At 67.0% G+C, this 55,210-nt stretch carries 57 protein-coding genes (2 of these 57 running past the window's edge); 27 read left to right on the forward strand and 30 right to left on the reverse strand.

Annotation, left to right across the window (positions count from 1 at the left end):
* Positions 1-994 carry the 5' portion of an alcohol dehydrogenase catalytic domain-containing protein gene (locus ACWW1C_RS25485; protein ID WP_455980849.1) on the reverse strand. Its footprint begins 20 nt before the window's first position, so the window shows 994 of its 1,014 coding nt (coding positions 1-994); it begins with the start codon at positions 992-994; the stop codon falls past the left edge of the window.
* A gap of 66 nt (positions 995-1,060) precedes the next feature.
* Between ACWW1C_RS25485 and ACWW1C_RS25490 the strand changes: the two genes are divergently transcribed.
* Positions 1,061-1,726, forward strand: coding sequence for a DedA family protein (locus tag ACWW1C_RS25490; protein WP_455980850.1), 666 nt, complete (start codon positions 1,061-1,063; stop codon positions 1,724-1,726).
* A gap of 9 nt (positions 1,727-1,735) precedes the next feature.
* Here ACWW1C_RS25490 and ACWW1C_RS25495 read toward each other — a convergent pair whose 3' ends face one another.
* Together ACWW1C_RS25495 and ACWW1C_RS25500 are read right to left on the reverse strand one after the other, a co-directional pair.
* Positions 1,736-2,635, reverse strand: a complete 900-nt coding sequence (locus ACWW1C_RS25495; RefSeq protein WP_455980851.1) for an LLM class F420-dependent oxidoreductase — start codon at positions 2,633-2,635, stop codon at positions 1,736-1,738.
* Positions 2,636-2,678: 43 nt separating this feature from the next.
* The gene (locus ACWW1C_RS25500; RefSeq protein ID WP_455980852.1) at positions 2,679-3,434 is read right to left on the reverse strand and encodes an IclR family transcriptional regulator; all 756 of its coding nucleotides are present in this window, start codon (positions 3,432-3,434) and stop codon (positions 2,679-2,681) included.
* 148 nt (positions 3,435-3,582) lie between these two features.
* Between ACWW1C_RS25500 and ACWW1C_RS25505 the strand changes: the two genes are divergently transcribed.
* From ACWW1C_RS25505 to ACWW1C_RS25520, 4 genes are all read left to right on the forward strand, one after another.
* The gene (locus ACWW1C_RS25505) at positions 3,583-4,344 is read left to right on the forward strand and encodes a CoA transferase subunit A (RefSeq protein WP_455980853.1); all 762 of its coding nucleotides are present in this window, start codon (positions 3,583-3,585) and stop codon (positions 4,342-4,344) included.
* Positions 4,341-4,985, forward strand: a complete 645-nt coding sequence (locus ACWW1C_RS25510; RefSeq protein WP_455980854.1) for a 3-oxoacid CoA-transferase subunit B — start codon at positions 4,341-4,343, stop codon at positions 4,983-4,985. Before ACWW1C_RS25505 ends, ACWW1C_RS25510 begins: the two co-directional genes overlap by 4 nt.
* Positions 4,986-5,067: 82 nt before the next feature.
* On the forward strand, positions 5,068-6,300 hold the full coding sequence (locus tag ACWW1C_RS25515; protein WP_455980855.1) for a cytochrome P450: 1,233 nt from the start codon (positions 5,068-5,070) through the stop codon (positions 6,298-6,300).
* Positions 6,301-6,397: 97 nt separating this feature from the next.
* A complete protein-coding gene (locus ACWW1C_RS25520) occupies positions 6,398-6,946 on the forward strand; it encodes an NADPH-dependent FMN reductase (RefSeq protein ID WP_455980856.1) in 549 nt (182 codons plus the stop codon).
* Here ACWW1C_RS25520 and ACWW1C_RS25525 read toward each other — a convergent pair.
* Positions 6,864-9,764, reverse strand: coding sequence for an MMPL/RND family transporter (locus ACWW1C_RS25525; RefSeq protein ID WP_455980857.1), 2,901 nt, complete (start codon positions 9,762-9,764; stop codon positions 6,864-6,866). The genes ACWW1C_RS25520 and ACWW1C_RS25525 overlap by 83 nt on opposite strands.
* A gap of 135 nt (positions 9,765-9,899) precedes the next feature.
* On the opposite strand from ACWW1C_RS25525, the gene ACWW1C_RS25530 reads away from it, so the two are divergent.
* Entirely contained in the window at positions 9,900-11,123 is a 1,224-nt protein-coding gene (locus tag ACWW1C_RS25530) for a sensor histidine kinase (RefSeq protein WP_455980858.1), read from the forward strand.
* Positions 11,116-11,793 (forward strand): response regulator, encoded by a 678-nt coding sequence (locus tag ACWW1C_RS25535; protein ID WP_455980859.1) that lies wholly within the window; start codon positions 11,116-11,118, stop codon positions 11,791-11,793. Before ACWW1C_RS25530 ends, ACWW1C_RS25535 begins: the two co-directional genes overlap by 8 nt.
* Positions 11,794-11,795: 2 nt before the next feature.
* Here ACWW1C_RS25535 and ACWW1C_RS25540 read toward each other — a convergent pair whose 3' ends face one another.
* Entirely contained in the window at positions 11,796-12,647 is an 852-nt protein-coding gene (locus tag ACWW1C_RS25540; RefSeq protein WP_455980860.1) for an SDR family oxidoreductase, read from the reverse strand.
* Between the two features lie 150 nt (positions 12,648-12,797).
* Here ACWW1C_RS25540 and ACWW1C_RS25545 point away from each other — a divergent pair, with 150 nt between their 5' ends.
* The 3 genes from ACWW1C_RS25545 to ACWW1C_RS25555 are packed head-to-tail and all read left to right on the forward strand — an operon-like array spanning position 12,798 to position 14,823.
* Positions 12,798-13,133 carry an intersectin-EH binding protein Ibp1 gene (locus tag ACWW1C_RS25545; protein WP_455980861.1) on the forward strand — a complete coding sequence of 112 codons (336 nt, stop codon included), beginning with the start codon at positions 12,798-12,800 and terminating at the stop codon, positions 13,131-13,133.
* A gap of 23 nt (positions 13,134-13,156) precedes the next feature.
* A complete protein-coding gene (locus ACWW1C_RS25550; protein WP_293017891.1) occupies positions 13,157-13,321 on the forward strand; it encodes a hypothetical protein in 165 nt (54 codons plus the stop codon).
* A complete protein-coding gene (locus ACWW1C_RS25555; RefSeq protein ID WP_455980862.1) occupies positions 13,318-14,823 on the forward strand; it encodes an alpha,alpha-trehalose-phosphate synthase (UDP-forming) in 1,506 nt (501 codons plus the stop codon). The genes ACWW1C_RS25550 and ACWW1C_RS25555 overlap by 4 nt, the downstream gene beginning before the upstream one ends.
* Positions 14,824-14,891: 68 nt before the next feature.
* On the opposite strand, the gene ACWW1C_RS25560 is transcribed toward ACWW1C_RS25555, so the two are convergent.
* From ACWW1C_RS25560 to ACWW1C_RS25615, 12 genes are all read right to left on the reverse strand, one after another.
* Entirely contained in the window at positions 14,892-15,380 is a 489-nt protein-coding gene (locus ACWW1C_RS25560) for a mammalian cell entry protein (RefSeq protein ID WP_455980863.1), read from the reverse strand.
* Positions 15,380-16,105 (reverse strand): mammalian cell entry protein, encoded by a 726-nt coding sequence (locus tag ACWW1C_RS25565; protein ID WP_455980864.1) that lies wholly within the window; start codon positions 16,103-16,105, stop codon positions 15,380-15,382. Before ACWW1C_RS25565 ends, ACWW1C_RS25560 begins: the two co-directional genes overlap by 1 nt.
* On the reverse strand, positions 16,105-17,760 hold the full coding sequence (locus tag ACWW1C_RS25570) for an MCE family protein (protein WP_455984437.1): 1,656 nt from the start codon (positions 17,758-17,760) through the stop codon (positions 16,105-16,107). The genes ACWW1C_RS25565 and ACWW1C_RS25570 overlap by 1 nt, the downstream gene beginning before the upstream one ends.
* 2 nt (positions 17,761-17,762) lie before the next feature.
* Positions 17,763-18,932 carry an MCE family protein gene (locus tag ACWW1C_RS25575; protein WP_455980865.1) on the reverse strand — a complete coding sequence of 390 codons (1,170 nt, stop codon included), beginning with the start codon at positions 18,930-18,932 and terminating at the stop codon, positions 17,763-17,765.
* Positions 18,932-20,353 (reverse strand): MCE family protein, encoded by a 1,422-nt coding sequence (locus ACWW1C_RS25580; protein ID WP_455984438.1) that lies wholly within the window; start codon positions 20,351-20,353, stop codon positions 18,932-18,934. The genes ACWW1C_RS25575 and ACWW1C_RS25580 overlap by 1 nt, the downstream gene beginning before the upstream one ends.
* Entirely contained in the window at positions 20,353-21,408 is a 1,056-nt protein-coding gene (locus tag ACWW1C_RS25585) for an MCE family protein (protein ID WP_455980866.1), read from the reverse strand. Before ACWW1C_RS25585 ends, ACWW1C_RS25580 begins: the two co-directional genes overlap by 1 nt.
* The gene (locus ACWW1C_RS25590; protein ID WP_455980867.1) at positions 21,401-22,435 is read right to left on the reverse strand and encodes an MCE family protein; all 1,035 of its coding nucleotides are present in this window, start codon (positions 22,433-22,435) and stop codon (positions 21,401-21,403) included. Before ACWW1C_RS25590 ends, ACWW1C_RS25585 begins: the two co-directional genes overlap by 8 nt.
* Positions 22,436-22,460: 25 nt before the next feature.
* Entirely contained in the window at positions 22,461-23,663 is a 1,203-nt protein-coding gene (locus ACWW1C_RS25595; protein ID WP_455980868.1) for an MCE family protein, read from the reverse strand.
* 12 nt (positions 23,664-23,675) lie between these two features.
* Positions 23,676-24,518, reverse strand: coding sequence for an MlaE family ABC transporter permease (locus tag ACWW1C_RS25600; protein ID WP_455980869.1), 843 nt, complete (start codon positions 24,516-24,518; stop codon positions 23,676-23,678).
* 43 nt (positions 24,519-24,561) lie between these two features.
* A complete protein-coding gene (locus ACWW1C_RS25605) occupies positions 24,562-25,326 on the reverse strand; it encodes an MlaE family ABC transporter permease (RefSeq protein WP_455980870.1) in 765 nt (254 codons plus the stop codon).
* 275 nt (positions 25,327-25,601) lie between these two features.
* Entirely contained in the window at positions 25,602-26,528 is a 927-nt protein-coding gene (locus ACWW1C_RS25610; RefSeq protein WP_455980871.1) for a 3-oxoacyl-ACP reductase, read from the reverse strand.
* Between the two features lie 13 nt (positions 26,529-26,541).
* Positions 26,542-26,733, reverse strand: a complete 192-nt coding sequence (locus ACWW1C_RS25615) for a ferredoxin (protein ID WP_043398182.1) — start codon at positions 26,731-26,733, stop codon at positions 26,542-26,544.
* 201 nt (positions 26,734-26,934) lie between these two features.
* On the opposite strand from ACWW1C_RS25615, the gene ACWW1C_RS25620 reads away from it, so the two are divergent.
* The 3 genes from ACWW1C_RS25620 to fadD17 are packed head-to-tail and all read left to right on the forward strand — an operon-like array spanning position 26,935 to position 30,803.
* Entirely contained in the window at positions 26,935-28,116 is a 1,182-nt protein-coding gene (locus ACWW1C_RS25620) for an acyl-CoA dehydrogenase family protein (protein ID WP_455980872.1), read from the forward strand.
* Between the two features lie 14 nt (positions 28,117-28,130).
* Entirely contained in the window at positions 28,131-29,231 is a 1,101-nt protein-coding gene (locus ACWW1C_RS25625; RefSeq protein ID WP_455980873.1) for an acyl-CoA dehydrogenase family protein, read from the forward strand.
* Positions 29,232-29,240: 9 nt separating this feature from the next.
* Positions 29,241-30,803: a long-chain-fatty-acid--CoA ligase FadD17 gene (fadD17, locus tag ACWW1C_RS25630; protein ID WP_455980874.1), complete on the forward strand. Its 1,563-nt coding sequence runs from the start codon at positions 29,241-29,243 to the stop codon at positions 30,801-30,803.
* 10 nt (positions 30,804-30,813) lie between these two features.
* Here fadD17 and ACWW1C_RS25635 read toward each other — a convergent pair whose 3' ends face one another.
* Complete coding sequence (locus ACWW1C_RS25635; protein ID WP_455980875.1) at positions 30,814-31,917, reverse strand: methyltransferase; 1,104 nt, start codon at positions 31,915-31,917, stop codon at positions 30,814-30,816.
* Between the two features lie 101 nt (positions 31,918-32,018).
* Between ACWW1C_RS25635 and ACWW1C_RS25640 the strand changes: the two genes are divergently transcribed.
* On the forward strand, positions 32,019-32,705 hold the full coding sequence (locus ACWW1C_RS25640) for an LpqN/LpqT family lipoprotein (RefSeq protein WP_455980876.1): 687 nt from the start codon (positions 32,019-32,021) through the stop codon (positions 32,703-32,705).
* A gap of 24 nt (positions 32,706-32,729) precedes the next feature.
* On the opposite strand, the gene ACWW1C_RS25645 is transcribed toward ACWW1C_RS25640, so the two are convergent.
* Positions 32,730-33,851 (reverse strand): NAD(P)H-dependent flavin oxidoreductase, encoded by a 1,122-nt coding sequence (locus tag ACWW1C_RS25645; RefSeq protein WP_455980877.1) that lies wholly within the window; start codon positions 33,849-33,851, stop codon positions 32,730-32,732.
* 28 nt (positions 33,852-33,879) lie between these two features.
* Positions 33,880-35,532, reverse strand: coding sequence for an acyl-CoA synthetase (locus ACWW1C_RS25650; RefSeq protein ID WP_455980878.1), 1,653 nt, complete (start codon positions 35,530-35,532; stop codon positions 33,880-33,882).
* 69 nt (positions 35,533-35,601) lie between these two features.
* On the opposite strand from ACWW1C_RS25650, the gene ACWW1C_RS25655 reads away from it, so the two are divergent.
* From ACWW1C_RS25655 to ACWW1C_RS25675, 5 genes are all read left to right on the forward strand, one after another.
* Complete coding sequence (locus ACWW1C_RS25655) at positions 35,602-36,402, forward strand: crotonase/enoyl-CoA hydratase family protein (protein WP_455980879.1); 801 nt, start codon at positions 35,602-35,604, stop codon at positions 36,400-36,402.
* On the forward strand, positions 36,402-37,370 hold the full coding sequence (locus ACWW1C_RS25660; protein WP_455980880.1) for an NAD-dependent epimerase/dehydratase family protein: 969 nt from the start codon (positions 36,402-36,404) through the stop codon (positions 37,368-37,370). The genes ACWW1C_RS25655 and ACWW1C_RS25660 overlap by 1 nt, the downstream gene beginning before the upstream one ends.
* Before the next feature lie 66 nt (positions 37,371-37,436).
* A complete protein-coding gene (locus ACWW1C_RS25665) occupies positions 37,437-38,657 on the forward strand; it encodes a sensor histidine kinase (protein WP_455980881.1) in 1,221 nt (406 codons plus the stop codon).
* A gap of 18 nt (positions 38,658-38,675) precedes the next feature.
* Complete coding sequence (locus tag ACWW1C_RS25670) at positions 38,676-39,461, forward strand: heavy metal-binding domain-containing protein (protein WP_455980882.1); 786 nt, start codon at positions 38,676-38,678, stop codon at positions 39,459-39,461.
* Positions 39,461-39,841: a DUF5073 family protein gene (locus ACWW1C_RS25675; protein ID WP_455980883.1), complete on the forward strand. Its 381-nt coding sequence runs from the start codon at positions 39,461-39,463 to the stop codon at positions 39,839-39,841. Before ACWW1C_RS25670 ends, ACWW1C_RS25675 begins: the two co-directional genes overlap by 1 nt.
* Positions 39,842-39,850: 9 nt before the next feature.
* Here the strand turns inward: ACWW1C_RS25675 and ACWW1C_RS25680 are convergent, their stop codons facing one another.
* From ACWW1C_RS25680 to ACWW1C_RS25690, 3 genes are all read right to left on the reverse strand, one after another.
* Entirely contained in the window at positions 39,851-41,056 is a 1,206-nt protein-coding gene (locus ACWW1C_RS25680) for a cytochrome P450 (RefSeq protein ID WP_455980884.1), read from the reverse strand.
* Entirely contained in the window at positions 41,053-41,727 is a 675-nt protein-coding gene (locus tag ACWW1C_RS25685) for an acetoacetate decarboxylase family protein (protein WP_455984439.1), read from the reverse strand. The genes ACWW1C_RS25680 and ACWW1C_RS25685 overlap by 4 nt, the downstream gene beginning before the upstream one ends.
* A gap of 183 nt (positions 41,728-41,910) precedes the next feature.
* A complete protein-coding gene (locus ACWW1C_RS25690; RefSeq protein WP_455980885.1) occupies positions 41,911-42,942 on the reverse strand; it encodes an LLM class F420-dependent oxidoreductase in 1,032 nt (343 codons plus the stop codon).
* Positions 42,943-43,000: 58 nt separating this feature from the next.
* Here ACWW1C_RS25690 and ACWW1C_RS25695 point away from each other — a divergent pair, with 58 nt between their 5' ends.
* The 4 genes from ACWW1C_RS25695 to ACWW1C_RS25710 are packed head-to-tail and all read left to right on the forward strand — an operon-like array spanning position 43,001 to position 46,662.
* Entirely contained in the window at positions 43,001-44,002 is a 1,002-nt protein-coding gene (locus ACWW1C_RS25695) for a Zn-ribbon domain-containing OB-fold protein (RefSeq protein ID WP_455980886.1), read from the forward strand.
* 14 nt (positions 44,003-44,016) lie between these two features.
* Positions 44,017-45,078 (forward strand): thiolase domain-containing protein, encoded by a 1,062-nt coding sequence (locus tag ACWW1C_RS25700; RefSeq protein WP_455980887.1) that lies wholly within the window; start codon positions 44,017-44,019, stop codon positions 45,076-45,078.
* Positions 45,079-45,080: 2 nt separating this feature from the next.
* Entirely contained in the window at positions 45,081-46,259 is a 1,179-nt protein-coding gene (locus ACWW1C_RS25705) for a thiolase domain-containing protein (RefSeq protein ID WP_455980888.1), read from the forward strand.
* 1 nt (position 46,260) lies between these two features.
* On the forward strand, positions 46,261-46,662 hold the full coding sequence (locus tag ACWW1C_RS25710) for a nuclear transport factor 2 family protein (protein ID WP_455980889.1): 402 nt from the start codon (positions 46,261-46,263) through the stop codon (positions 46,660-46,662).
* A gap of 51 nt (positions 46,663-46,713) precedes the next feature.
* Here ACWW1C_RS25710 and ACWW1C_RS25715 read toward each other — a convergent pair whose 3' ends face one another.
* Both ACWW1C_RS25715 and ACWW1C_RS25720 read right to left on the reverse strand, forming a co-directional pair.
* Complete coding sequence (locus tag ACWW1C_RS25715) at positions 46,714-47,238, reverse strand: hypothetical protein (protein WP_455980890.1); 525 nt, start codon at positions 47,236-47,238, stop codon at positions 46,714-46,716.
* 57 nt (positions 47,239-47,295) lie between these two features.
* The gene (locus ACWW1C_RS25720) at positions 47,296-47,820 is read right to left on the reverse strand and encodes a gamma carbonic anhydrase family protein (RefSeq protein WP_064984574.1); all 525 of its coding nucleotides are present in this window, start codon (positions 47,818-47,820) and stop codon (positions 47,296-47,298) included.
* A 127-nt stretch (positions 47,821-47,947) separates the two neighbouring features.
* Between ACWW1C_RS25720 and ACWW1C_RS25725 the strand changes: the two genes are divergently transcribed.
* Positions 47,948-49,102 (forward strand): Rieske 2Fe-2S domain-containing protein, encoded by a 1,155-nt coding sequence (locus tag ACWW1C_RS25725; RefSeq protein WP_455980891.1) that lies wholly within the window; start codon positions 47,948-47,950, stop codon positions 49,100-49,102.
* Positions 49,102-49,602 carry a hypothetical protein gene (locus tag ACWW1C_RS25730; RefSeq protein WP_455980892.1) on the forward strand — a complete coding sequence of 167 codons (501 nt, stop codon included), beginning with the start codon at positions 49,102-49,104 and terminating at the stop codon, positions 49,600-49,602. The genes ACWW1C_RS25725 and ACWW1C_RS25730 overlap by 1 nt, the downstream gene beginning before the upstream one ends.
* A 61-nt stretch (positions 49,603-49,663) precedes the next feature.
* Here the strand turns inward: ACWW1C_RS25730 and ACWW1C_RS25735 are convergent, their stop codons facing one another.
* From ACWW1C_RS25735 to ACWW1C_RS25750, 4 genes are all read right to left on the reverse strand, one after another.
* The gene (locus tag ACWW1C_RS25735; protein WP_455980893.1) at positions 49,664-50,812 is read right to left on the reverse strand and encodes a sulfotransferase family protein; all 1,149 of its coding nucleotides are present in this window, start codon (positions 50,810-50,812) and stop codon (positions 49,664-49,666) included.
* Positions 50,809-51,591: an SDR family oxidoreductase gene (locus ACWW1C_RS25740; RefSeq protein ID WP_455980894.1), complete on the reverse strand. Its 783-nt coding sequence runs from the start codon at positions 51,589-51,591 to the stop codon at positions 50,809-50,811. The genes ACWW1C_RS25735 and ACWW1C_RS25740 overlap by 4 nt, the downstream gene beginning before the upstream one ends.
* A gap of 2 nt (positions 51,592-51,593) precedes the next feature.
* Positions 51,594-52,721 carry a hypothetical protein gene (locus ACWW1C_RS25745; protein ID WP_455980895.1) on the reverse strand — a complete coding sequence of 376 codons (1,128 nt, stop codon included), beginning with the start codon at positions 52,719-52,721 and terminating at the stop codon, positions 51,594-51,596.
* 110 nt (positions 52,722-52,831) lie between these two features.
* Positions 52,832-53,353, reverse strand: a complete 522-nt coding sequence (locus tag ACWW1C_RS25750; protein ID WP_455980896.1) for a hypothetical protein — start codon at positions 53,351-53,353, stop codon at positions 52,832-52,834.
* Positions 53,354-53,517: 164 nt separating this feature from the next.
* On the opposite strand from ACWW1C_RS25750, the gene ACWW1C_RS25755 reads away from it, so the two are divergent.
* Positions 53,518-54,426 (forward strand): IclR family transcriptional regulator, encoded by a 909-nt coding sequence (locus ACWW1C_RS25755; protein WP_455980897.1) that lies wholly within the window; start codon positions 53,518-53,520, stop codon positions 54,424-54,426.
* A gap of 59 nt (positions 54,427-54,485) precedes the next feature.
* Here the strand turns inward: ACWW1C_RS25755 and ACWW1C_RS25760 are convergent, their stop codons facing one another.
* Positions 54,486-54,956, reverse strand: coding sequence for a hemophore-related protein (locus ACWW1C_RS25760; protein ID WP_455980898.1), 471 nt, complete (start codon positions 54,954-54,956; stop codon positions 54,486-54,488).
* A gap of 164 nt (positions 54,957-55,120) precedes the next feature.
* Between ACWW1C_RS25760 and ACWW1C_RS25765 the strand changes: the two genes are divergently transcribed.
* Positions 55,121-55,210 carry the 5' portion of a GNAT family N-acetyltransferase gene (locus ACWW1C_RS25765; RefSeq protein ID WP_455980899.1) on the forward strand. 561 nt of this gene lie beyond the right edge of the window, so the window shows 90 of its 651 coding nt (coding positions 1-90); its start codon is at positions 55,121-55,123; its stop codon lies beyond the right edge, outside the window.

Here is a 55,210-nt window from a genome sequence, read left to right on the forward strand (position 1 = left end):
GGTAGCGGGCCTGGCCACTGTTCATCCGCTCGAATGCTTCGGCGGCCTGCCCGAGCGGTAGTTCCTCGATTACGGCCCGCACGCCCGTCAGCGCGGCAAAGTGCAACGTTTCCTCGACATCGCGCGCGGTACCCGACGGATGCCCGGTGACCGAGAAGCCACCGTTGATGAGGTCGAGTGGGCTGATCGGCAGTGGCTCGGGGGTGACGCCGACCGTCACGAGTTGCCCCTCGGGTGCGAGTCCCCCGACGGTGGCGGCCATCGCCGTCGAGCTTGCGGCGGTCGCGAGCACGACGGTCGCCCCGCCGAGTCGCTGCAGTTCGGCGGCGACATCCGCGGCGTTCGAATCGATGTAGTGATGCGCGCCGAGTTCCTTGGCGGCAGCCTCGCGCTCCGGACCCCGAGCGATCGCGACGGTCTCGAAACCCATCGCCCTGGAGAACTGCACGCCGAGATGGCCGAGGCCACCGATCCCGATCACCGCGACCAGATCACCGGCCTTGGCGCGCGTCTTCCGCAACCCGTTGAACGTCGTCACGCCCGCGCAGCCCATCGGCGCAGCCTCGGCGAACGAGAATCCGTCCGGGATGCGGGCCAGCGCAGTCGCGGGCGCCGTCACCGATTCGGCGTATCCGCCGGGATAGTGCCAGCTCGGTACCTGCATGCGGACGCACTGCATGAAATGGCCCTGACGGCATGGCACACACCGGTTGCAATTGCCGCCGAACCAGCCCACCGCCACGCGATCGCCGACGGCGAAGTCCTCGACGCCATCGCCCAGCTCGGCGACGGTGCCCGCGATCTCGTGGCCGAGGGTGATCGGCCACGAGAGCCCCGGAAAGTGCCCGGCATGGAACTCGCGGTCGGTGCCGCAGACCCCGCACGCCGCGACGGCGATGCGGACGTGATCGCGCGGCGGCGAAACGGTGTCGACGTCCGCAACTGCGAGCGGGCCGTCGGCTTGTGCGACGTGAACTGCCCTGTGAGTGGCCATGCGCCGACCCTACGAGGGATGTGCGGTTGACGGAACCACCGGCAAGCACCGGTATCTTTGGGCCCCATGACGACCACCATCGCCGCCATGCCGGGCTTCCTGGACCCGATGACGCTGATCGGCTACTTCGGGACGTGGGCGCTGGTCGGGTTGCTGGTGGTCATCTTCATCGAGTCCGGCGTGCTGTTCCCTGTGCTGCCGGGCGACTCACTGCTGTTCGTCGCGGGCCTGTTCGCCGCCAAGCTGGCCGCCGGCACCGCCGATGACAAGATGCAGCAGGCCAACTTCCAGCTCTGGCAGCTGCTCGTGTTCATCCCGATCGCGGCAGTCCTGGGTGGCCTCGTCGGCTATTTTGTCGGCCGGTTCATCGGCGTCGAGATGTTCAAGCCGAATGCGCGGTTCCTCAAGCAGAAGTACCTGGACGAGGCGCACGCTTTCTTCGAGCGGCGCGGTCCCTTCGCGATCGTCATCGCCCGCTTCGTGCCGATCGTGCGCACGCTGGCACCGCTGACGGCCGGAGCGGCAAAGATGAACTTCGCCGTGTTCACCATCTACACCGTCCTCGGTGCTGTGGTGTGGGGCGTCGGGCTGACACTGCTCGGCTACTGGCTGGGCCAGTTCGCCGTCATCCAGAAGCTCATCGAGCCGATCTTCATCGTCATCGTCGTCGCGTCGGTGACGCCCATGATCTGGCACTGGTACCAGCGGCGTAAGGCTGCCGCCGAGAGCTGACGCGCGCGGCTACAACCCCAGCGCGCCCGCCAGGTCACGCAGGCCCGGCCGCGGGTCGGCAGTGGGATGCTCCGCGAGCACCTGCACCACGACATGGTCGGCGCCGGCGTCCAGATGCGCTTTCACCTTGGCGGCGGCGTCTTCGACGCTGCCCATACCGACGATCGCCCGGGCGAGGCGGTCCGACCCGCCGCGAACCAGATCGCTCTCGTCGAAGCCCTGGCGCAGCCACGAATTCCGGTAGTTGGGCAGGCCGCTGTAGACGGTGAGATGGTCGTGGGCGCGCCGCAGTTGGTCGGCGTCATCGCCGCCGATCGCGACCGCCTGCTCGGAGACGATCCACTTGTCCGGCCCGAGGATCTCGCGGGTCGTCTGCGTCGCGGCGGGCAGCACCAGGTACGGATGCGCGCCGTCGGCGTGACTACCCGACAGCTCGATCATCTTGGGGCCCAACGCCGCGAGTAGGCGGGGCGGCCGGCCCACGCCGGGTTCGATGGCGTCCGGCACCGCGGCCATCCGCTCCAGATAACCGCGCATGGTGGCGAGCGGCTTTTCGTAGGTGCCACCCATGCCGCGCTCCACCAGCGGCCCGTGACTGACGCCGAGGCCGAGGACGAACCGACCCGGGTACAGCGCGGTCAGCGTGCGGGCACCGGCCTCGGCGGCCGACGGCAGGCGCACATGGATGTTGGCGATGCCGGTGCCGACCACCAGGCGCTCGGTCGCGGCCAGGAACGCCGCTGACTCGGTGAGGCATTCCTTGCCGACGGTCTCCGGCAGGAACAGCGAGCCGTACCCCATCGCTTCGATGTCGCGGGCCACCGCTTGCGCGTCCGGCATGGCCCAGCTGTCGCTGGCCCACCAGACGCCGATACGGGACGGAAAGTCGATGCGCGCGCGTTCAGTCACCACTCCACCATCGCCTACCGCCGGCTGCGCTGCGACGCGGGGGTCACCCCTGCAGCCGGCCCGACAGCTCATGCGCCTGCTCGAGGAGCAGCCGCCCCAGTTCGCGCCGGCGCCCGGCACGGAACCGGGTCTCGACGCCAGTGAGGCTCAGCGCCCAGCCGGGCAGGCCACGCCGGTCGAACACCGCTGCGGCCATCCCCCAACTGCCCTCGACGAGCAGCGCGGGATTCGTCGCGTAGCCGGCACGCCGGGTCTGCTCGATGCGCTTGCGAATGGCCGCTTCGGAATGCGTGGGGCCCCAATTGGTTTCGGGCTGTTCCCGGGCGAAGTACTCGTCGACTTCCGTGGCCGGTAGATGACTGAGGATGGCCAACCCGGCGCTGGCCACCCCGAGTGGAAACCGGATACCGACCTGCAGGACGTGCGAACGCAGCGGGAAGCTGCCCTCCTCGCTGAGGACACACACGGTCTGGTCGCCGCGGCGGGCCGAGAAGAACGCGCTCTCGCCGGTCTCGCGGGCCAATCGTGTCACGACGGCGCGCGCCTGGTCGGTCACATCGTGGTGCTGAGCCGCACCGACACCGAGCAGGTACAGCTCGGGGCCCAGTGACCAGCGCCCGGTTTTCTGGTCTCGGCTGACCAGATGTTCCTCGGCCAGTGCCGTCAGCAGCCGGTGCGCCGTGGGCCGGGCCAAGCCCGCCAGCTTGCCGAGCTCTGTGGTGGACGCCCCGTCGGGTTCGGCCGTGGCCACTGCCCGCAGCATCGCGCCCACCCGGGCGACGACATTCGGACCGGTCATCACCACATCGTATGCGTTCATTGAATGAACACCATTGATGACAGCGCTCATCCTGTGAACACTTTTGACCGGCTTCGAGCAGAGACTTGCCCTGTCAGCGACCTGCAGTGTTGAGTTGGTCCCGCGTTTACTGGATGAACGGAGTGCCATGACCTCGAAGGTGTACGCCTCGGCCGCCGAAGCGGTCGCCGACATCGGTGACGGCGCCACGCTCGCCGTCGGCGGATTCGGTCTGTGCGGAATCCCCGACCAACTCATCGATGCCATCGCCGCGTCGAATGCCACCGGTCTCGAGGTGTTCTCGAACAACTGCGGCGTCGACGGCGTCGGCCTCGGGGTGCTGCTCGGCCTCGGCAAGGTCCGTCGGGTCACCGCGTCGTACGTCGGGGAGAACAAGGAGTTCGCCCGCCAGTACCTGTCCGGCGAGCTCGAGGTGGAGCTCACCCCGCAGGGCACGCTGGCCGAGCGGATGCGCGCCGGCGGCGCCGGCATCCCGGCGTTCTACACCCCGGCCGGCGTCGGCACGCCCGTCTCCGACGGCGGTCTGCCGTGGCGGTACGCGGCCGACGGTTCGGTCGCGGTTGCCTCACCGCCCAAGGAGATTCGCGAATTCGACGGCAAGCGCTACGTGCTCGAGGAGTCGATCAACGCCGACTTCGCCCTGGTGCACGCGCTGCGCGCCGACACCGCGGGCAACCTGGTCTTCAACAAGACCGCACGCAACTTCAACCCGCTGGCCGCGATGGCCGGCCGGATCACCATCGTCCAGGTCGAGGAACTGGTGCAGCCCGGCGAGATCGACCCCGACGACGTCCACCTCGCCGGCGTGTTCGTGCAGCGCATCGTGCACACCGGACCGCAGGACAAGCAGATCGAGAAGCGCACGGTGCGGGCAGAGGAGTCCAAATGACCGGCTGGAACCGTGACCAGATGGCCGCCCGCGCCGCCGCCGACATGATCGACGGCGAGTACGTCAACCTCGGCATCGGCCTGCCCACCCTGATCCCGGGCTTCCTGACCGGCGACGTCCACGTCACGCTGCACTCGGAGAACGGCATCCTGGGCACCGGCCCCTACCCCACCGAGGACAACGTCGACCCCGACCTGATCAACGCGGGCAAGGAAACCGTGACGGTGAATCCCGGTGCGGCGTACTTCGATTCGTCGCTGTCATTCGGGATGATCCGCGGCGGCCACATCGACACCGCGGTGCTCGGCGGCATGGAGGTGTCCCGCACCGGCGATCTGGCGAACTGGATGGTGCCCGGCAAGATGGTCAAGGGCATGGGCGGCGCAATGGACCTGGTGCACGGCGCGTCGCGCGTCATCGTGCTGATGGAGCACACCGACAAGGCCGGCAACCCGAAGATCGTCCCGGTCTGCACGCTGCCGCTCACTGGTCAGGGTGTGGTCGACCGGATCATCACGAACCTGGCCGTCATCGACGTGCCCGGGGACGGCACGCTGATCCTGCGCGAGACCGCCCCCGGCGTCAGCGTCGACGACGTCGTCGCGGCCACCGGCGCCGAGCTGACGGTGCAGCTCGACTAGATAGTTAATTACGCCGTTCGGCTGATGTGTCGTACCCGGCTCGGCCCGATAGTGGCATTGATCGGATCCGAGGGAGACATCGATGACCATTGCCACGAACCCCGTCGTCGACGTCTCGGATGCCGGCCTCCCCCGCATCGACTACGAGACCATCGATGACCCTGCGGCGGCCCACCGGTTGATCAAAGAGGTCCGCCGACAGTCGCCCGTGGCCATCGGGCCGCACGCACCCGAGGTGCTCAGCTACGAATTGGTCCGTACGGTCCTGCGCGACTCGCGCTTTCATCAGCCCGGCGTTCGCGGGCTGGTACCGCGAGGAGTGACCGGAGGTCCGCTGTGGGACCGCATCGGCAGTGCGCTGCTCAGCCTCGACGGAGATGAGCACACTCGGCTCCGAAAGTTGGTGTGCAAGGCCTTCACCGGGAAAGCCGTCGGCAGGCTGGATTCGCTGATCGACGCGATCCTGGCCGAGTTGGTCGATCCCGTTGCCGCCGTGGGACGTTGCGATATCGTCGCCGACGTCGCCCAGCCCTATCCCATTCCGGTGATCTGCGCACTGTTCGGCGCGCCACGAACCGACTGGCGAATGATCTCGGATTGGACCGACGACATCTTCAAGATGTTCTGGTGGGACGTGGCTGCCCACGAAGCCGAAATCCTCACGGCTTGGCAGAAATTCGACGACTACATCGATGCGATGATCACGGAGCGCCGAACCACCTTGACCGACGACCTGCTTTCGGGTCTCATCCGGGCGGAGGACGACGGCGACCGGCTCAGCCATTCCGAATTACTCATGCTGTCCATGGGGATCCTTGCGGCCGGCACCGACACCACGCGCAACCAACTCGCCGCCGCGGTAGATACCTTCTGCGATCATCCGGATCAATGGGCGCTCCTCGCAACACATCCCGAGTTGGTACCCCAGGCGGTCGATGAAGTGATGCGGTTCGCGCCGATCGTCCTCAACGTGCCACGGTATGTCACCGAAGACGTGGAACTGTCAGGATACTTCTTTCCGCGGGACTCACTCGTCGTCGCCAATACCGCTGCGGCGAACCGTGATCCGCACGTGTACGACAACCCCGATCAGTTCGACATCACCCGGCATGACGCGCCGCCGATGCTCACGTTCGGTGGTGGTGTGCACTACTGCCTCGGCTCGCACCTCGCACGGCTGGAACTGGTTCGTGCGCTCACCGTCCTGACGCAGCGGATGCCGAACATTCGTCGTACGGGTCCGGCGCCATGGAAGCCCTTGATGGCGGTCAGTGGGCCGCAGACGCTGCCGGTGGAGTTCGACGCCGGGCACTGATCATGTGAGTGGTTGCGATTCTTCCGCGCGGGTACACCGAGTTCGGCAGGCTGTCAGGAGCCGCCATCGGGGTCACGACGCAGAAGAGGAGCACTTCATGAGGATCGGCATCATCGTGGGATCGATTCGAGATGGGCGCGCCGGGGCCGGCGTCGGCACCTGGGTGGCCGAACGGGCGGCCGGGCGCGACGACGCCCAGTTCGAACTCATCGACCTGAAAACCTTCGACGTGCCACTGCTCACCGCCGCGACGGTTCCCGCCGCGGCCAAGAAGCAGTACGAATCGGAGAACGTGCAGCGGTGGAGCGCCGCGATCGACGCGTGCGATGGATTCGTCTTCATCACTCCCGAGTACAACCACGGTGTCCCGGGCGCCTTCAAGAACGCGGTGGACTCGCTCGGTTCCGAATGGTTCGGCAAGACAGTGGGTTTCGTGTCCTACGGCGCCGACGGCGGAGTGCGCGCCGTGGAGCAGTGGCGGCAGATCGTCGCCAACTTTCAGATGCTCGACGTCCGCGCCCAGGTGTCGTTGTCCCTGTTCACCGAGTTCGGCGAAGATGGATTCACGCCGCTGGACCGACGCCCTGGAGAACTCGCGGGACTGTTCGACCAACTGATCGCCTTGACTGCCCGGGTGACCGCCTGACCGCCCGGGCCAGGACCCCACGCACCAGTGGCACCGGTGACCACCAGAACCACCGGCCGAGTAGTCCGGCGATACCCGGCACCACGAACGTCCGCACGATCAGGGTGTCGATCAGCAGGCCGACGCCGATGGTCGTGCCCACCTGCTCGATGCTGAGCACATCACTCGACAGCATCGCGAACATGGTGATGCCGAAGACGATTCCGGCGGTGGTCACCACGCCCCCGGTACCGCCGAACGTCCGGATCATGCCGGTCTTCAGCCCGGCCGGCACTTCCTCCCGTAGCCGCATGGTCAGCAGCAGGTTGTAGTCCGCGCCGACGGCCACCAACGCGATCAACGCGATCGACGGCACTGCCCAGTGCAGGTCCTTGCCCAGCAGGTCCTGCCAGATGAAAGTACTGACACCGACCGCGGAAACATAGGACACCACGACGGTGCCGATCACCACCGCGGCCGCCACCGGGCTGCGCAGCATGATCAGGATGATCAGGAACACGAGCGCCAGCGCGACCCCGGCAAGCAGGAGGAAGTCATCGGAGACATAGCCCCGAAGCTCCGCGGTTCCGGTGCCGAAACCGGTGACATACACGGTGTTTCGGACCAGCGTGCCCTCTTTCGTCGCCTCCCGGACCGCTGCCAGGATTTCTGGCGAGCGCAGCGCCCCATCGGTGCCGAACACCTTGCCGTCGCCGTAGACGAGCAGCCGCGCCGACCGGCCGTCGGGCGCGAAGTACAACCCGGCGGCGCGCTGAAAGCGCGGGTCCTGCCACGCGCGTTGCGGCAGATAGAAGCCACCCGCGCCACTGTCCTGGAAATCCGCGCGCACCCCGCGCAGGTAGTCCGTCAACCCGGAGAACATGCCACGGGTCTCGCCGACGGTCTTGGTCAATTGTGCTGTCACCGCACCGAGTTGGTTCACGGCGGCCCGCATCGCCTGTACCGACGCCTGCGCGCCGCTCAGCGAGCGCGCCATCTCCGCGGTGCCCGCGCCGAACCCCACGGTGCTCTCGGTCAGCGTGCCGGTGGCCGCCACCACGGAATCCATGGGTTCGACCACCCTGAGCACCAGTGAGCAGATGGCGTCGCCCGCGCAATTCGGGTTGGCGTTGGTGAAGCCGCGCAACGGATCCATGTACTGCGACACGGAGGTGACGTTGTCCCGCAGCTGCTGCATGCCGCCGTGCATGGCCTCGATCCCCGAACCGAGTTGCCCGAGGCCACGGACGCTGCCGCCCAGCCCGTTCTGCAGATGCGTTATCGCCGAGGAGAACTGGTCCAACGTGGCGGAGAGCTGATTGACCGCGCCGAGCCGCTTGCTCAGCTGGGCCACCCCATCGTCGAGCTGGTCGGCGATGGTGCCGGCCTGGTCGGTCAGCGCCGCCTGCTCGGGCAGCGAGCCCGCCGGCCGCGACGCCGACTGCACCATGCGAATACCCGGAATCTCCATGATCTTCCGCGTCACCCGTTCGATCGCGATGACGCCCGCCGGGTTGCGCAGGTCGTGGTCGGTCTCGATGGAGACGATCTCCGGTAGCAGCCGGTTGGGCGGGAAGTGCCGGTCCATCGCCTGGTATCCGCGGTTGGCGTGGGTGGTATCCGGTTGCGCGGCAAGCTCATCGAAGCCCAGCCGCACGCCGGCGACCGGGAGTGCGCAGATCACCAGCACCAGCGCCGAAGCCACCAGCACGGGCCCCGGCCACCGGGCGACGACGGTGCCGACCCGCCGCCAGCTCCGCCCCGGCACCGCGGCGGCGGTGCGGGCACGTGGTTGTGCCAGACCATGACGGCCGGCCAGCCCGATGAACGCCGGCAGCAAGGTGAGCGAGGCGAACATCCCCGTGAGAATGCCGATGGCACAAGGTAATCCGGCGCTGCGCAGCATGCCGACCTGAGCGAACAGCAGGCACGACAGCGCCGCCGCGATGGTGAGGCCAGACGCGGCGATCACCGGCGCGACGCTGCGGTTCGCGATCACCAGTGCGTCCTCGTGGTCGACACCGGCGCGCCGCTGTTCGTGATAGCGGCCCAGCAGGAAGATGCCGTAATCCGTTGCCGCCCCGAGCACCATCGCGGCCAGCAGGGACACCGAGAAGATCGACACCTCGATCAGGTCCCGTTCCCCCAGGACCGCCACGAGTCCCCGCGCCACCCCGAGTCCCAGTCCGACGGTCAGCAGCGGGATCGCCGCCGTGATCACCGACCGGTACACGACGAACAGCAGCACGGCGATCAGCACCACGGTGACCCCCGTGATCATCAGCATCTGCTTGTCGATGGCGGAGAGTTCATCGGCGATGGTGGCGCCGGGGCCGGTGACGTACGCGTGCAGGCCCGGTGGCGCGGGCGCGGCCGCGACGATCCGCCGCACCCCGTCCAGCGCGGCGTTCGCCTTGGCGGCGCCGAGCTCGCCGCGAATCCGCAGCATCGTGTAGACGGCCTTGCCGTCGGTGCTCTGCGCGCCGGCTGCCGTCACCGGATCGGACCACAGGTCCATCACCGAATCCATGTCGTCGGTGTCCGCGCGCAAGGCGCTCAGCAGGCGGTCGTAGTAGGCCCGCTCCGGCGCGCCGAACGGGTGATCGCCCTCCAGCACCAGGTAGTTGAGGTTGCCGCCCGCTCCGTCGTGGAACTGCTGATCCATCTGGGCTCCGGCGAGGTTCACCGGAGCATCGGCGGGCAGGAAACCCCGCGCGTGGTTGTGTGCGGTGGTTTCCACCTGCGGCACAAGGAGATTGCCTGCCGCCGCGGCCAGCACCCACAATCCGATGATCAGGACCGCGAAGCGGCTGCAGAATCTTGCGATGACGTCCCACATGGGTGTCGAAACTACGAGCGACCAGGGTCCGGGCGCGTCGTGCTGCGGACGAGACCGGGCCTCCTACCGTGGTAGGAGGCCCGAGCCGCCCCGCGAATGATGTGTAAATCCCGGTACCGGCTCTACGCTGGCGGTATGCCCTGGATCCGCGACTTCGCCCTGCGACGACGCGGCCTGATGAACTACCAGTTCCCGTTCACCGTCCCGGTCGTCATGTACAGCGGGTCGCTGCTGGTTGCCGGCACTGCCGCGATGCAGCGGGATTTCACCCAGCCGTGGCTGCTGGTCGTCGCCATCGGGCTGGTGTTCGCGCCGATCGTCGCGTTCATCGCGTTCGGCCACAAGCCGACGACACTGACCACGGCGGCCTCGGTGCTCGCCGGCGTGGCCGTGCTCCTGCTGTGCTGGCCACCGGTCTTCCTCGACGCCGCACCCTTCCTGCTCATGTTCATGCTCGGCGAGGTGTTCGCGCTGGGCTCGGTGCGCGACGGCCTGCTGGGCGCGACGGGATGTGCGCTGCTGCTCGTCGGCGCCGCCCGCGCGGGGCACCTCACCACCTATGTGCCGTACCTGCTGTTCTTCCTGGCCATCGCCGCGATGATCGGCCGCATCCTGCAGTTGCAGCAGCGCCTCGTCATCGAGGAGCGCGCGCGGCAGGCCGCACTCACCGAACAGGCGACGGCCGACGAGCGGCGCCGGATCGCCCGCGAGGTACACGACGTGATCGCCCACTCGCTGTCGGTGACCATGCTGCATCTGACGGGCGCCCGGCGGGCACTGCAGGAGGACAACGACGTCGACGAGGCGGTGGACGGGCTGCTGGATGCCGAGCGCCTCGGCCGCCAGGCCATGTCGGACATCCGCCAGACCGTCGGCCTGCTCGGCGCGCGCGACGCCGCCCCGCTGCGGCTGGCCCCCGAGCCCGGGTTGTCCGACATCCCGGACCTGGTGACGAGTTTCGCCGACGCGGGTCTGGACGTGGAGTCGAGCATCGAGGTCGACCCGGCTGCGGTCACCGCGGGGATCGGCCTGGCGCTGTACCGGGTGGCGCAGGAATCGCTGGCGAACGTCGCCAAGCACGCCCCGGCGTCGTCGGCGCGGCTGCGGCTGTATCTGGAGAAGGGCTCGGCCGTCCTGTCGGTCGACAACGAACTGCTGCGCCCGGTGGCCGGTGGGGCACCGGGCGCCGGGCTGCCGGGGATGCGGCAGCGCATCGCGTTGCTCGACGGAGAGTTCCACGCCGGCCCCGGCCCCCAGGGGTGGACGGTCCAGGCTCGCGTACCGGTCGCCCCGGCAACCACCGCACACTGCGCCATGCAGCGAATCCGGTTTTCCCGCAACGAGGTTCGTCATGACTGACGGCGCGGTCCCGAAGGATGGCGCAACCGTCGACGTCCTGCTGGTCGACGATCAGGAACTCGTCCGCTCGGGCCTGCGCCGGATCCTGCGGCGCAAGGACGGCTTCACCATCGTCGGCGAATGCGCCGACGGCGACGAGGTACCGCGCGAAGTGCTCCGGTGCCGCCCCGACGTGGTGGTGATGGACCTGCGGATGAAGCGCGTCAGTGGCGTCGACGCGATCCGCGCCCTGCGCACCGCCGGCGGTCCACCGGCCTTGGCGCTCACCACGTTTGACGACGACGATCTGCTGTCCGCCGCACTGCGCGCCGGGGCGTCGGGCTTCGTCCTCAAGGACTCACCGGCCGAGGAACTGATCCGGGCCGTGCACGCCGTCGCGCGCGGCGAGGCGTATCTGGACCCGGCCGTGACGGCCCGCGTGCTGAACGGCTACCGGCGCGCGCCCGGGGCGCCGTCCGACGACGTCGCCGACCGGTTGACCGCCCGCGAACTCGACGTGCTGCAGCTGATCGGATCAGGCGCGACCAACGCCGAGATCGCCGGCCGGCTGGTCATCTCGGAGGTGACGGTGAAGAGCCACATCGGCCGGATCTTCACCAAGCTCGACCTACGGGACCGCGCGGCTGCGATCGTCTACGCCTACGACCACGGCGTGGTTGCCCCGAAGTAGCGCTAGTCGGCGAAGACCCCGCGCATGGCGTCGGCGCCGAACATCGGCTCCATCATGGCCGAGAAGTCCGGGCCGCGACGCAGCTTCTGACCGCCGTCGACGTTGATCAGCTGCCCGGTGATCCACTGCGATGCGTCGCTGAGCAGGAACAGCGCCAGGTTGGCGACGTCCTCGACCTCGCCGGCCCGGGGCAGCGGCGTGCACTGCCGGTAATCCTCACGCAGCGGTTCGAATTCGAAGATGCTGGCCGCGACCAGATCGGTGCGGATCAGGCCGGGACGGATGCTGTTGGCGCGCACCCAGGACGCGCCGAGCTCGTCGGCCGCCAGCTGCACGAGGTGATCCAGCGCGGACTTGGTGACGCCGTACGGCCCGAACCAGCGGTGGGTGTTGCTCGCCGCGATCGACGAGATGCCGACAAACGATCCGCCACCGCCGCGCACCATTTCCCGCGCGGTGTGCTTGACGACGTACATGCTGCCGTTGACGTTCAGGTCGACCGTCTGCCGCCACATCTCCGAATCCAGGTGCGTGACGGGCCCGACGGTCAGTGAGCCGCCGGCGCAGTGGACGGCGCCGGAGAGCTTCCCGTTCCACGCGGCCGCGGTCGTGACGGCGCGGGCGACGTCGTCCTCGTTGGTGACGTCGGCGGTCTGGAAGCGGATGGCACCCGGTCCCCCGGCGGCCGCGATTTCCTCGACGGCGGACTGCAACGTGGCCTCGGTGCGGCCGACGATGAGCGCGTTGCCGCCGGCGGCCACGACGCCCTGCGCGATGGCCTTGCCGATTCCGCTGCCACCGCCGGTGATCAACACCGTCCGATCCGTCAGCCAACCCTGGACTGGAAACTGCACCGACGTACTCCTTAAGACAGATCGACGGGGACATGTCTTGTATACACTTTTCAAAAGTTGTACACAATGCTGGTCGGGCGGCCAATTTTCCCATTCACCACGCGACACCTGGGCGTACGCTGAAATTTTCCCCGACGAAAGCGTGACGCCATGAGCATCCAGATCCAGCGACGCCTCCTCGTCGCCGGCGGCTTCGCCTTCGCGACGGTTGCCGCACCCGCCGTATTCGTCCTGGGCGGCCCGGCGTCCACCGCGCTGCTCGGAGAGACCGACTGCCCGCCGGGGATGACGGCAAATCCGGTCAGCGGCTCCTGTTTCGAGGGCGGCAACGACCAGGCGCCCCCGCCGGTGCCGGGACCGGCGAACCAGCTCGGCGAGATCAACGGCATTCCCTGCACCGGCCATAACACCGGCGAATGCATCGGCCTCTCGGAGGAGCAGGTGCCCGAGGCGCACCCGCACTCGTCGGTGAGTTCCAGCCCGTAACAACAGTCGCCTAAGGTTGTGTAATGCCTGCAAAAACTGATCCCGCCGAAATCGGCGACGTGGAGCCCCTGGCCGACAGCACCGCCCGTCAGGCCCGCCGGGTCGTCGCCGCATACGCCAACGATGCCGACGAATGCCGCATGTTCCTGTCGATGCTGGGTATCGGGCCCACGAAGCTCGACGCGTGACGGCCCGCGGAGGCAACGACGCTTCTGCGGCGTCCACCGCGAGCCCCAAGACCGCCAAGGGCGGAAAGTCCGCCGCCAAGCCCGTCGGCAACTCCGACTTCGTCGTGGTCGCCAATCGGCTGCCTGTCGACATGGAACGGCTTCCCGACGGCTCGGTCACCTGGAAGCGCAGCCCCGGCGGTCTCGTCACCGCGCTGGAACCGCTGCTGCGTAAACAGCGGGGTGCCTGGATCGGCTGGCCCGGCGTCGCCGACAGCGGCGAAGAGCCCATCGTCCAGGACGAGCTGACCATGTGCCCGGTCAAGATGTCGGCCGACGAGATCGCCGACTACTACGAGGGCTTCTCCAACGCCACCCTGTGGCCGCTGTACCACGACGTCATCGTCAAACCCATCTATCACCGCCACTGGTGGGACGCCTACGTCGCGGTCAACCAGCGCTTCGCCGAGGCCACGGCGCGCGTCGCGGCGAAGGGCGCGACCGTCTGGGTGCAGGATTACCAGCTGCAGCTGGTCCCCAAGATGCTGCGGGAGCTCCGTCCCGATCTGACCATCGGCTTCTTCCTGCACATCCCGTTCCCGCCAGTCGAGTTGTTCATGCAGATGCCGTGGCGCACGGAGATCATCGAAGGCCTGCTCGGCGCCGATCTGGTGGGCTTCCACCTGCCCGGCGGTGCGCAGAACTTCCTCGTGCTGGCGCGTCGCCTGCTCGACGCCAACACCACTCGCCACACCATCGGCGTCCGGTCCCGCTTCGGCGAGGTGACCCTCGGTAACCGCACGGTCAAGGTCGGCGCCTTCCCCATCTCGATCGACTCGGCGGCGTTGGACGCCCAGGCTCGTAGTCGCAGCATCCGGCAGCGGGCCCGTCAGCTCCGTGATGAGTTGGGCAACCCGCGCAAGATCATGCTGGGCGTGGACCGGCTGGACTACACCAAGGGCATCGACGTCCGGCTGCGCGCCTTCTCCGAGCTGCTCGCCGAGGGCCGCGCCAACCGGCACGACACCGTGCTGATCCAGCTCGCCACCCCCAGCCGCGAGCGGGTGGAGAGCTACAAGGTCATGCGCGAGGACATCGAGCGCCAGGTCGGACACATCAACGGCGAGTACAGCGAAGTCGGCCGCGCGGTGGTGCAGTACCTGCACCGGCCGGTGGACCGCGAGGAACTCATCGCCTTCTTCGTCGCCGCGGACGTCATGCTCGTGACACCGCTGCGCGATGGCATGAACCTCGTCGCCAAGGAGTACGTGGCCTGCCGCAGCGACCTCGGCGGCGCGCTCGTACTCAGCGAATTCACCGGCGCCGCAGAGGAATTGCGGCAGGCGTACCTGACCAACCCGCACCATCTGGACGGGGTCAAGGACGCGATCGCCGACGCCCTCACCCAGTCCCCCGAGGAGGGACGACGACGCATGCGCGCGCTGCGTCGCCAGGTGCTGGCCCACGACGTCGACCGCTGGGCCCGGGCGTTCCTCGACGCCCTGGCGCACACCCGCGACTGACGGCCCGACCGAAACACGATCGAGGCCCCCGGAGCAACCGCTCCGGGGGCCTCGATCATGTTGGGGTACTAGAAGATCGGCGTGATCTCGTCGATCAGCCACTTGCCGTCGATCTTGCGGTAGTCGACCTTCAGCCGGCTGCCCTCGTAGTTGGGCTGCTTGCGTTCATCCGTGATGACCCGGTTGACGAAAGCGAGGACCGTTCCGGAGTCGCGGTGCGACGAGATCATGCCCGCCCCAACCACATTCACCTGGCTGATCAGCTTGCGCTTCACGGCATCGTTGAAGATGTTGTTCTTCGCGGTCAGCTCCTCGTACCGCTTGCGGAACGCCGGCGTCATCAGCGTCAGCGCCTGCATGGTGGAGCGCTGCACGCTGCTGTACTCGTAGCCGAGGATCTGCGGGATCTGCGACTTGGCCAGATCGGGCAGTTCCGCCGCGGTCTCCTGCTCGCCGGCCAACTGCACGTGGTTCCAGTACGTCGAGCCGCCGAGCGCTCCGAGCGCGACCACCGCGACCGCCAAGAGCGCGCCGAGCGCTGCCAGCAACCGGTTCATCAGTTGCCCCCATCCGGGTATTTGATGTCGTAGGCGCTCATGTGGCCGCTGTCGTCCTCACGGATGAAGACCCGCTGCCGGTACGGCGTCGACGGCTGGTTCACCCCGTTCATGTCGGCCAGCGTCACGCGAACCGTCACCAGCACCTTCGCGATGTTCGAGGTGTTGTCGACGCTCTCCAGCGCCGCCGCGGTGATGACCGCCTCCGAGTTGGCCTGCGTCTGCTTGAACAGATACTTCAGGTTCTCGGCGTTGTTGCTCTGGTTCATCATGTCGCGCAGCGGACCGGGGCCGATGCCGTTGACGAAGCGGTTCACGCTCTCGTCGACCGTGTTCTGCGTGTAACTGAACATGTTGACCACGGTCTGCTTCGCGGTGTCCACGAATCGCTGATCGCGGTCCTGCGTCGCCTCGAGCTGTCCGTTGCCATGCCAGAGGAACCACGTGCCGCCGGCCAGCGCCGCCACCAGCACGGCGACGACCGCCAGGCCAATGGCCGCCACCAGGGACCGGTGCGGTTGCCGCCGCGGTACCTGGGCCGGCCGCACCGGCTTGGCGGTTCCCGATTCTGTCGATGTGTTGCTCGCCGTCGATGGCATCGCCACGTCGAGCACGGTTGAAGCCTCTGCTGAACCGGCGCTGCCGGCGGGCCGTGAGGCCCGCCGACGCACGCGGGTTACCGGCGGCTCCGACGTCTTGTCCGTCGCAGCCGGTTCGTCACTCATCAAACCTGCCTTGGATCCTTCATCAGGTCGACCCAGGACTCGCCTGCGTCGCCATTACTCGAGCCGGCGGTGAACACTCCCGTACCGCCGGCAGGGTCAGCGAAGACCCCATTGTTCGCATCGTACGTCGTACTCTGCGGCCCCTTCGGTCCGCTTGCCTGCGGCTGACCCTCGGGACCCGGCGCCGGCGGGTTGTTGATCGCGTACGGCGGCGTCACCTGGTCCGGCGGCGCGAAGAACGGCCAGGGCAGCGGCTGCGGACCCGGATCGCTCGGCGGGTACGGCAGCGGGAACGGCGCGTTGGGCGCAGGTCCCGGCCCGGCGGGCACCCCCGGCGGCAACTGCACCGACGGCGGTCCCGGGTCATAGTCGGCGCCCGGCGGGATCATCGGGAACCGGTTCGGCGGCGTGATGTTCCGCGGGTCGTTGACCGGGGTGTCGTACGGCACCGGCGGACCGCGCCACGGGTTGCTGCCGATCGGCACGTAACCACGGGGGTCACGGCAGAGCTGGACCGTGGGGGCGCGCTTGCCCGGGTACTCCATGCAGGGGTAGTTGCGGGCACCGCGGACGGTGCTCGGATCGCTCTGCGCGGTCTTGCAGTACAGGTCCTTCGGCAGGTCGCGCACGGTGGTGTCAGCAGGTGTGCGGATCTCCGGGGCCGGGATGAAGCCCGTCATGCACGGCGGCTGGCCGAGGCTGATCTTGAAGTCCAGCTTCGCACCTTCGTCGATCGGCAATCCACCGGCGTCGGTCAGCAGCGCCGCGATCAGCGCCGGGAAGATCACCAGCGCCTGCTCGATCGACTTGTGGTAGATGACGCCGATCCGGCCGAAGTTGGCCAGGTTGGCCGCCAGCATCGGGAACGTCGGCCGGATGCCGTCGAACGTCTCGTTGACGGTCTGGACGGCGCCCGGGACGGTCTTGAGCACCGAACGGATCTGCGGGTCGGCCTGGGCTGCCTCGCCGGTCAGCGTCGCGAGGCTGCCGGCCATGGTCTTGAGGTCGGCACCGGCACGAATCTGTGCCTTCAACAGCGGGCCGGCCTGGTCGAGCAGCTTGTTGATCTCGTCGGTGTTGGCGTTGGCCTCATCGACCAGCAGCCGCGACGACTGGATCATGCGCGCCAGTTCCGGACCGGATCCGTTGAACGCCTTGAACGACTCGCGCAACAGGTCCTGCAGCCGGGTGTTGCTGATGCTGCTGACCAGGCTCTGGGCCTGGTTCAGCAGGTCCACGATGTCCTGGCCGACGGCGGTCCGGTCGACACCGATGGTGGCGCCGTCCTTCAGCATGTTCTTCGAGGCGTTCGCGGGCGGCACCAGGTCGATGTACTGCTCGCCGATCGCGGACACGCTCTTGACGGTGGCGGTGACGTTGTCCGGCACCTTGGTGTCGCTGTTCAGCCGCATCTGGGCGGTCACGCCGTTGTCGGTCAGACCGACGTTCATCACGCGGCCGACCGTCACGCCGCGGTAGGTGACGTTGGCGTTCTGGTAGATGCCGCCGCCGACCACGAACTTGGCGTCCACGTTGTAGACACCCAGGCCCACCGCGGCCGGGAGATGCAGATAGGACGTCGTGATCAGGGCGAGGCAGATGACGGTGACGACACCGAAGATCGCCAGCTGGAAACGCGCAAGACGGGTCAACAACATTACGGCTTCACCCCTCCATGTTGCGTCGCTGTGCCGGCTGGAATCTTGAACGGATCGGCGGCCTGCCCGGACAGGTTCGCCAGCGCGCCCAACAGGAAGTCCGGCGGGTTGACCACTTCGTCCAGGTGCCTCATGTTCGGGTCGAAAGCACCCGAGGTGGTGAAGACGGTCTCACCGAGACGGCGCAGCGTCAGATCGAATGTCACGTACACGTTCAGGTAGTCACCACGCACCGCGTTCTTGAAGTACTTGTTGGAGAACGGGAACGTCGGCACCAGGTCCAGGTCGTGGATCAAGTCGTCGGCGTTGTCGTTGAACGCCTTGATCACCGGGAAGATGTCCTTGAAGTCCGCCGCGAAGTCGTCCTTCGTCGCGGACATGACCTTCGCGCCGACAACGGCGAGCTTCCGCAGTGCGGTGAACGCATCCACGATGTTCTTGCGGTTGTCGTTGAGGACCTTGACCGCACCGGGCAGCGTGTCCAGCGTGCGGCCCAGACTGTCTTTGCTCTTGGCCAGGATGGAGGAGAAGCGGTTCAGCCCGTCCATGGCCCCGATGATGTCGGTGGTCTGCTTGTCCAGCGACTGAGTCAGCTCGGCCAGCCGCGGGATGAGGTCGACGAACTGCCCGGCCCGGCCGGCAACCGCGGCGTACGCCTCGTCGGTGATGTCCTGCAGCGCACCGAGATTGCCCTTGTTCACCACCAGACCCAGCGACGACAGCACCTCTTCGGTGGTCGGGTACCGGCCGGTGTGCGCCAGCGGAATCTCCGAACCCGCCTTGAGCCGGCCCTGCGGGGCCTCCCCGACCGGTTCCGACAGCTGGACGTGCTGCGAACCCAGCAGCGAGGTCTGTGCGACCTTCGCCCTCGCGTTCGCCGGCAGCTTCACATCACCGTTGATCGACAGTTTCGCCGCCGCATAGAACGTGCCGTCGGCGCGCTGGACGGCATCCAGGCCCGACACGCTGCCGACGGTGACGTCGTGGACCATCACCGGTGAGTTCTGCGGCAACGTCGCAACGTCGGGCAGCTGCACCGTGATCGTGTAGGAACCGGCGCCGTGGCCCTGGGTACCGGGCATGTCCAGCGAGTTCAGGCCTCCGAACTGACACCCGGCGAGCACGACGGCGCTCGATCCGAGTGCCAGGACTTTCACAACCGACTTCATCAGTTGCCACCTCCGGCTTCAGCGGGCAGCGGTGCACCCACGGGCGCTGCGGGCGCCGGGGCAGGTCCGGGCAGCGGGCCCGAACCGTTCAGCGGCGTCGAGCCCGGTCCGACCGGCGGCGTGGCCGGCGAAATCTGACCCGGGACGGCCGGCGGCGGCAAGATCAGGTCGCTGAGCGTCCCGTCCGGCTGGACCTTCGGCGGGGTGACGCCAGGCGCGGCATTCCACTGCAGGTACGGCACCGGTGTCTGCGCCTTGGCCTCGGTCTGCGGGGTGTCGTAGATGAGCTGACCCTTGTACGCGGTGATGCTGTTGATCGGGTGGAACAGCACCGGCGGGTAGTTCATCGCGATTCGGCGCAGCACCGGGCCCATGCGCTGACGGCAGATCTCCGCCCGCTTGTAGTTGTCCGGGGTGGCGCCGACGTCGAAGTTACCGCCGCACAGGAACTGCACCGGGTTCGAGAAGTTCGGCAGTGACAGCAGACCGTCCAGGGATCCCTGCGCCGGGTTGTAGATGTTGTAGAAGTTGGCGAGACCGTTCGGCGTCACGTGCAGAACCTGCTCGATGTTGTCGCTGTTGTCGGTCAGCACCTGGGTGAATTCGGCCAGCTTGCCGACCTGGTCGATCAGCGCCGTGTTGTTGTCCTTCAGCAGGCCCTTGACGTCACCCAGCGCCTGGTTGAGGGCGCCGAGGGTCTGGTCCAGACCGGCCGAGCTCTCCGCCAGCACCTGCGAGACCGACGCGACGTGGTCGGTGAACTGCACGATCTGCTCGTTGCTGTTCGACAGCGCGTTCACCAGAACCTGCAGGTTCTTGATGGTGCCGAACAGGTCGCCACGCGAATCACCAAGGCGCCCAGCGGTTTGCGACAGCTCGCGCAAGGCACTGCGGAACGAGTCGCCCTTGCCGTCCAACGTGTCGGCGGCCTGGTTGATGAACGCACCGAGCGGACCCTGCGGCGCGCCGTCCTGCGGACCGAGCTGCGCGCTGAGCTGGGTCAGCTGCTTCTTGACGTCGTCCCACTCGACCGGAACACCGGTCCGGCTCAGCGGTACCTCGGCACCGCCCGCCAGCGCCGCCCCACCGTCGTAGGCCGGGGTGAACTGCACGAACCGGGCCGCGACCAGGTTCGGCGAGATGATGATCGCCCGGGCATCGGCCGGGATCTTCACGCCGTCCTTCACGGTCATGGAGACCTTGACCGAATTGGGTTGCGGCTCAACCGAATCGATGGTGCCGACCGGAACCCCGAGCACCCGCACGTCGTCCCCGGCGTACAGGCCCACGGCGTTGGTGAAGTAGGCGACCACCTTGTGGCCACCACGCGACGGCCACAGCAGGTAGGCACCGGCAGCCACCAACGCCACTACCAGGGCTGCCACTGCCAGGATCGCGCCCCGCGACTTCATGTTCTTCATCATGGCGACTTCGGCCTCACGACGATCCGTTCAGAGATGTAGCCCTTCAGCATGTCGCCGAGGCTGGCAGGCAGCTTGCCCGGCTGGAAGTAGGTGTCGAGCAGGACTTCCGTCATCGTCGCCGGCGGCAGGCCGTACAGGTTGATGTTGAAGCCCGGGCCGTTACCGACCACCTCGCCGAGCGCGGTGGCGTAGCCCGGCAGCCGCTTGAGCGCCTCGCTGATGTGCTCCTTGCGCTTCAGCAATTCGTCCATCACCAGGTTCAGCTGCTTGAGGGCCGGACCGAACTCCCGCTTGTTGTCCGCAACGAACCCTGAAAGCTGTTGCGAGACACCACGAATACCGGAGATCAGCGTGCTGATCGACTGCCTGCGCTCGTCCAGCGCGGCGAACAGCTGATTGCCGTCGACCACCAGCTTGTTCACCTGGTCGGCGCGTTGCGCCAGGGTGTCCGACACCTTCTTGGCGTGGCCCAGCAGCTGCTCGAGTGCCTGGTCGCGCTTGTTCAGGCTCCGGGACAGGGACGCCACACCGTCGAGCGCGCCGCGCAACTGCGGCGTCGCGTCGTGCAGCGTGTCGGTCAGCACCTTGAGGGCCTGCTCCATCTGCGGCTTGTCCAGCTCGCTGGTGTTCTGGCCGAGATCCTGCAGTGCGGTGTTGATCGTGTAGGGAGTCGTGGTGCGGCCCAACGGGATGACGGTGGCTTCCTTCGTGCCCTTCGGAGTCACCCAGAGAGACTTCTGCCCCAGCACCGTGTCGGTCTTGATCGACACCAGCGACTGGTCGCCCACCACGATCTGACGGTCGACGGTGAAGTTCACCTTCGCCGAGGTCCCGGCGAGCTCCACGTCCCCGACCTTGCCGACCTTGATGCCCGCGACGCGGACGTCACTGCCCGGCGTGATGCCACCGGCGTCGCCGAAGTACGCGGAGTAGTTCTTGCCCTGCGGGTAGAACGGCAGTCCGGTGTACCCGAACGAGATCAGCACGAGGCACACCACGATGAAGACACCGAGGATGCCGGTGCGGAGTGGATCTTTTTCCGGCTTAGCCACTTTCGGAGCACCTGCCCTTCGACGGATCCGCGGGACCACCGAACGGCACGATCAGATCGCTACCCGCGGGGCCGCTCATCTTGATCTTCACCGAGCAGTAGTAGATGTTGAAGAACGCGCCGTAGGCGCCCAGGGCGTTGAGCCTCAGGTAGTTCTCCGCGAGGTTCTCGATGACGGGGTTCACTTCAGCTCGGCGCTCATACGTGCGCTGCGCGAACGGGCGGGCGTTCTCGATGACGCCCTGCACGGGGCGCCGCGACTTCTGCAGCATCTCGGTCAGGTCGTTCTCGGCCGAGGCCAGCGGGCCGATGGCACCGGCGATCGGGTCGCGTCCCTCGGCCAGGCCGGTGACGAGCTGCTGCAGCTGGTCGATGCTGGTGTTGAACTGTGAGCCCTTGGAGTCGACCGTGGCGAGCACCGTGTTGAGGTTGGTGATCGTGTCGCCGATCAACTGGTCGCGGTCGGCCAGGTTCTGGCTGAACGAACTGGTGTTGGACAGCAGGTCGTTCAACGCGCCGCCCTGCCCCTGCAGGGCCTCGATCATGGCTGCGGTGATCTCGTTGACCTTCTTGCCGTCCAGGCCCTTGACGACCGGGCGCAGACCGCCGAGCAGCGCGTCGAGGTCGAGCGCCGGCTGGGTGTTGGCGAGGGCGACGGTGCCGCCGGCGGGCAGCTTGCGCAGCTCGCCCGGGCCAGAGGTGATCTCCATGTACCGGTCACCGACCAGGTTCTGGTAGCGGATGACCGCACGGCTCGAGCTGTACAGCTGGTAGCGCTCGTTGAGGGTGAACTTGACGTCGACGGTGTTGTCGCTCTTGAGCTTGACGCTCTTGACCGAGCCCACCTGCACGCCCGCGATGCGGACGTCCTCACCGGCCTTGAGCCGGGACGCGTCGGTGAAGTTGGCGTGATAGGTGTTCGTCGAGGCGAATCGGAACTGGCCGAACACCACCACCAGACCGGCGGCGACCAGCAACATCACGACGGTGAACACCGTGACGTTGATCATTTCGCGCTTGTGTCTCATGGGCGGCCCCACTCACTCGCGGACATCAGTAGCGGTCCCTCTCTGCGTAGGCACCGGAGAACAGGAACTGCAGCGTCGAGGGAGCGTCGAACTGCAACTCGGTGTTCGGCTGGAACGGGACGTAGGCGTTGTCCGTCACCAGGAACGGCGAGTGGTACCACGAGCCGCCGTACTGCTTGGACGGGACGTCCGGCAGGCCACGGCAGTTCGGGCCACCGGAGGCGTTCACCATCGGCAGGCTCTCCGGGTAGGTGTAGTTGGGCGCGCCGGGGAAGAAGTTCGAGGACACGAAAAGACCCGGCTTGACGCCACCGAACACCGGACCGAACTGGTCCACCGCCTTCGACAGACCCTGGATGAGGCAGGGCAGCTCCGGTGAGTAGTCGCCGAGGACCTTCAGCGGGGCGCGCAGCCGCTGGATGGCGGCGATGTAGTCGTCGGCGGCCGGCGAGATGGTCGCGTAGGCGTTGTTGGCGAACCCGGTGGCGGCGAGCAGTGCGGCGTTCAGGTCATCCTTCTCGTCGGTCAGCGTCTTGCTGACGGTCGGCGCGTTGTCGAGGACCTTGGCCAGGTCGGGCGCGGCGTCGCCGTAGATGCCGGCGACCGTCGCGGTGTCCTTGAAGTCCTGCTGCAGCGTCGGCAGCTTGGGGTTGAAGTACTCGAGGTACTTGCTGAGGCCGGCCGCGGCGGCACCGGCGTCGTCGCCGTGGCCACGCAGGCCTTCGCCGAGCGCGGTCACCGTGGCGTTCAGGTTGACCGGATCGATCTTGTCGAGCAGGTCCGTCAGCGTCTGGAAGACGGTGTTCATCTCCAGCTGGACGTCCTTGGCCTGCACCTGCGCGCCGGGACGCAGCGATTCCTTCGACGGATGCTCCGGCGGGAGGAACTCGACCGACTTGGCGCCGAACACCGTCGTGCTGCCGAGGCGGACCCGGGCGTTCGACGGGATGTAGCGCATCTGGTCACTCAGCACGGCCAGCTTCAGTTTCGCCTGGTCGCCGGCGTACTCGATCTCCTCGACCTTGCCGACCTGGATGCCGCGGTACTTGACCTTGGCATCGGGGTCCATGACCAGGCCGGCGCGGGGCGCCATGACCGAGACGGTGTCGGTGGGGGTGAATGCCGCGGTGTACGACAGATAGGTGAACACCACGGCGGCCAGCATGATGCTGATCAGCACCGCTGCCGCGAGCCGCACATGGCTGCGTTTAGGTCCGCCGGAAGACATCGTCGTGCACCCCTATCCGGAGAGGTTGAAGTTGCCGGACGCGCCGTACACGGCCAGGGAGATGAGCAGGACGATGGTGACGACCACGATCAGCGAGGTCCGCACGGCCTGGCCGACGGCGATGCCCACGCCGACGGGCCCGCCGCTGGCGTTGTAGCCGTAGTAGGTGTGCACCAGCATGACCGCGATCGACATGACGATGGCCTGCAGGAATGACCACAACAGGTCGGTGGGCACCATGAAGGTGCTGAAGTAGTGGTCGTACAGACCGGCCGACTGGCCGTTGATGTACACCGTGGTGGCCCGCGCCGCGAAGAACGATGCGAGGACGGCCAGGGCATACAGCGGGATGACGGCGATGAGGCCCGCGATGATCCGTGTGGACACCAGGTACGACACCGAGTGCACCGCCATCGATTCGACGGCATCGATCTCCTCGGCCACCCGCATGGCGCCCAGCTGCGCGGTACAGCCGGCGCCGATGGTGGCGGCCAGAGCGATACCCGCGATGATCGGCGCAACGATCCGGACGTTGAGGAAGGCCGACAGGAAGCCCGTCAGCGCCTCGATACCGATGTTGCCCAGCGAGGAGTAGCCCTGGACGGCGATGACGCCACCGGAGGCCAGCGTCATGAACGCCGCGACACCGACGGTGCCGCCGATCATCACCAGCGCGCCGGTGCCCATCGTCATCTCGGCGATGAGCCGAATGGTCTCGCGGCGGTAGCGGGTGAGTGCGTTGGGGATGTACCGGAAGGACTCCCCGTAGAACAGCGCCTGCTCACCGATGCCGTCGAAGACGGCGGGCACTGCCCGGAAAATTCGTTTGAATCTGAGGGTTGCGTCGTAACTCATGCGCGATCCGCCTCCGCAACTCGCTGGGTGCTCATTCCCCGCATCACCGCACCAGCACCCGGACGCCGATGGCGGTCATGATCACGTTGATGACGAACAAGCAGATGAAGGCGTAGACCACGGTCTCGTTGACCGCGATGCCGACGCCCTTGGGGCCGCCCTTGACGGTCAGGCCGCGGTAGCAGCCGACCATCCCGGCGAGCAGGCCGAACAGCACGGCCTTGATCTCCGCGAGCATGAGTTCACCGAGGCCGGTCAGCACCGTCAGGCCGTTGATGAACGAACCCGGGTTGACGCCCTGCAGGAAGACGGAGAAGACGTAGCCACCCGAGATGCCGATGGCGCACACCAGGTTGTTCAGCAGCACCGCGACGAAGGTCGACGCGAGGACGCGCGGCACGACCAGCCGCTGAATCGGATCGATGCCGAGCACGCGCATGGCGTCGATCTCTTCGCGGATGGTGCGGGCGCCCAGGTCGGCGCAGATGGCGGTGGCACCGGCGCCGGCGACCACCAGCACGGTGACGACGGGGCCCAGCTGGGTGACCGTGCCGAACGCGGTGCCTGCGCCGGAGAGGTCGGCAGCACCGATCTCACGCAGCAGGATGTTCAGCGTGAAGGCCACGAGCACGGTGAACGGAATGGCGACGAGCAGGGTCGGGACCAGGGAAACGCGGGCAATCATCCAGGTTTGTTCGAAGAACTCCCGGAACTGAAACGGCCGCCGCCACATCTTCGTGAATGTGTCGAGGAACATTTCGAAGAACCCGCCAACGGCCCGGGCCGGAGCCGCAAGCTGTTCGATCAACCTTCGACTCCATTCTCGGTCCGAGCTGAGCAGATACGGCGAAGAGTGGGATTTCCCTCGTTCGCAGCGGTCTGATCACCACGTAGTAATGCGCGGCTCTTGTGAGCCGGCTCATAGTAGCTAGAACATGTTCGCAGTGGCAAAAGAACAGCAAAATCACTGGAAAACGACATATAATCGCAGCTCAGCGTATATTTCGACGTTGCCGTCACTGTAACAAGTTCTAGTGCTGAAGCGGCGCGTTGAGCGCCACTTCAGCACGAGATCCGGGACGCTCAGTCCCTCGACTCCATCAAGGCAGTCGCAGAGAAATTCCGTTCCGGATCGCGGTCAGCAAAATATCCGCGCAACGTGGAACTCAGTTGTGTCATGTCCCACTCAGCGGACGACGCTGTGAAGTGGCTCTCCACGGTGGGCGCTGCAACCAGGGTCACAGTCGGACCATAAACGATGAAGAGCTGGCCATTCACGTTTTCCGACGCGGGTGAGGAAAGGAAACGCACCAATTTCACAACGTGCTCAGGCGACAGCGGATCGACCTCTCCTTCACCAGGAGCCGCACCGAACACATCTGCCGTCATCGCGGTTCGAGCCCGCGGGGCGATGGCGTTGGCGCGCACGCCGTAGCGCTCCAGACCGCGGGCCGCGGTCAGGGTCAGCGCCGTGATGCCGGCCTTCGCGGCACCGTAGTTCGCCTGTCCCACCGGACCGGCCAGGCCGGCCTCTGACGAGGTGTTGACGATCCGGCCGTACACCCGTCCGTCACCGCCGTCGCCTCCCGCCTTCGCCTTGGCCCGCCAGTAGGTCGCGGCATTGCGGGTCAGCAGGAAGTGGCCGCGCAGGTGGACCGCGATGACCGCGTCCCAGTCCTCGTCGGTCATGTTGAACAACATCTTGTCGCGGGTGATACCCGCGTTGTTGACGACGATGTTCAGGCCACCGAGCTTGTCGGCGGTCTCCACGAGTTCGTCGGCGGTGCTGCGAGCACTGATGTCCCCGGCCACCGCAATGCCTTTGGAGCCGGCGGCCTCGATCTCGGCGAGCACGTCGGACTTGTCCAGCGCGCCCGCCATGTCGTTCACCACGATGGTGGCGCCGGCCTGCGCCAGGCCGATGGCCTCGGCACGGCCCAGTCCCGCGGCGGCACCGGTGACCACAGCCACCTTGCCGGACAGATCAGTCGAGTCGATTTGGCTGGTCAATTTACGAATACCTCTAGTCTTTGCGGAGAAGGGCGGCGCGGGGGCATTCCGCGATGGACTGCTCGGCCAGTTCTTCCTGGTCGGCAGGCACCGGATCGGCCTTGACTACTGCATAGTCGTTGTCGTCGAGATCGAAAAGGTCCGGCGCAATGCCCACGCAAACCGCGTTTCCTTCACAGCGATCGTGATCAACTTCAACCCGCATGACACCCTCCTGAGAGCCCGGATTTCGACGGTGAGGCCAACATAACGACCCCACCATGGCGATGCCAGTGTGGCACGCTCTGGACCCCAAGACTAGAACGTGTTACAAGTTTGAGTAGGCACGGGTCGACGTGAGCGGCCCCGGCAATGCGACAAACGGACCAGAGACCTACCCCAATTCAACTGACAAAGGATGAGTTCGATGCGGATCGGCTACACGCCCGAGCAGGAGGAGTTGCGACGCGAACTGCGTTCGTACTTCACCAAGCTCATGACCCCCGAGCGCGCCGAGGCACTGGCGTCCAACGATGGCGAGATGGGGCGCGGCAACGTGTACCGCGAGACCGTCGAGCAGATGGGCAAGGACGGCTGGCTGACGCTGAGCTGGCCGAAGGAGTACGGCGGCCAGGCCCGTCCCCCGATGGACGGCCTGATCTTCAACGACGAAGCCGCCATCGCCAACGTGCCGGTGCCGTTCCTGACCATCAACTCGGTGGCGCCGACGATCATGCACTTCGGTACCGAGGAGCAGAAGAAGTTCTTCCTGCCCAAGATCGCCGCCGGACAGCTGCACTTCTCCATCGGCTACTCCGAGCCCGGCGCCGGCACCGACCTTGCGTCGTTGCGCACCACCGCGGTCCGCGACGGCGATGACTACGTCATCAACGGCCAGAAGATGTGGACGTCGCTGATCGCCTACGCCGACTACGTGTGGCTGGCGGCCCGCACCAACCCCGAGGCCAAGAAGCACCGCGGCATCTCGATGCTGATCGTGCCGACCACCGCCGAAGGCTTCTCCTGGACCCCGGTGCACACCATGTCCGGCGTGGACACCAGTGCCACCTACTACCAGGACGTCCGCGTCCCGACCTCCAGCCTGGTCGGCGAGGAGCACGGCGGCTGGAAACTGGTCACCAACCAGCTCAACCACGAGCGCGTCGCGCTGGTCTCGGCGCAGCCGATCTTCACTGCGCTGGACGGGGTTCGGGAATGGGCCCAGAACACCAAGGACCACCACGGCAAGCGGTTGATCGACTCCGAGTGGGTGCAGCTGAACCTGGCCCGGGTGCTCGCCAAGGCCGAAGTGCTCAAGCTGATCAACTGGGAGCTGGCCTCGGCCACCGATTCGGCGCCCTCCCCCGCCGACGCGTCGGCGGCCAAGGTGTACGGCACCGAACTGGCCACCGAGGCCTACCGCCTGCTCATGGAGGTACTCGGCACCTCGGCGACCCTGCGCCGGGACACCCCGGGCGCGCTGCTGCGCGGCCGGATCGAACGCTGGCACCGGTCCTGCCTGATCCTGACCTTCGGCGGCGGCACCAACGAGATTCAGCGCGACATCATCGGCATGGTCGCACTCGGCCTGCCCCGAGTGAATCGCTAAGGGAGATTTGAGAAATGGACTTCAAGACAACCGAAGCATCTGACGACCTCGGCGGCCTGGTCCGGTCCATCACCGAATCGGTGGTGACCCCGGAGCGCCAGAAGGAGCTGGACAAGCTCGATGAGCGGTTCGACCGCGAGCTGTGGACCAAACTGATCGATTCCGACATCCTGTCCACCACCGCACCCGAGTCAGTGGGTGGCGGCGGTTTCGGCGCGTTGGAGCAGTCTGCCGTGCTGGTGGCGCTGGGCCGTCAGCTCGCGGCGGTGCCGTACCTCGAGTCGACCGTCCTGGCCACCGGCGCCCTCGCCGAATTCGGCTCGGCCGAACTGCAATCCGAATGGGCCGCCCCGGCGGTCGCCGGTAGCAAGATCGTCGTACCCGCACTGGAAGGCGAGATGGGTCAGGGCCCGGTGCAAGCGACCGGCGCGGATGGGTCCGGGTACACGCTCACCGGCACCCGCACCCAGGTCGCCTACGGCCCGGTCGCCGACGCCTTCCTGGTGCCGGCCGAAACCGACTCCGGCGTCAAGGTTTTCCTCGTCGCGGCGGCCGATGCCGGCGTCACCGTCACCTCTCTGGACACCACCGGACATGGCAGCGTCGCACACCTGGATCTGCAGGGCGTGGCCGTCGCCGCCGACCGCATCGTCGGTGGCGCGGATGTGCTCGCCTGGCTGCGGCTGCACAATGCGTTGGGCCGCAGCGCATTCCAGCTCGGCGTCGTGGAGCGCGCGCTGGAGCTCACCGCCTTGTACGCGCGTGAGCGCGAGCAGTTCGACCGCCCGATCGGCAGCTTCCAGGCCGTGTCGTCGCGCCTTGCCGACGGCTACATCGACGTCAAGGCACTGCGCCTGACGCTGACCCAGGCCTCGTGGCGCGTGGCCGAGGGGCTGCCCGCCGAGATCGACGTGAACACCGCGGCGTTCTGGGCCGCCGAGGCCGGACACCGGGTCGCGCACACCGCGGTGCACGTGCACGGCGGTGTCGGCATCGACATGGACCACCCCGTGCACCGGTACTTCCTGGCCGCCAAGCAGACCGAGTTCGCGGTCGGCTCGGCCACCGGGCAGCTGCTGCAGATCGGGCGCGAACTGGCCGAGACGCCGGTTTAGTCTCGATTGATGTCCAACCGGCCCACCGTCAGCGACCTGTTGCGCCCGCTGGTCGACGTCACCGACCGCGGTTTGTACGACTGTGTTGCGGCGCCGGACGATCCATCACACGAAGATGCGGGCGGCCCGGCTGAGCTGATCAGCTGGGCCGACCACATCGCCGCGGGCGCACAGCTGGCCGCGGCCCTGAAATCGCGACTGGATCCGGCCAAACCGCCGCATGTCGGTGTGCTGCTGAGCAATACGACATTCTTCTCGTCGCTGCTGGTGGCCGCCGCGCTGGCGGGGCTGGTTCCCGTCGGCCTGAACCCGACCCGCCGCGGCGCGGCGCTGGTCGGCGACGCCGAGCGCTCCGACTGCCAGTTGGTGCTCGCCGACAACCCCGACCTGGTCCCAGCCGGTCTGGATGCCGCGGGCATCGACGTCATCGATGTCGAATCCGCCTCGTGGGCAACCGAACTCGCAGGATTCGCCGGCGCCCCGGTGCGGTTCGCCGACGTCGATCCCGACGATCTGTTCATGCTGATCTTCACCTCGGGCACCAGTGGTGATCCCAAGGCAGTCCGCGTCACGCACGACAAGGTGGCGTTCCCGGGTCAGATGCTGGCCGACCGCTTCGGCCTCGGTCGCGACGACACGTTCTACCTGTCCATGCCGCTGTTCCATTCCAACGCGGTGATGGCCGGCTGGGCGGTGGCGCTGGCCGCGCAGGGGTCGATCGCGTTGCGCCGCAAGTTCTCCGCCTCCGGGTTTCTCCCGGACGTGCGCCGCTACGGCGCCACCTACGCCAACTATGTCGGCAAGCCGCTGTCGTACATCCTGGCCACCCCGGCTCAGGCGGACGACGCCGACAATCCGCTGAAATTCATGTACGGCAACGAGGGCGCCCCGCGCGACCTGCCTCGGTTCGCAGAACGTTTCGGCGTCATCGTCGTCGATGGTTTCGGCTCCACCGAGGGCGGCGTCGCGGTCGCCCGCACCGCGGACACCCCGCCCGGCGCGCTGGGTCCGCTGACCGACGAGGTGGCCGTCGTCGACGTGGAGACCGGACTGCCGTGCCCGCCGGGCGTCGTCGGCGAACTCGTGAACCCGACCGGCCGCGGCTGGTTCCGCGGCTACTACAACAACGAGGCCGCCGAGGCCGAACGCATGGCCGGCGGCATCTACCACACCGGCGACCTGGCCTACCGGGACGAGGCGGGGTTCATCTATTTCGCTGGGCGCCTGGGTGATTGGATGCGGGTCGACGGCGAGAACCTCGGTACCGCACCCATCGAACAGGTGCTACTGCGGCACCCCGACGTGGTCGAGGCGGCCGTCTACGCGATACCCGATCCCGCCGTCGGCGACCAGGTGATGTCGGCACTCGTCCTGCTCGACGACGCGACGTTCTCCGCCGACGACTTCAGCGCATTCCTGGCCGCCCAAGAAGATCTGGGCCCCAAGCAGTGGCCCCGGTTCATCCGCGTCGCGACGAACCTGCCCCGCACCGAGACCTTCAAGGTCATCAAGCGGCAGCTGTCGGCCGAGGGCACCGACTGTGCGGACCCGGTTTTCGCCATCGCCCGTTAGCCATCGCCCGTTAATCGTGGACGGGAACGGCCTCGACGAGCGACATCGGCCCGGCCGTCGAGACCACGCGGGTCTGCCGAAAGCCCGCGCGTGCCAACAGATCTGCGTATTGCGAACCGGTGCGCTCCTGGCCGCCGGCCGCCACCAGCATCTCCAGGTCGAGGAGCATGCCCGGATGGTTCGGCGTGCCTTCCGGCAGCACCATTTCGATCAGGGCCAGGGTGCCGTCCGGCGCGATCGCTTTGCGGATGTTCCGCAGGATCACCAGCGCGCTGTCCTCGTCCCAGTCGTGGATGATCGTCTTCAGCAGGTAGGCATCTCCGCCTTCGGGGACCGTGTCGAAGAACGAGCCGCCGCTGACCGTGATCCGGCCCGATACCCCGGACGATTCCAGCACCGGACCCGCCCCCGCCACCACCGACGGGAGGTCGAACAGCACGCCGCGGGCTTCGGTGGCCTGCTGCAGCACCGCCGACAGGAGCGCCCCGTGGCCGCCGCCGATATCGACGATCGTGCGGAAACGGCGGAAATCGTATGCGGGCATGAGGGTTTCGATCGCCATGGCCGACACTGCGGTCATCGCGTTGTTGAACACCTCCGCCAGGTCGCGATCGGTCTCCAGGTACTCGAAGATCGGCATGCCGCGGAGCATCTCTGCGGACGTCTTGCCGGTCTGCACCGAGTACAGCAACTGGCCCCAGTGCTCCCAGTGCTTCGGATGGCCGATGAACAACAGCATCGGTGCCATTGAGCCCGGCGCATCCGTTCGCAAGGCCTGACCCAGGCGGCTGAGCGCGAATCGACCGTCGCGCCCCTGCTTGAGCAGCGAATTGCTCGCCAGCGCCCGCATGAGCCGCGCGGTGGCCTCGGGGTGCGAGCCCACCCGATCTGCGATGTCGTCGGCCGTGGCCGGGCCGTCACCCAGCGCGTCGAAGATGCCCAGTTTGGCGCCGACGTACACGGCCTGGGTGAGCCAGGCGCCCTGACCCAGCTCGAAGAGCGCGACGTTCGCCGGCACGACGGACCGGCGCACTTGGCCCAATCCGTCGCGAACCCGGCCGATGCCGTCGATGAGCCAGCCAGGGGGTGGTTTCTGCGCGTTTGCCACTGGCACACAGTAATGCCACAGCTAATCTCCACGCTAGAGCCGGTTTCGGAGTCTGCGCCGTCCGGCTCACAGGATCACCGCGAGCTTTGTCTATTAGTCTCGGCCGTATGAGAACGTCCGCGATCACCGGCCTCGTCGCGGCAGCGACCGCACTGTCTGTGGTGCTGGCCGGTTGCGACGCCGGCAGCGATGCGAGCGCGTCGTCCGACAACGCGACGAGCGCCGCGCCGACCGCGGCGGAGGCCGGCAACACCAAGGCAACCGACGGCCCCAACCCCACGATCGCCAGCTACATCAAAGACCACAGGATCACCGAACAGCAGGTGCACCGCTCCGACCCCGGCGAGCCGAAAGTCGACCTACCGAAACCGGACGGCTGGAAGGCCACCGGTGACGACAATCCGCCGTGGGCGTACGACTCGATCATCTACAACGGCCCCGTCGACGCGGCGAACTACGCGCCCAGCGTGGTCGCTCTGCTGTCGAAGCTGACCGGCGACGTCGACATCAAGGCGCTGATGGCCACCGCACCCGGGGAGATTCAGAACCTGCCGGGCTTCACGCCGTCGGGTCCGGGGACGGAAACCAAGGTGCGCGACTACCCCGCGTATCGGATCGCCGGCACCTGGGTGTCCGACGGCAAGACGAAGTTCGTCGCGCAGCAGACGGTGCTCTTCCCGGCGGGTGGCGCGACCTATGTCCTGCAACTGAATTCAGACGGCGCGGCCGAGCTGACGCCCGTCATCCAGGCCGCCACCGACGTGGTGGCGCAGCAGGTGAAGATCACGCCGTAGCGCTCACCCACTCGCGCGGCGAAATCAGTTGTCGCGGATGGCGTCCAGGCGCTTGGTGGCGGCCTCGAACTCGGCGACCAGTTCGGCGATGATGACCTCGACCGGGCGGATCTCGTTCATCCGGCCGACGATCTGACCGACCGGCATCGCGACGGCGGTCGGGTCACCGGACTCGTTCATCCGCTGATGGGCCTCACTGACCAGGATGTTCTGCAACGGCATCGGCAGCGGATCGGGCGCACCTTCGGCATCCCAGGCCTCGGTCCAGCGGCTCTTGAGCAGCCGGGCCGGCTTGCCGGTGTAGATCTTGCGACGGACGGTGTCGGCCGAGGTCGCGTTCAGCATCGCTTGCTGCACAACGGAAACGCCCGACTCCAGGCGCACACCGAGGTCGTATTCGGCCGAGGTCAGGAATGCCGAACCCATCCACACACCCTGCGCGCCCAGCGCCAGCGCGGCGGCCAGCTGCCGTCCCGTGCCGATACCACCGGCGGCGAGTACCGGAGCCGAACCACCAAGGGCGTCAACGATTTCCGGCCACAGCACCACGGAACCGATCTCACCGGTGTGCCCACCGGCCTCGTGTCCCTGAGCGACGACGATGTCGACGCCGTTCTCGACGTGCCGCGCGGCGTGCTTGGCCGAGCCGGCCAGCGCGGCCACCGGAACACCCGCGGCATGCGCCTGGTCGATGACGTCCTTGGGCGGCGAGCCGAGCGCGTTGGCGATCAGCTTGATCGGGTGCTTGAGCGCCACCTCGACGTGGCTGCGGGCCACCGAGTGCAGCCAGCCCAGCACGCCTTCGTTCTTCTCTTCGTCCGCCGGCAGCGGCGGCACACCGAGATCAGCGAGGGTCTTCGCGACGAAGTCCTTGTGCCCCTGCGGGATCAGTTTGTTGATGTCGACGCTGGTGCCCTCGGTGGGCACCTTCGCCGGCATCACGATGTCGACGCCGTACGGCTTGCCGTCGGTGTTGGCGTCCATCCACTGCAGGACGTTCTCCAGGTCGTCGGCGTCGTTGAAGCGGACGCAGCCCAGCACGCCCATCCCGCCGGCGCGGCTGACCGCGGCGGCCACCTTCTCCGATGGCGTGAAGACGAAGATCGGGTATTCGATCCCGAAGCGTTCGCAGAGTTCGGTTTTCATTCTCGTGTTCCTTACTGGGCCGGTGCGGCTAGGCCTGTGCGCCGGCGTGTTTCGCGTGCACCTCGTCGGCAGGGCGGGCCTCGGTCTGATCCTTGGCCCAGCGGTAGTCGGGCTTGCCGGCCGGGGACCGCTTCACCTCGTCGACAAGCCACAGACTGCGCGGCACCTTGTAGCCGGCAATCTCGCTGCGGACGAAGGCATCCAGGTCGGCCAACGCCGGCTTGGTGCCCTCACGCGGCTGCACGACCGCCGCGACGTGCTGGCCGAAGCGCGGGTCCGGAACGCCGACGACCAGGGCGTCGAACACATCCGGATGGCCCTTGAGCGCGGCCTCGACCTCTTCGGGGTAGATCTTCTCGCCGCCCGAGTTGATCGACACCGAGCCACGGCCCAGCATCGTCACGCTGCCGTCGGCCTCGACCTCGGCGTAGTCGCCGGGGATGGCGTACCGGACACCGTTGAAGGTGCGGAACGTCTCGGCGGTCTTCTTCTCGTCCTTGAAGTAACCGACCGGGATGTGTCCGCACTTGGCGATGATGCCGCGCACGCCCGAACCCGGAACCACCTCGTTGCCGTCCTCGTCGAGGACCTTGGTGTTCTTGTCGATGGTGACCCGCGGGCCGCCGGTGTGCGACTGGCCCTTGGCCACGATGCTGGTGCCACCGAAACCGGTCTCGGACGAACCGATCGAATCGGTGATGACGCGGTTGGGCAGCAGCTCGAGGAACTTCTCCTTGAGGCTGGTCGAGAACAGCGCCGCGGTGCTGGCGAGCAGGAACAGCGACGACAGGTCGTACTCGTTGCCGGCGTCCTGGTGCGCCAGCAGGGCGTCCAGCAGCGGCCGGGCCATCGCGTCGCCCGTGAAGAACAGCAGGTTGACCTTGTGCTCGTGGATCATTCGCCATGCGGCATCGGCGTCGAACTCCGGCATCAGCACCACGGTGTGGCCGGTGAACAGCGCCATCCAGGTGGCCGACTGCGTCGCGCCGTGGATCATCGGAGGGATGGGCAGGCGGATCATCGGCGGGTTGGCGGCGGCCTGCTTGGACAGGTCGTACTCGTCGGCCACCGGCTCGCCGGTGGCGAAGTCGGTGCCGCCGAACAGCACTCGGTAGATGTCCTCGTGGCGCCACATGACGCCCTTGGGGAAACCGGTGGTGCCGCCGGTGTAGAGCAGGTAGATGTCGTCTTCGCTGCGCGGACCGAAGTCGCGCTCGGGCGAGCTGTCGGCGATGGCGGAGTAGAACTCGACGCCGTTGTAGCGCTGGAAGTCATTATCCGACCCGTCTTCCACCACCAGGATCGTTTTCAACAGCGGCAGCTCGGGCAGCACGTTGGCGACCCGGTCCGAGTACTGGCGCTCATGGATCAGCGCGACCATGTCCGAGTTGTCGAACAGGTACTTCAGTTCGCCCTCGACGTAGCGGAAGTTGACGTTGACCAGGATCGCGCCGGCTTTGACGATGCCGAGCATGCCGATCACGATCTCGATGCGGTTGCGGCAGTACAGCCCAACCTTGTCGTCTTTCTTCACACCTTGTGACTGGAGGTAGTGAGCCAGGCGGTTGGCCTTCTCCTCCAGCTGGGCGTAGGTCAGCTTTTCGTCGCCACAGATGAGGGCGACGCGGTCCGGCACAGCATCAATGGCGTGCTCGGCGAGATCTGCGATGTTCAGAGCCACGGTACCTAAACTAGAACGTGTTACATTTTGTGACAAGTCTAACGATCTCGAGCCCGGAAGTTGGTACCCGTGAGCGAACCCGAAAAAGGCCCCGACGCCCTCATTGAGCAGCGCGGACACACACTTATCGTCACTTTGAACCGGCCCGAGGCGCGCAACGCCCTTTCCGGCGAGATGCTCTCGATAATGGTCGAGGCCTGGGACCGTGTCGACAGCGATCCGGAGATCCGCACCTGCATCCTCACCGGTGCCGGCGGCTACTTCTGCGCCGGTATGGACCTCAAGGGCGCGACCAAGAAGCCGCCGGGCGACTCGTTCAAGGACGGCAGCTACGACCCGTCGCGCATCGACGGCCTGCTCAAGGGCCGCCGCCTGACCAAGCCGCTGATCGCCGCGGTCGAGGGCCCGGCCATCGCCGGCGGCACCGAGATTCTGCAGGGCACCGACATTCGCGTGGCCGGTGAGAGCGCCAAGTTCGGCATCTCCGAGGCCAAGTGGAGCCTGTACCCGATGGGTGGTTCCGCGGTGCGCCTGGTGCGCCAGATTCCGTACACCATCGCGTGCGAGATGCTGCTGACCGGACGCCACATCACCGCCGCGCAGGCCCTGGAGTACGGGCTGATCGGACACGTCGTGCCGGACGGCACCGCGCTGGACAAGGCCCTGGAGATCGCCGAGGTGATCAACAACAACGGTCCGCTGGCGGTCCAGGCCATCCTGAAGACCATCCGCGAGACCGAGGGCATGCACGAGCTGGACGCCTTCAAACCCGACACCGCCAACGGCATCCCGGTGTTCCTGTCCGAAGACGCCAAGGAAGGCCCGCTGGCCTTCAAGGAGAAGCGCGCGCCGCAGTTCAAGATGCGCTGATGCACATCGCAGTGACGGGCGGCACCGGCTACGTCGGTGCCCACACCGTCCGCGCGCTGCTGGCAGCCGGACACACGGTCCGGCTGCTGGTGGTTCCCGGCGGCAGCGACGACGCCGCGCTCGACGCACTGGGCCGGGTCGGTCCTCTCGAGGTCCTGTCCGGCGATATCCGCGATCCGGCAACGGTTTCCGAGCTGCTGGCCGGATGCGACGCCGCACTGCATCTGGCCGGCGTCGTCGGCACCGACAGCCGCCGCACCCAGCTGATGTGGGAGATCAACGCCTACGCCACCGAGGCCCTGCTGACGCGGGCCGCCGAGTTGGGGCTCGACCCGATCGTGTCGGTGTCGTCCTACAGCTCGCTGTTCCCGCCGGCCGACGGCGTCATCGGGCCCGACACTCCCCCGGCACCCGGCCGCAGCGACTACGCCCGCACCAAGGCCTACGCCGACAATGCGGCGCGGCGGCTGCAGTCCGCGGGCGCGCCCGTCGTCGTCACGTATCCGTCGTCGGTGGTCGGTCCGGCCTTCCACACGGCGGTCGGTGTGACACAACGTGGTTGGGACCCGATCGTCCGGTACCGCGTCGCCCCGCGGCTGCGCGGCGGCATGCAGATGATCGACGTCGGTGACGTGGCCCGGGTGCACACGGCGCTGATGCAGCCCGGCCGTGGACCCCAGCGCTACGTCTGCGGCGGCGTGCTGCTGACGTTCGACCAGATGGTCGACGCACTCCAGTCGGCACTCGGCCGGCCGATCCGCCGGATTCCGCTGTCGCCCGGCCTGTTTCGCGGCGTCGGCCGGGTTTCGGACGTTGCCGGCCGCTGGCTGCCGCTGGCCGAGGGCCTGAGTTACGAAGCTGCCCTGCTGCTGACGGCCGCCGTCCCGACCGATGACAGCCAGACCTTGTCCGACCTCAGCCTCACCTGGCGCGACCCCCGAGAGTCGATCGTCGAATCTTTTGCGTGATTCGTGCACGATTTTCCGCGGCCATCGCGGAAAATCGTGCACAAATCACGAACGCGGGGGGACCGAATGCCAACCACCGACACCTCGCTGTTGCGCGGCCTGCTGTTGCAGCTCGCGCTGCGGGTGCTGTTGGCGGTGTTCGTCGGGTTCGGCCTGCTGCTCGAGCCCCCGAACGCCAACCTGCGGCTGCACTGGGGCATCTTCGCCTGCTACGTCGTGATGGTCGCCGCATGGGCATGGTGGGGGCGCCGCTCGGCCGATCAATCCGGCCGACGAGCCCAGCGGGCGGCGGCACTACTGATGCTGTGCGCGGATCTGACTGTGGTGGCGGTCATTTCAGTTGACAGCGGCCTCAGTTCACCGGAAACCTGGACCTCCGACGTCCTGCAGCACGGGCTGTTTCTCATCCCGCTGATCGCGGCGGCCCAACTCGATCCCGTCGTCAGCGCCATGATCGCAATCCCCACCGTCGCCACATTCTTCGTCGTCAACTGGATCGACCGGGAAGCCAACGGGCACGAGCCGTGGGGCTCGATCCTGTTGCGGACCGCCATCGTGTTCGGCCTGGCGGCCGGCTCGGTGGCACTGTCGTGGATTCAGCAGGCCAAGACCAGGACCATCACCGACCTGGCCCAGGAGCGGACCCGGCTGCTCGAAGAGGTGATCAGCCTCGAGAAACGCGAGCGCCAATCCCTGTCCGAGCGCCTGCACGACGGTGCGCTGCAGTACGTCCTGGTGGCCCGGCACGATATGGAAGATGTCCGCGACGGTTCGGTCGAGGGCATGGATCGCGTCGACTTCGCGCTCGCGGAGTCCTCCCGGCTGCTGCGCGACGTGGTGCGTGAACTGCATCCCGAGGTGCTGGCCCGCTCCGGCCTCAAAGCGGCGATCACCTCGCTCGCGGACAGTATCGCCGCCCGCACCAGCATCACGGTCCACCTGGATGCCGACGACTGGCCCGACAACCTGCGTACCGACGCCGACCATCTGCTCTACAGCGCGGCCCGCGAGTTCTCGACGAACGCGATCAAACATGCGCACGCCGAAAATCTCCGATTCAGGCTGGCGCACAACGGAAGCCGGGCCGAACTGCGCATCGCCGACGACGGCGTCGGCATCCCACCGGACCGGCTGGCGCAAAGCCTCGAGGACGGTCACATCGGATTCGCGTCGATCTGCACCAAAGTGCTCGCCACGGGCGGAGAATTCGCGGTGACGGGATCACCCGGGACCGTCATCTCGATCGCGGTGCCGGCGAAGACTGCCGGCCGGCAATCGGTTGCCTGATCACGCGAGGACACTCCCATGCAGCCCAATTCACTTGCTCCGGTGGCCAGCGAGCGGCTGTCCCACGCCGACAAGGTGTTCACCTCCGACCTGTCCATCAACGAATTCACGCTGCTGCACGGCGCGGGATTCGCGCCGATGGAACTGGTGATGGGAGCGTCGGTCTACCACGTCGGCTATCAGTTCACCGGCCTCAAGACGCAGTCGGAACTGCCGGTGCTCACCGAGGCCACCTACCGCGCACGGTGGAATGCCATGGCGCGCATGCAGGCTGAGGCCGACGCACTCGGCGCCGACGGCGTGGTCGGAGTCCGGCTCGACTGGCGGCACGTCGGCGAGGGCGAGCACCTCGAGTTCATCGCCGTGGGCACGGCGGTGCGCTACACCTCGAAGCCCGGCGTGTACCGCAGACCCAACGGTCAGGCGTTCAGCAGCCACCTGTCGGGCCAGGACCTGACGACGTTGTTGCGCTCGGGGTTCGTGCCGGTGGCGTTCGTGATGGGCAACTGCGTCTATCACGTCGCCGTCCAGGGATTCATGCAGAACATGAAACAGATGGGCCGTAATGCGGAGATGCCGCAATGGACGCAGGGCAACTACGAGGCCCGCGAGTTGGCGATGTCCCGCATGCAAGCGGAGGCCGAACGCGACGGTGCCGGCGGCGTTGTCGGCGTGCAGTTCGACATTTCGAACTACGCGTGGGGCCATCACACGGTGGAGTTCTACGTCGCAGGCACCGCGGTCCGGCGTGTGGGTGACGGCGAAACGATCACCCCGACGTTCGTCCTGCCGATGAGTGGGTGATGACGGGTTTCGATCCCACCCGGGTGAGCGACGCGGTGGCCGCGGCACTGGCCGGGCCGGCCGGGATCGCGTCGGTGGTCAACGTGTTCCGCGCGGTGCCCGGTGTGGTGCATACGCCGGGCCGCCGCGGCATGTTCCGGTCCGCGCCGGAACGAGTCCAGATCGGTGACTGGCGCTACGAAATCGCACCCGACGGCCGGCTGGGAGCAGCCCACGTCGTCGGAGACATCGTCATCGCCGAGGAGATACTCGACGCCGACGCCGTGGGCCCGCACCTCGCACGCGCCCTGTCACAGCTCGTCGGCCGCTACGGGTCCACCATCTGCCCGCACATCGACGCCGCTGTCGATGTTCTCGCGATCAGCCTCGGCGGGAGCTAGCAGCCAGGCTCAGAGCACCCGGGCCGTCGGGGTGAACACCACCGGCATGGATTCAGGTCCGCTGACGAAGTTGGCGGCACGCAGCGGGATTTCCGCGCCCTCGGCCAGCCGCAGATCCGGCAGGCGCTGCAGCAGCCGCTCGGTCATGATGCGCAGCTCGAGCCGGGCCAGCTGGTTGCCCATGCAGAAGTGGGTGCCGAAGCCGAAAGCCAAGTGGCTGTTGGGCGCCCGGTCGATGTGGAATTCGTTCGGGTTCTCGAACTGATCGCCGTCGAAGTTCGCCGACTCGAACATCAACATGACCTTCTCGTCCTTCTTCAGCTCGGTGCCGTAGAAGACGGTGTCCGCGGTCAGCGTGCGGCACATGTTCTTGATGGGCGAGGTCCAGCGCAGCATTTCCTCGATCGCGCTGGGCATCAACGCCGGATCGGCCACGAGGCGGTCCCATTGATCGCGGTTGCGCATCAGCTGCTCGGTGCCACCGGACAGCGTGTGCCGGGTGGTCTCGTCGCCGCCGATCAGGATCAGCAGGGTCTCCATGACGATCTCGTCGTCGGACATCCGCTGGCCTTCGACCTCGGAGTTGATGAACACGGAGAACAGGTCGTCGGTGGGGTTGGCCCGCCGGTCCTTGATGACATCCATGGTGAAAGCGGTATATGCCGCAAAGGTTTCCATCAGCTTCTGGATCGACGTCTCGTCCAGGTGCGACGACAGGCCCGAGACCAACTCGTCCGACCAGTTGAGCAGCATCTCCCGTTCTTCCGGCACGACGCCGAGCATGTCGCCGATGACCGCCATGGGCAGCGGAGCCGCCAGATCGTTGACGAAGTCGGCCTCGCCCTTCTCACAGACGTTGTCGATCAGCGCATCGACCAGACGCCCGATGGACGGCACCTTGTCCATGACACGCTTGCGGGTGAAACCGGCGTTGACGAGCTTGCGCCGCACCAGGTGCGCGGGATCGTCCATGTCGATCATGTACGGCATGCCGGGCTGATCGGGACGGATGCCGCCGGCGTTGGAGAACAGCTCGGCGTTGCGCTCGGCGTCGAGCACCGACTGGTACGTCGTCACCGCGGCCTGTCCGGTGCGGTCCCGGAACACCGGCTCATTGGCCCGCATCCAGCGGTACGCCTCGTGCGCCGCCGCCCGGTCTGCGTAGAACCGGCCGTCGGCCAGATCGACGTCGGGGCGGGTGATAACACTGGTCACTTGATCTCCTGAGCATCGGCGAAAGTCATGTCTACGTTGTCAGCGGAGCCCGAGAGCATGGCGCGTTTCGGTAATCCGAGGGCCGCCAGTTCGTGGGCGTAGGGGTGGTCACCGAGGCGCACCGTCACTCCCCCGGGCCGGTAGCGCACACCGGACGGTTTCATCACGCCGACGGTCTCCCGGGTGACGCCGTCGAGGTGCGAATACGTCGGGGGCGCCTGAGGTTTCGATGGCGCAGGCACCGGGAACCCGGGCCGGAAATCCATGCCGACGGCGAAGCGGCCGTCGATGGTGACGTCGAAGCCGAAGTTCTTCCCATCACGAATGGTGAAGTCCGCCAGCACCTTCGGATAGCCCCAGATGGACCGGCCGGCCTCCAGCGTGAAGGTCTGGTCGACGGGCAGGTGGTGGATGAAGGCGCCGGCGGACTGCAGGGCGCGCAGGCCCGAGGCGTTCGAACCGGGCGGGTTCACCATGATGTTGGTGCCGTATTCGTAGTACTCACCGAGATCGCTGTCGACGTAGTGCATGAGCATCAGCACGGCGACCGCGCGGCGCCGGCGATACCGGCACACCTGCAGGCCGCTGTAGTCGATCATGCGTTGCGCGGCGTCGGCGTCAACCGAGAACATCGCCATGTGCTGCGTCGCCTTGCGGACGCGCACGGGCATGGTCAGCACGGTGCCCGCAATGGTGTGCTGCGAGGGCACGGCCCCGGTGGCGTCTGTCACAGCACGAATCTAGAACACGTTGTAGACACTCCGCAATAAGTGTCTACTGCCATCTTTGCGACCAGGCGCAAAACTGCACTTCGGAGCACCGAAATGACAGTTCTGCGCCCGGCCGCGAGAAAACTAGACCAATTCAGCCAACTGCTTGATCTGCTCGACCGACTTGGCCCCGACCACCATCATGGTGACGCCAGAGGCCTCCCAGGCCTTGATCTGTTCCTTGACGTAGTCGAGGTTCCCGACGATCGCCGAGTCGTCGACCAGCTCGTCCGGGATGACCTTGGCGGCCTCGTCCTTGCGGTCGCTGCGGAACAGCTTGGTGACGTCGTCGACGACCTCGGAGTAGCCCATGCGGCGGTACACCTCGGCGTGGAAGTTGGTGTCCTCCGAACCCATGCCACCCATGTAGAGCGCCAGGTGCGGCTTCATCATCTCCATCACCATCGGGCGGTCGTCGGTGACGACGATCTGTGCGGTGGCACAGATCTCGAACGTCTCACGGGTCCGACGGGCGCCGGCGCGGGCGAAGCCCTCGTCGAGCCATTCGTTGTACATGCCGGAGATCCGCGGCGAGTAGAAGATCGGCAGCCACCCGTCGGCGATCTCGGCGGCGAGCGCGACGTTCTTGGGGCCCTCGGCACCCAGCATCACCGGGATGTCCGCGCGCAGCGGATGCGTGATGGGCTTGAGCGGCTTGCCCAGACCCGTGGTGCCCTCACCCGAGAGCGGCAGAGGGTAGTGCGGGCCGTCGCTGGTTACCGGGGCCTCGCGGGCCCAGACCTTGCGCAGGATGTCGATGTACTCGCGGGTGCGCGCCAGCGGCTTCGGGAACTTCTGCCCGTACCAGCCCTCGACGACCTGCGGACCCGACACACCCAGACCCAGGATGTGGCGGCCACCCGACAGGTGGTCGAGCGTCAGCGCTGCCATGGCGCACGCCGTGGGCGTGCGGGCCGACATCTGAATGACCGACGTACCCAGGCGCATCCGCGTGGTTTCCCGGCCCCACCAGGCCAGCGGGGTGTAGGCATCCGAGCCCCAGGCTTCTGCGGTGAAGACGGTGTCGAATCCCGCTTCTTCCGCCGCGGCGACGAGTGTCGCGTGATCGGTGGGCGGCTTGGCGCCCCAGTATCCGAGCTGCAAACCGAGTTTCATGGGGCCGCCTTTCCGAACGTGCTTGCCACGATTGTTAGAACCTGTTCTACTCGATGCCGTGAGCGTTAGCCAAAGCAGCCCAGCCCAGATGGCAGGCCATGAGCCGCCCCTTTCGGCTCCGCTGAAACTGTCATTCGACTACACCCGTTCAGTCGGTCCGGTCCTGAGTCAGTTCTTCACCGCGCTGCGCGGCCGACGCATCGTCGGCACCCGCGGTTCAGACGGCCGGGTACACGTACCTCCCGCCGAGTATGACCCTGTCACGTACGAGGCCCTGACCGAGGTGGTTCCGGTCTCCAGCGTCGGCACCGTGGTGTCGTGGACCTGGCAGCCCGAGCCCCTGGAGGGCCAGCCCCTGCAGAAGCCGTTCGCCTGGGCGCTGATCAAGCTCGACGGCGCCGACACTCCGCTGCTGCACGCCGTCGACGCCCGTGAGGGTTCACTGAAGGCCGGTGACCGTGTCCGTGCGCACTGGGTCGACGAACCCGTCGGCGCCATCACCGACATCGCCTACTTCGTGCCCGGCGAAGACGCCGAAGAACCGTTGCCGGCTGACGACCGTGACCCGGTGACCATGCTGGTCGTGCCGTCGTCCATCGAAATCCAGCACACCGCTTCACTTCCCGAGAGCACCTTCCTGCGCGGTCTGCAGGAGGGCAAGCTGCTCGGCGGCCGCACCAAGGTGGGTCGCGACGGCAAGCCCGGCCCGGTGCTGTTCCCGCCGAAGGAGGCCGACCCGGCCACCGGCCTGGAACTCGACGAATTCGTCGAGCTGGTCGATCGGGGCACCGTCACCACCTTCGCGATCATCAACATCCCGTTCGCCGGCCAGCGCATCAAGCCGCCGTATGTGGCCGCCTACGTGCTGCTCGACGGCGCCGACATCCCGTTCCTGCACCTGGTCACCGAGATCGACGCGGCCGACGTCCGGATGGGTATGCGGGTGGAAGCGGTCTGGAAACCCCGCGAGGAGTGGGGTCTGGGCATCGACAACATCTCGCACTTCAAACCGTCCGGCGAACCCGACGCCGACTACGACTCGTACAAGCACCACCTGTAAAAGGAACTGCAACAATGACTTCCAGTGACGTAGCGGTCGTCGGCTTCGCGCATGCCCCGCATGTGCGCCGCACCGACGGCACCACCAACGGCGTCGAGATGCTGATGCCGTGTTTCCAAAAGCTGTACGCCGAGTTGGGCCTGAAGCAGACCGACATCGGCTTCTGGTGCTCCGGTTCGTCGGATTACCTTGCCGGCCGGGCATTTTCGTTCATCTCGGCGATCGACTCGATCGGCGCCATCCCGCCGATCAACGAATCGCACGTCGAGATGGACGCGGCCTGGGCGCTGTACGAGGCCTACCTCAAGATTCTGACGGGCGAGGTCGACACCGCGCTGGTCTACGGCTTCGGCAAGGGCAGTGCCGGCACCCTGCGCCGGGTGCTCGCCCTGCAGACCGATCCGTACACCGTCGCGCCGCTGTGGCCGGACGCCGTGTCGATGGCGGGCCTGCAGGCCCGCTTCGGTCTGGACGCCGGCAAGTGGACGGCCGAGCAGATGGCCCAGGTGGCGCTCGACGCGTTCGCCGCCGGCGGCCGCACCGACCGCGAAGAGGTCACCGGCAGCATCGACGACCTGTTGTCCCGGCCGTTCTTCGCCGACCCGCTGCGCCGCCACGACATCGCCCCGATCACCGACGGTGCCGCCGCCATCGTGCTGGCCTCGGCCGACAAGGCACGGGAACTGCGGGAAAACCCGGCGTGGATCACCGGTTTCGAGCACCGCATCGAGACCCCGATCCTGGGTGCCCGCGACCTGACGACCTCGCCCTCGACCGCCGCGTCGGCGCAGGTCGCCACCGGTGGCGACGCCGGTTCGATCGACATCGCCGAGCTGCACGCGCCGTTCAGCCACCAGCAGCTGATCCTCAAAGAGGCCATCGGCCTTGGTGAGTCGACGAAGATCAACCCGTCCGGTGGTGCCCTGGCCGCCAACCCGATGTTCTCGGCCGGCCTGGAGCGCATCGGCTTCGCCGCCGAGCACATCTTCAACGGGTCGGCGAACCGCGTGCTGGCCCACGCCACCAGCGGACCCGCGTTGCAACAGAACTTGATTGCCGTCTTGGAGGGCAAGTAACCATGGCCAAGAATCTCGCCGCCGTCCTGGGCACCGGACAGACCAAGTACGTCGCCAAGCGCCTGGACGTCTCGATGAACGGCCTTGTGCGCGAGGCGATCGACCGCGCGCTGGTCGATGCCGGGTGCACCATGGCCGACATCGATGCCGTCGTGGTCGGCAAGGCACCGGACTTCTTCGAGGGCGTCATGATGCCCGAGCTGTTCATGGCCGACGCCACCGGCGCCACCAACAAGCCGCTGATCCGCGTGCACACCGCGGGTTCGGTGGGTGGCTCGACCGCCATCGTCGCCGCCAGCCTGGTCAAGTCCGGTAAGTACCGCCGGGTGCTGACCATGGCCTGGGAGAAGCAGTCGGAGTCGAACGCCATGTGGGCGCTGTCCATTCCGGTGCCGTTCACCAAGCCCGTCGGTGCGGGCGCCGGTGGATACTTCGCTCCGCACGTGCGGGCCTACATCCGCCGCTCGGGCGCGCCGGAGAACATCGGCGCCATCGTGGCGGTCAAGGACCGGCTCAACGGGGCCAAGAACCCGCTGGCCCACCTGCACCAGCCCGACATCACCGTCGAGAAGGTGATGGCCTCCCAGATGCTGTGGGACCCAATCCGTTTCGACGAGACCTGTCCGTCGTCGGATGGCGCGGCCGCGATGGTGATCGGCAATGAGGAAATCTCCGACGCGCGCGTCGCCGAGGGGCATCCGGTGGCCTGGATTCACGCCACGGCACTGCGTACCGAACCGCTGGCCTACTCCGGCCGCGACCAGGTGAACCCGCAGGCCGGCCGTGACGCGGCCGCTGCCCTGTGGCGAGACGCGGGCATCACCAGCCCGATCGACGAAATCGATTGTGCCGAGGTCTATGTGCCGTTCTCGTGGTTCGAGCCGATGTGGCTGGAGAACCTGGGCTTCGCCGCCGAAGGTGAGGGCTGGAAGCTGACCGAGGCCGGCGAGACCGCCATCGGCGGCAGGATTCCGTTCAACGCCTCCGGCGGTGTGCTGAGCTCCAATCCCATTGGCGCGTCGGGCATGATCCGGTTCGCCGAGTCGGCCATCCAGGTCATGGGCAAGGCCGGCGACCACCAGGTCGAGGGCGCCCGCAAGGCACTCGGCCACGCGTACGGCGGTGGCGCACAGTACTACTCGATGTGGGTGGTCAGCAGCGACAAGCCCGGAAAGGACTGACATGGCAGTTTCCGATCCGAATCATCCCGCGCACCTGGCCGGGAAGCGCTCACGTGACGCGGTTGCCGCCCGCGACAAGGAAGCCTGGCTGGCGAATTTCGCCGACGACGCCATCGTGCAGGACCCGATCGGGCCGTCGTTCCTGGACCCCGAAGGCAAGGGACACCGCGGCAAGGAAGCCATCTCGGCGTTCTGGGACAAGGCGATCGCCCCCACCGACAGTCTCGTGTTCAACTTCGAGACCACCTACCAGTGCGGCGACGAGGAAGCCAACGTCGGCAACATCGTGACCACCATCGGCGGCCATGACTTCACCACGCAGGGCGTCTTCACCTACCGCGCGAACGAAGCCGGGCAACTGCTGGCACTGCGCGCCTTCTGGGAAGCGCCGCGCACTTCGTGATTTGTGCACGAAAATCCGCGGTGACCGCGGATTTTCGTGCACAAATCCCGGTCAAAAAGTCCAGGAGCCGCTGGGTTGCAGGACGAAGCCGTGCCCGCCGTCGGTGCTGTCGATGCACGCGGTGACACTGCCCGGGGCGACGCCACACGTGGTTGTTCCGAGAGACACCTTCTGCGTGGGCGCGAGCAGTGGGGCGCCCGCCATATCGGTCGGGCAGTCACCGCGGTAACTGCTGATGGTCCCCTCGTTGGCGCCGTGGAGCTGCGCCATCCCGAAATCGCATGGCGCCTTCGCGGTGGGATCGACAGTGACCGCCAGCCCGGCCGTGCCCGGTACCGGCCCATAACAGCGCACGGTCGTCCCGGCCGACCCCAGAGCGCCGATATTGCAGTACAGACCGTCGGAGGTGGAGAACTTCACCACCTGCTGCGTGGTGTTCCGGTAGGCCGTCAGATGCGTGTTGGTGACGATGTCGAAGTTCGCGAAGTCAGGAAAGTTGGGCGGCGGTGCGGCCTGCGCGAGTGGGGCGGCGAGCACCACGGCGGCACCGGACAGGACGAAGAGCGGCAGCTTCATGCGCCCAGTCTTGGCCGAACGTCGACCCCGATGTCAGATTTCCGCGAAATCCGGCCGCTACAGCTCTTCCAGCCCGGTCAGGTAGCGCTCGGCCAGCTCGCGGTAGGCCTGCGGGTTGGTGTTGATCCACGTCTCGGCGCCGGTTCCGGCGATCGGGCCCCGAATCTTGGCCGGCGACCCCACGACGAGCACCTCGTCCGGAATCTTGGTCCCGGCCACCACCAGTGAATGGGCGGCGACCAGGCTGCGCCTGCCGATCACCGCGCCATCGAGGATGGTGCTGTTGTTGGCGATCAGCGCTTCGGCTCCGACGTGAGCGCCGTGCACGACGCACAGGTGGGCGATGGTCGCGCCGGGGCCGATATCGACTGGGATGCCGGGAGGGGCGTGCAGCACGGACCCGTCCTGCACGTTTGCACCGTTTCGGATGACGACGGGCGCGTAATCGGCGCGCAGAACCGCGTTGAACCACACCGACGCCCCGGCTTCGACGCGGACATCGCCGATCAGCACGGCGGTGGGGGCGATGAACGCCGTGGGGTCGACGACCGGGCTTCGGCCCTCGAAGGAGTAAAGCGGCATGGCCAAAACCTACCCCGTCGCCTGGCTCACCCTCTCAATACACCGCAGGTGGGGACGCTTGCATTGCGCTGCACCGAGGAAAAACTGTAACGTGTTCTAGTTACTAGGCACAGATTGGGAGGCCAAGGTGAGCACCGAAACCGCGGGGGTTCGCGAGATCGATACCGGCGCGCTGCCGGACCGCTTTGCCCGTGGGTGGCACTGCGTAGGTCCTGTGAAGAACTTCCTGGACGGCAAGCCGCATTCTTTCGAGGCGTTCGGCACCAAGTTGGTGGTGTTCGCGGACTCGAAGGGTGACCTGAAAATCCTGGACGGCTACTGCCGCCACATGGGCGGTGACCTGTCACAGGGCACCATCAAGGGTGACACGGTCGCGTGCCCCTTCCACGACTGGCGCTGGGGCGGCGACGGCAAGTGCCAGCTGGTGCCCTACGCCAAGCGCACGCCGCGCCTGGCCCGCACCCGCGCCTGGCAGACGGACGTCCGCGGCGGCCTGCTGTTCGTGTGGCATGACCACGAGGGCAACGGCCCGACCGACGAGGTCCGGATCCCCGAGATCCCCGAGGCCGCCAGCGACGAGTGGACCGAGTGGCAGTGGAACTCGATGCTCATCGAGGGCAGTAACTGCCGCGAGATCATCGACAACGTCACAGACATGGCGCACTTCTTCTACATCCACTACGGCCTGCCGACGTACTTCAAGAACGTCTTCGAGGGCCACATCGCCAGCCAGTACCTGCACAACGTGGGCCGGCCGGACATCGGTGGCATGGGTACCCAGTACGGCGAGGCACACCTCGACTCGGAGGCTCAGTACTTCGGCCCGTCGTTCATGATCAACTGGCTGCACAACAACTACGGCGGCTACAAGGCCGAGTCGATCCTGATCAACTGCCACTACCCGGTCAGCCAGGATGCGTTCGTGCTGCAGTGGGGCGTCATCGTCGAAAAGCCCAAGGGCATGGACGAGAAGACCACCCAGAAGCTGGCCGACGCCATGACCGACGGTGTCAGCAAGGGCTTCTTGCAGGACGTCGAGATCTGGAAGCACAAGACCCGCATCGACAACCCGTTGCTGGTCGAGGAAGACGGCGCGGTCTACCAGATGCGCCGTTGGTACCAGCAGTTCTACGTCGACGTCGCCGACATCACGCCGGACATGACCGACCGCTTCGAGCTGGAGATCGACACCACGGTCGCCAACGAGAAGTGGCAGGGCGAGGTGGCCGAGAACCTGCGCTTGCAGGCCGAGGCCAAGGAATCCGCAGAGCAGTCCAGCTGATGACCCAGCATGACGAACGGTCCCAGGCTCGGAGCCCATTTGTCGGCACCGCCGACGAAGCCGAGAGCCTGGCCCGTTCGATGCTGCAGCTGATGGGTCACGGCGAGGATGACGACCACTCGCACCCGGCCTCCGATTCGCCGGCGAACGGATCCTGGTCCAAGGCACCGGATTTCGCCGGCGACCCGGTGCGGCTGGCCGCGGTGCGCGAGGCCACCGCGGCCGACCGTCAGCGGTACCTGACCTCGGGCCTGGTCCCGGTGGACTGCCGGTTCTGTCACTCGACGGTTTCGGTCAAGAAGCTGGGTCCGGAACACACTGCGGTGCAGTGGAATTCGGAAGCCACGGCGCGGTGCGCGTATTTCAACGAGATCCGCGCCGAAGGCGGCGACCCCAGTCGCAGCCGCTCGTGCCCCAAGATGTCCGACAGCATCAAGCATGCGGTCGCCGAGGGATGCCTGGAGGAGTTCTCCACCGCACCCTCCCCCGGCGACGGCTAGGCATATCACAGCGAAAGCCCCCTGAATCGGTTGATTTAGGGGGCTTTCGCTACTGCTGCAGTTACAGGTTGGCGAAGCGCTCCTTGACCTGCTCCTCGGTCAGCCCGTAGTCGGACAGCGAGTAGGTGTGCTTCGGCGCCCGCGGGCCCTTCTGGGTCTGGGCGTGGCTCTCGGTCATGGCCTGCCGTGCGGCATCGGTGAACTCGATGCCGAACGTGCGGTAGATGCCCTCGACGGCACCGACCGGATCCTTGATGAACTCGAAGTAGTCGACATCGCAGAACTGCTTGGGATCATGCTTGGCCCGCTCGGCATTGAACAGCTCCAGGCCCCGCGACCACGTTTCCATCGAGTCGTCGCCGATCACCTTGCCGGTGAACGTGTTCGACCAGCCGGCCGTCGTGTGCTGCGCAAGCGAGCACATCGACGCCATGATGGTCTCCGCCGGCCGGTGGCACTGCACGACGAGCGCGTCCGGGTACACCTTCAACAGCGCCTCCAGCGCGAACAGGTGGCTCGGATTCTTGAGCACCCAACGCTTTTCGGGCTCATTGAGGCCGATCAGCTGCAGGTTCTGCCGGTGCCGCTGATAGGACTTGGTCCAGTCCTGCCGAGCCAGCCACTGGGCGTACGACGGGACGTGCGCCAGCGTCTCGTAGGACACCGAGTGCAGCGACTGGCGCAGCAGCTGCCAGCATTCCTCGACCTCGTCGGCCGTCATGAAATGCAGACCGGTGTAGTCCGGGTTCTCTTCATGCGCCTGCTTGAACCGGGCATCGAGCGCGGAGAAAACCGGGTTGTCGGGCCAGGTTTCGCGCGGCGGCCGCGGCTGCGGGAACTCGGCCAGCCACATTTCGAGGCCCTGATGCGCCGGGTCGGCCGTCAGCAGGCGGTGGATGACCGTCGTGCCGGTGCGCGGCAGGCCGGTGACGAAGATGGGCCGTTCGATCGGCACATCGGCGTGCTGCGGATACTGCTTGAACGCCGCGTTGGACACCAGGCGGGCCACCAGCGCGTTGCGGGTGAAGAACCGCTGCATCTTGCTGCCGAGCTCGGTCAGGTCGGCCTCGCGCTGGTACGAATCCAGCAGCACGCCAAGCGCTTCCAAGTAGTTGTCGTCGTCGCCGCCGAAGTCCTCCAGGCCACAAGCCTTGACGGCCGAGGCGTGCAGGTCCTCGACGGTTCCAACATTGGTGCGCGGGGCGCTCATGCCTTGTACTCCCCGCAGTTGACGTCCAGCGACTGTCCGGTGATGCCACTGGACAGGTCGCTGCCCAAAAACAGGATGGCAGAAGCCACCTCGTCTTCGGTCGGCAGCCGCTTCAGATCGGAGCCGGCGGCCGATGCCGCGTAGATCTGCTCGACGGTGGTGCCGTACTTCTGCGCTTGATGACCGAAGTAGCCCTCCAGGGTTTCGCCCCAGATGTAGCCCGGCATCACCGAGTTCACCCGGATACCCTTCTCGCCCAGCTCGGTCGAGAGGGTCTGGGACATGGCCAGCAGAGCCGACTTGGCCATCTTGTAGGCGCCGTACTTGGCCTGCGAATGCCGAACCACCATCGAATTCACATTCACGACAGCACCTTTGGCGGCCTCGAGCGCCGGGGTGAAGCCCTGGGTCATGCGCAGCGCGCCGAACACGGTCAGCTCGATCGCATCCCGCATGTGCTCAAAGGTCGTGTTCGCGAAGGGCTTCATCGACGGCACCCGGAAGGCATTGTTGATCAACACGTCTGCCTTGCCGAACTCCTCCGTGGTGCGGGCCACCACGCCCGCGACCTGCTCCTCGTCGGTGATGTCGGCGCCCACCGCCAGTGCACGACGGCCCAGCGCCGTCACCTCTTTGGCGACGACCTCGAGTCGCTCCACCGTGCGGGCGACCAGCACCAGGTCGGCGCCGTTCTCCGCGCATCGGCGAGCCAGCGTCGTCCCGAGCCCGGGCCCGACCCCACTGATCACCACAACCTTGTCCGTCAGCAGTCCACCCACGGTCAGCCCACCATCCTCTCGCCAATAAGCTTCTGCCGCAGCGCAATCCGCGCGCGCCAATCTTCGTCGGAAATCTTGTTGCTCTCGTGGTACGGCAGCTTTGCCGCCACCTCGTCGAGACTGACGACCTCGCACGTCGGGCCGTCCTCGGCCGTCAGCTCGCGCGACACCCGCTGCCAGCGGAACTGCAGGTAGCCCTTCGCGTGGCCGAGCGTCTCGCACCAGTTGGTCACGCCGGGGTTGTTCTCGGACACCACGATCCGAATCTTGCCGTCCGGATCCGCTTGCGCCTGAGTACCGTTCAGCGACGTCTGGTGGTTGATGTAGTCCAGCGAGATGTACCAGAGGCTGCCCAGCTGGAAGCCCAGGTACGGCGCGTCCGACACCGGCAGCGTGATGACCATGGCCTGGTCGGCTGTCATGTCGTAGTGCCCGACGGACGAGTACTGGGTGGCCAGTCCGCCCGGGGTGAGCCGCGGCGCGGTCAGCGTGTTGACCGGCAGGTTGTCGTAGAACCACTTCGGGAACTGCAGCCAGGTCTTGACCCGCTGCACCAGCTGCTTGCCCGCGACGGCGTACCGCTTCTCGATGAGCTCACGGGTCAGCGGCTCCGGTGCGGTGCCCGCGGTGTCGGTCCGGGAGATCGCGAACGAACCGCGCTGCGCCGACCAGTCGTTGTAGACCTCGCGGATCACCAGCTGCGCCGGGGTGGCCGGCGTGAACCGCCATTCGAAGGTGCCGTCGGCGGCGATGTCGAGCTTGCGGTCGTCGAACGCCGTCTCACTGTCCGGCACGTTGGCGTCGGTGTACTCGCCGCCGAGCAGCTGGAAGCTGACGTCGGTGGTGGTGCCGCGCCGCCCGGTGACGACGTACTCGTGGCCGGCCTGGACGCGGGTGCCGAAGTACATGGTGTCGGGGTTGTCGAGGCCCATCTTCTCGAACGGGCCCGTGCCGCTGTGCAGGAACGGGTGGTCCTTGTCGAAGTCGAAGGCCACGTGCGTGCACGACGCGATACAGCCGGCGAGGTACTGGAGGCCTTCGAGTAGATCGGCCTCGGTTTCGATGAACGGCGCCGCGGCGACGAGGCGCTCGGCCTCGACGACGGCATCGACGAACGACTGCGTGAACATACGGTCGACACCCTTCCGTTCCAATATTGGAACGCATCGGTAGATATTCCGACTGAAGAGTAGAACGTGTTGCAGTCGCCGTCAATGCTCGGTGGCGCACCGACCGGCCGTCACCGACCGGCCGCGCGCTCCGCCACCGCCGCCGTCAGCCGAGCGATGCGCCGCCGCTCGACCTGCCATTTCACGACGGACCACACCGCGAGCGCGGCCAGTACAGCGGCGATCACCAGATGCGCCGCCGTCGGTACCCGCAACGCCGGCACGAGACCGAAAACCACCAGCGGCGCCACGGCTCCGATGCGTTGCAGGTTCAGGCTGCGACTGCGGGCCAGCCACCCGCGCCACACCGCGGGTTCGACGTGCGCCGGCAGGCGGCCGGACTTCAGCGCCGCCGCGAACTCGCCGTACTGTGCGGCCGAACCGTAATCCCGGCGCAGCAGGTGTTCGCCCCAGAATGCCGCGAACACCATGGCCACGCCGACGACGGCAGCGGTCGTCACCACGACATGCGACGACGGCCCGGCCGGGTAGTAGATCGCCGCCACCAGCGCGGCCGCGGCCAAACCGATGGCGGCGTTCGCGCCGATGCGCACGGCGGCGGGTAGCTGGTACCAGTTGGTCGAAGTGGTCATTGTTACTCCTCTCGAAGCGGGCCGATCTGAACCCGCACAGGTAAGAGGCGCACCCCCGCGGATGGGGACACTTTTTCGCGCGAGGTTTCGAAGACGCCGGCCGCCGGGCACCCGGACGCGCCGACGCCGGTCCATATTTGGACCGATGTCGTACATTCCTTGCCATGACCGACACCGGCCGCGCGTCGCCGCCCACCGCCCGCGTCGTGGCGGTGCTGGACTTCCTGGCCAGTCACCCGCAGGAACAGTTCGGGCTGTCCGAGCTGGCGCGCCGGCTGGACCTGAGCAAGCCCACCTGCCTGGGCATCGTCACCACACTCGCCGACGCCGGTTATCTGGTGCGGGATGCGGCCGAGAAGACCTATCGGCTGGGCCCGCGGCTGATCACTCTTGGCCACACCGCGCAGGAGTCCATGCGGATCAGTCCGGCCGCGCGGGCGGAGTTGCGCCGGCTCTCCGAGACGTTCAATGCCACCGCGGCGCTGTCGGCAGTGGTCGACGACCGGATCACACTGCTGGAACTCGTTGCGCCGCAAGGTAGTCCGGAGCCGGTACAGGTCGGCCAGAGTTATCCGTTCGCCCCGCCGGTCGGCCTCATGTTCGTGCTGTGGGACGAGCGCGCGGTGCGGGACTGGTTGGCCAAGGAGCCGACGATCCCATTGCGCACCGACAGCGCGCGGCTGGAGCGGGTGATCGCCGAGTGCCGCGAATCCGGCTATCTCGTGGAACGGCTGACGCCCGGCGGCCGGCGGCTGTACGCCATGATGGCGGGCATGTCGAGCACCCTGCCCGACGAATTGCGGGTCCTGTTGGGCGAACTCGTCTCTGACATCGGCGAGCGCGTGTATCTGCCCAGCGAATCGAGCGCGGCGTCGGGCGGGCGGGCCAAACACGACGTCAGCGTCATCGCCGCGCCGGTGCTGGACCACCACCAACGTCAGGTCATGGTGTTGTCACTGCAGGTCGGCCGGGCGCTGACCGACTCGGAAATCAGTAAGCGGGCCCGTGGGCTGGTGGCCGCCGCGGCGACGCTGACGGCGCAACTCGGCGGGTCCCAGCCCGGCCGAACGTGAGCTGGTGTGCGAAATCCGTTGGTGAGATCGCATATTCGCTCACGTTCGGCGGGTGCTGACTAGACGCCGCCCAGGACGGCCAGCGCGTCGGTCGGCGCGACCTGCAGCCCGCAGCGGTCCTTGAAGGCGGCCAGCGGAGCCTGGATGCCGCGCAGTGCGTCGGCCTCGTCCGGGTGCGCCTTGAAATAGTTGTCGAACTGGCTCATGGCGGTGAACGCCGGCTGGCGCGTGGCGTCGAGCAGCGAGCTGTCGGCATCCGGGTGCGCGGCGAAGTAGTCCGACAGCTGCAGGGTGACCGAGCTGATGGTCTTGGCCAGCGTCGCGGTGCTGCAGTCGGCGACGGTGGCGGCCGGGGCCACGGTGGTCGTCGGCGCCGCGGTGGCGGACGTGGTCGGTGCGGCTGAGGTGGACGGCGTGGGCGTCACCGGCGTCGGATCCGCCGACGCGCGGGGCACGATCAGCGCGGCACAGGCGGCGCCCAAGGCGATGAAGCCGAGGGTGGAACGGCCGAAGGTAACGGCACGAGTCATGGAATCCTCCTTGGTTCTGGCCGCATCCGTCTTCCCCGGCCTCTGGGGGTATTTCGCTCGCTGCGGTACTGCTGTTACACGAGCGCTCAAAGTTGCAGGTCAGCGTGGCTCGATGTAGCAAATATTCACTTTCCTGAATTAGCTCGACTGTGTTGCTATTGGGCATGCCGCATTCGTCCTGGCCGCTGGCGGAACTGGCGGTGACCACCCCGGTCCTGCGGCTGTGCCATGTGACCGACGGGCTGGCCGACCAA

It is taken from the genome of Mycobacterium sp. HM-7 (assembly GCF_053852335.1).

Excerpts from the sequence above, each read along its gene's own strand:
- ACWW1C_RS25490 (WP_455980850.1), top strand. The coding sequence starts at position 1,061 with ATGACGACCACCATCGCCGCCATGCCGGGCTTCCTGGACCCGATGACG.
- ACWW1C_RS25500 (WP_455980852.1), bottom strand. The coding sequence starts at position 3,434 with ATGACCGGTCCGAATGTCGTCGCCCGGGTGGGCGCGATGCTGCGGGCA.
- ACWW1C_RS25505 (WP_455980853.1), top strand. The coding sequence starts at position 3,583 with ATGACCTCGAAGGTGTACGCCTCGGCCGCCGAAGCGGTCGCCGACATC.
- ACWW1C_RS25510 (WP_455980854.1), top strand. The coding sequence starts at position 4,341 with ATGACCGGCTGGAACCGTGACCAGATGGCCGCCCGCGCCGCCGCCGAC.
- ACWW1C_RS25515 (WP_455980855.1), top strand. The coding sequence starts at position 5,068 with ATGACCATTGCCACGAACCCCGTCGTCGACGTCTCGGATGCCGGCCTC.
- ACWW1C_RS25520 (WP_455980856.1), top strand. The coding sequence starts at position 6,398 with ATGAGGATCGGCATCATCGTGGGATCGATTCGAGATGGGCGCGCCGGG.
- ACWW1C_RS25525 (WP_455980857.1), bottom strand. The coding sequence starts at position 9,764 with ATGTGGGACGTCATCGCAAGATTCTGCAGCCGCTTCGCGGTCCTGATC.
- ACWW1C_RS25530 (WP_455980858.1), top strand. The coding sequence starts at position 9,900 with ATGCCCTGGATCCGCGACTTCGCCCTGCGACGACGCGGCCTGATGAAC.
- ACWW1C_RS25535 (WP_455980859.1), top strand. The coding sequence starts at position 11,116 with ATGACTGACGGCGCGGTCCCGAAGGATGGCGCAACCGTCGACGTCCTG.
- ACWW1C_RS25545 (WP_455980861.1), top strand. The coding sequence starts at position 12,798 with ATGAGCATCCAGATCCAGCGACGCCTCCTCGTCGCCGGCGGCTTCGCC.
- ACWW1C_RS25550 (WP_293017891.1), top strand. The coding sequence starts at position 13,157 with ATGCCTGCAAAAACTGATCCCGCCGAAATCGGCGACGTGGAGCCCCTG.
- ACWW1C_RS25560 (WP_455980863.1), bottom strand. The coding sequence starts at position 15,380 with ATGAACCGGTTGCTGGCAGCGCTCGGCGCGCTCTTGGCGGTCGCGGTG.
- ACWW1C_RS25565 (WP_455980864.1), bottom strand. The coding sequence starts at position 16,105 with ATGAGTGACGAACCGGCTGCGACGGACAAGACGTCGGAGCCGCCGGTA.
- ACWW1C_RS25575 (WP_455980865.1), bottom strand. The coding sequence starts at position 18,932 with ATGAAGTCGGTTGTGAAAGTCCTGGCACTCGGATCGAGCGCCGTCGTG.
- ACWW1C_RS25580 (WP_455984438.1), bottom strand. The coding sequence starts at position 20,353 with ATGAAGAACATGAAGTCGCGGGGCGCGATCCTGGCAGTGGCAGCCCTG.
- ACWW1C_RS25590 (WP_455980867.1), bottom strand. The coding sequence starts at position 22,435 with ATGAGACACAAGCGCGAAATGATCAACGTCACGGTGTTCACCGTCGTG.
- ACWW1C_RS25595 (WP_455980868.1), bottom strand. The coding sequence starts at position 23,663 with ATGTCTTCCGGCGGACCTAAACGCAGCCATGTGCGGCTCGCGGCAGCG.
- ACWW1C_RS25600 (WP_455980869.1), bottom strand. The coding sequence starts at position 24,518 with ATGAGTTACGACGCAACCCTCAGATTCAAACGAATTTTCCGGGCAGTG.
- ACWW1C_RS25615 (WP_043398182.1), bottom strand. The coding sequence starts at position 26,733 with ATGCGGGTTGAAGTTGATCACGATCGCTGTGAAGGAAACGCGGTTTGC.
- ACWW1C_RS25620 (WP_455980872.1), top strand. The coding sequence starts at position 26,935 with ATGCGGATCGGCTACACGCCCGAGCAGGAGGAGTTGCGACGCGAACTG.
- ACWW1C_RS25625 (WP_455980873.1), top strand. The coding sequence starts at position 28,131 with ATGGACTTCAAGACAACCGAAGCATCTGACGACCTCGGCGGCCTGGTC.
- fadD17 (WP_455980874.1), top strand. The coding sequence starts at position 29,241 with ATGTCCAACCGGCCCACCGTCAGCGACCTGTTGCGCCCGCTGGTCGAC.
- ACWW1C_RS25640 (WP_455980876.1), top strand. The coding sequence starts at position 32,019 with ATGAGAACGTCCGCGATCACCGGCCTCGTCGCGGCAGCGACCGCACTG.
- ACWW1C_RS25645 (WP_455980877.1), bottom strand. The coding sequence starts at position 33,851 with ATGAAAACCGAACTCTGCGAACGCTTCGGGATCGAATACCCGATCTTC.
- ACWW1C_RS25660 (WP_455980880.1), top strand. The coding sequence starts at position 36,402 with ATGCACATCGCAGTGACGGGCGGCACCGGCTACGTCGGTGCCCACACC.
- ACWW1C_RS25665 (WP_455980881.1), top strand. The coding sequence starts at position 37,437 with ATGCCAACCACCGACACCTCGCTGTTGCGCGGCCTGCTGTTGCAGCTC.
- ACWW1C_RS25670 (WP_455980882.1), top strand. The coding sequence starts at position 38,676 with ATGCAGCCCAATTCACTTGCTCCGGTGGCCAGCGAGCGGCTGTCCCAC.
- ACWW1C_RS25675 (WP_455980883.1), top strand. The coding sequence starts at position 39,461 with ATGACGGGTTTCGATCCCACCCGGGTGAGCGACGCGGTGGCCGCGGCA.
- ACWW1C_RS25685 (WP_455984439.1), bottom strand. The coding sequence starts at position 41,727 with ATGCCCGTGCGCGTCCGCAAGGCGACGCAGCACATGGCGATGTTCTCG.
- ACWW1C_RS25690 (WP_455980885.1), bottom strand. The coding sequence starts at position 42,942 with ATGAAACTCGGTTTGCAGCTCGGATACTGGGGCGCCAAGCCGCCCACC.
- ACWW1C_RS25700 (WP_455980887.1), top strand. The coding sequence starts at position 44,017 with ATGACTTCCAGTGACGTAGCGGTCGTCGGCTTCGCGCATGCCCCGCAT.
- ACWW1C_RS25705 (WP_455980888.1), top strand. The coding sequence starts at position 45,081 with ATGGCCAAGAATCTCGCCGCCGTCCTGGGCACCGGACAGACCAAGTAC.
- ACWW1C_RS25710 (WP_455980889.1), top strand. The coding sequence starts at position 46,261 with ATGGCAGTTTCCGATCCGAATCATCCCGCGCACCTGGCCGGGAAGCGC.
- ACWW1C_RS25715 (WP_455980890.1), bottom strand. The coding sequence starts at position 47,238 with ATGAAGCTGCCGCTCTTCGTCCTGTCCGGTGCCGCCGTGGTGCTCGCC.
- ACWW1C_RS25720 (WP_064984574.1), bottom strand. The coding sequence starts at position 47,820 with ATGCCGCTTTACTCCTTCGAGGGCCGAAGCCCGGTCGTCGACCCCACG.
- ACWW1C_RS25730 (WP_455980892.1), top strand. The coding sequence starts at position 49,102 with ATGACCCAGCATGACGAACGGTCCCAGGCTCGGAGCCCATTTGTCGGC.
- ACWW1C_RS25735 (WP_455980893.1), bottom strand. The coding sequence starts at position 50,812 with ATGAGCGCCCCGCGCACCAATGTTGGAACCGTCGAGGACCTGCACGCC.
- ACWW1C_RS25745 (WP_455980895.1), bottom strand. The coding sequence starts at position 52,721 with ATGTTCACGCAGTCGTTCGTCGATGCCGTCGTCGAGGCCGAGCGCCTC.
- ACWW1C_RS25750 (WP_455980896.1), bottom strand. The coding sequence starts at position 53,353 with ATGACCACTTCGACCAACTGGTACCAGCTACCCGCCGCCGTGCGCATC.
- ACWW1C_RS25755 (WP_455980897.1), top strand. The coding sequence starts at position 53,518 with ATGACCGACACCGGCCGCGCGTCGCCGCCCACCGCCCGCGTCGTGGCG.
- ACWW1C_RS25760 (WP_455980898.1), bottom strand. The coding sequence starts at position 54,956 with ATGACTCGTGCCGTTACCTTCGGCCGTTCCACCCTCGGCTTCATCGCC.